Source organism: Saccharopolyspora shandongensis, assembly GCF_900106995.1.
In the GTDB taxonomy this organism is placed as follows: domain Bacteria; phylum Actinomycetota; class Actinomycetes; order Mycobacteriales; family Pseudonocardiaceae; genus Saccharopolyspora; species Saccharopolyspora shandongensis.
This window is the reverse complement of sequence record NZ_FNOK01000017.1, coordinates 1-44365: the sequence shown is the minus strand read 5'-3', so window position 1 is coordinate 44365 and position 44365 is coordinate 1. Positions and strand designations below refer to the sequence as shown.

The window sequence follows — 44365 nt, the reverse complement described above, 5'->3', positions numbered from 1 at the left end:
AGGTGCAGGTGCCCGATGAAGCGCGCCAGGTCGGAGATCTCCGCGCCCTGGAGCTCGGCGTGGGTCAAGGGGCAGGCGTAGAGCGCGGTCACCATGCCGTGCCGGGTCACTGCCTCCCGCGACATCACGCCACCCCTTCCAGCTCGATCCGCTCCGCGCCCGACAGACCGCCGATCAGCGGGTCTTTCGGGTTGGAGATCGCGTGCGGGGTCGGAGTGGCGTTGGCGATGTCGGCGCGGGTGACCACCGGGTGATTCCGGGACCACTCCCCGGCGATGCCCAGCTCCTCGGCCGACGCGTCGTAGACGTCGCTGAACAGCTGCTGGTAGGTCACCGACACCACCCGCAGGCCGCGTTCCCACTCCGAGATCAGCCCCGGCAGCGTCCCGGCCGAGTGGATCCGGATACCCCGGCGACCGGCGGCCTCCACGAGGCTGGCCAGCAGCTGCCGCTGTGCCCAGCCCCGTGCGGCGCGGAACTCGCGCAATCGCGCCGCCATCTCACGCCCCCGCCAGCTCGCGGCGCGGCGTCGGCACGCTCGGCCGCCCGTACAGCTCACGGACCCGCTTGCGCACCATCATCAGCAGCGCCCAATCACCGCCACCGGGCTTGATCTCCTCGATGTCCAACCGGGCCTCGTACACACGGTTGGACCCCTCGTGCAGGAACGTCTCCAGCACCATCTCGTGTGCGAACGCGTCGTCACCGAGCTCCCGCTCGTCCAACGTCATGCCGCCGTTGACCGCGATCCACAGCACCGCCTCGATGTCCTCCAGCGACACCGGCAGACTCATGCTGACCTGCATCACGACCGGGGTGTCGTTGCCCTCCCGGTGCGTCGGGAAGAACTTCGCGTGGTTCTCGCCCACCATGCCCTGCGCCTGGTCCTTGTTGAACCGCATGTCAGGCCACCTCCCCGATCTCCTGGTCGTCGGCGGAGGCCGACTCGTCACCGGTCACGAACGCCTCGTAGGCGGCCTGCGAGCACTTCTCCACGTAGGCGTTCAACGCCCCACCGGGGATCCGCAGCGTGCCCTTGCCCGTGCCCAGCTTCAGCGCGTCCAGCTCACCGGACTCGATCGCCCGGTAGATCGTGTTCACCGAAACGTCGAACATCTCGGCTACTGCCTTGACTCGGTAGATCGCGCTACCCTCGAACCGCATCAGGTCTCCAACCTTCGATGTGCGCCCCGGCTGGTGTTGCAGCACCGGTCGGGGCTTTCTCGTGCCCCTGACTCCCTGGGGAATCAGGGGCACGAGAGAAACGATAGCAAAACTGAGACAACAGAGTCAACAGAGTCTTTGATGACTGACTGAGGTGACTCGCGGTACCCTCTCTGACATGCCGAAACTCAGTCATGACGACCCGAGGCCCCCGTTCCGGCAGGTCCTCGAAGGGCTCCGCACCGACATCGACAACGGCACCTACGGACCAGGCGACAAGCTGCCGAGCTATGGCGCCGTCGCCGAGGAGTACGGGGTCTCCGTCGGGACCGTGAAACGCGCATTCGGTGATCTGCAATCCGACGGGCTCATCGTGATCCGGCACGGTCAGGGGTCGTTCGTCCGAACCCAGCCCCTCGAAGCTGAGTCGGAAGCCGACCAGGCCGAAGCCATCTCGGACCTCTACGCGAAGCTCGCCGACGTCACCCGCCGCCTGGAGCAGGTGGAGAGGAAGCTGCGCGGCTAGCCCGCCGGCCATCACTTCGCGACACCCCGGAAGAACTCGACAAGTCCCCCGACGGCGTCGCCGATCACGCCGAACATCCCGTGCACGAACACGGCGGCGTCGTTGGGGTACTTGACAACCAGCACCACGAGCGCCACGACCACTAGGCCCCAAAACGCCTTCGATAGCGCTCCCCCGCCTGCCTTCGGCATGACCGGAAACGAGTTCTTTGCCATGGCCTGCTCCTCCGTCCACTTTGTTGACTGTTTTCCCTGGCGTGCCTCAAGAATCCGATTTCTTTGGGAAGATGGGGAGATGAGTCCCTGGTGAGTCGAAGGTGAGTCCATCGGCTCACCAGCTCGTGACCAGGGGAAACGCGGGGGAGATGTGGACGACGCGGAGATGACGGCGCTGAAGCGGGCACGCCTTACCCGCGGTGCGTCGCAGTCTGAGATTCGCGCCAAGCTTCGGGAAGCGCGCCGACGTCGCGGCAAGATGCCGCCGAAAGAAGACAGCCTGAAGCGCATGTACACGGAGTGGGAGAAGGGCCGAGTTCTCCCCGTGGACTGGCGCGATGAGCTGTGCGAGGTATTCGAGGCACCGCCCGCCGCGCTCGGGTTCGTAGAAGTGCCCCCGCCTCCGTTGCTACTGGAACCCTCGTCAGTGCTCGAAGTTGCGCGGCTTGATCCGGAGGTCGTAGAGCTGCTGGAAGTGCAGACCGACCACTACCGGCACATGGACCGGAAGGTCGGCGCGGCGATCATCCCGCAGACCGTCGCGCACGTGGAGCACATGCAGAACCTGCTTCGTACCGCGCTGCCGGGTAAGCACACGACGTCGGCCGCAGTCGCTCTTGCTGAAGGCGCAGCGCTGGCAGGGTGGCAGACATTGGATGCTGGCGATATAGCGAAGGCATGGAACCTGCACGACGTCGCGAAATTGGCTGCTGCGCAGGGTGAAAGTCCCGCAGTCCTCGCGCATGTGACGGCGCAGCAGGCCTACGCGCTGCTCGATGCCGGCCGGGCCAGCGACGCGGTGGAGCTGGTGCAGTACGCCCACACTCCTGACGTCGTACGCCGCATTCCGCCGCGTCTTCGGGCGTGGCTCGCGGCTGCTGAGGCCGAGTTCCTCGCGGCCACCGGTGAGCACTACCAGGCGCTCAAGCTGTTGGACCAGGCGGCCAACGTGCTCCCGGATGGCGACACCGACCCTGACCTGCCGTACCTCATGCTGAACGGAACGCACCTTGCCCGGTGGCGTGGGCACTGCCTGGCGCGGCTTGGCGCAGATGAAGCCGTGAACGACCTGACTGCCGCCCTGGAAGGCAGCCAGGCCCTCACGTCGAAGCGCGCCGAGACGGGCCTGCGGGTTGACCTTGCCCTAGCGCTGCGCAGCCGCGGTGATGCCGAGGGCTCCAGGCGGCAAGCGATGCGAGCGGCCGAACTGGCAGGAAGCGCAGGTTCGGCACGGCAGCGGGCGCGAATCGCCAAGCTTCTGATCTAGCTCATTACCCGTTTAGGGCCAGATAGTGAAGTAGCCCGATTAGCGTTCCCGAGTTCTGGATTTTCCCCTGCGCGATCAGGCCTGGAACTTCGGATAGCGGAACCCATTCGAACTTGCCCTCGTTGACCTCAGTTGCGTCGCCGACCAATTCAGCGCCCCGACCGAGGAATACGTGGTTCGGATTCCTGAGCATCCCTACTGCGGGCTCAAACGTGACAATCGGCTCCAGCGACCGCGGCCTGTATCCAGTCTCTTCGACCAGTTCCCGCAGGGCTGTATCGCGTGGATCCTCGCCTGCATCGATAATTCCACCCGGCAGCTCCCAATTCCAGATGTCGGGGGCAAACCGATGCCGCCAGGCCATCAGGACATTCTCGCCAGAATCATCAATTAGAACGGTCATAGCGGGCGGCGGAAACCACACGGTGTGATGCTCGAACCGAGCACCGGACGGCTGTGAAATATCAGCCAGACCGACGCGAACCCATTCGGTTTCATAGACGGTCCGCTCGCCGTGAACGGTCCATTCACCCTCTTGTGTAGCCATAATGCTGATCCTCCCATGCTGACGTGAATCGGTCAGTACCCGAAGGCTGGAACAGTGGGGCAGCTCGCGGGACACCGTGATACCCCCGCCGGCGGACGAACCGGGGTTCGGCGTGACGTGCCCTCTAGGCGCTAGGTTGCTGGTCACGGCCAGGATGGGCGTCTAGGGAGCCCTCTAGGTCTAGAGGCAGGCACCTCTAGACCTAGAGGGCTACAGCGGTGCGGTTCAGTGGCCCGCAGGCCGTCGATCAGCCAGCGAACCGACTCGGAAGCCATCGCCGAGCGGCGGGCCTCAGCGTGCCTCTCATGAGGCGCTGAGTTCGCCGTAGACGCCATGAACCGGCAGGGGCCATAGACGGGGGCCACGTCGGCGCGTCCACGCGCTCTCAGCCGTTCCCGTGATCGGCTCAGTTTCCGTCTCAGTTCACCCCCGTACCAACCACCCCCCACTGTTCCAGCAATGGCACTGACCAGCGCGGATGTACGGCTGGGTACCCGTGTTGACCTGCGCCATCGGAATTGGAAATCGTGTTGGGTTAATAGCCCTCACGGGTTCGAATCCCGTATCCTCCGCTGGTCAGAGCCCTGGCCGCGGATTCGCGGCCAGGGCTCTTTCGCGTTCTCGCAGGCCGTACGTCCCTGTCCGTTGGCGCGGGTTCGCCGCACCGTTGCGGTTGTGGGGATTACCGTCGCGCAGTTGCGGGAGCAGGTTCGCGGGGCCGTGATCGACCGGGACGATGCCGGGTTCGACCAGGCCCGCCGCGTGTACAACGCCATGATCGACCGCCGCCCGCAAGTCGTTGTGCAGTGCCGCAACGCCGGAGACGTCGCCGCCGCCGTCGGCTACGCGCGGGAGAACGGGCTCGACCTCGCCGTGCGCGGCGGTGGGCACAGCGTGCCTGGCTTCGGGACCTGCGACGACGGGGTCGTGATCGACCTGGCGCCGATGCGCGGCGTGCGCGTCGTTCCGGGTTCGCGGACCGTGCGGGCCGAGGGCGGCGCGACCTGGGGCGACGTCGACGCCGCGACGCACGCGTTCGGGCTCGCCACCACCGGCGGCATCATCTCCAGCACCGGCGTCGGCGGGCTCACGCTCGGCGGCGGCATCGGGCACCTCGCCCGCGGTCAGGGTTTGACCTGCGACAACCTGATCTCCGCCGACGTCGTCACCGCCGGCGGCGAGCTGGTCGTGGCCGACGAGCACCGGCACGCCGACCTGTTCTGGGCGCTGCGCGGCGGGGGCGGCAACTTCGGCGTGGTGACGTCGTTCGAGTTTCGGCTCACCCCGGTGCGCGACATCTACGGCGGCCTGATCTTCTTCGAGCTGGACCAGATCCCGAACGTGCTGCGGGCCTACCGCGAGATCATCGCCGACGCCCCGGAGCGGCTCAGCATGTTCCCCGCTTTCCAGATCGCCCCGCCGCTGCCCTTCATCCCGCAGGACCGGCACGGCGACGCGCTGATCGCGATCGTCGCGTGCTGGGCCGGGCCCATCGATGCCGGACCGGACGCCGTCCGGCCGCTGCGCGACATCGCCCCGATCGTCGCCGAGCATCTGGGTCCGATGCCCTATCCGCTGCTCAACGGGACTTTCGACGTCCTCGTCCCGCCGGGGCTCCAGCACTACTGGAAGGCCAACTTTGTCGTCGAGCTGACCGACGAGATGATCGCCGCGCACGTCGAGCACGGCCCGCGGGTGCCGGTGGTGAACTCGACCGTGCACATCTACCCGATCAACGGCGCCTGCCACCGGGTCGCGCCGGATGCCACGGCGTTCGCCTACCGGGACGCGAACTTCGCGACGGTGATCGCCGGGATGTGGCCCGATCCGGCCGACAACGCCGCCAACATCGCCTGGGTGCGCGACTACTACGCCGCGACCGCGCCGCACTCCGAGGAAGGCGGGTACGTCAACTTCATGGCCGGCGACGACCAAGGCCGGATCAAGGCGAACTACCGCGGCAACTACGGCCGGCTGGTCCAGGTGAAGCGGGCGTACGACCCGGAGAACCTCTTCCACCTGAACCAGAACGTCCGGCCCTGAAGCGTATTTCCGGGCTCGTTTTGCATGGCGGTGCAGGTAGCGGCCCCCCTGCGGGAGTTGCTGTCGCCTTCTCGCTGTGGGATCCCCGGCACACGTATGCCCGAACAGCTCATAAGCGCTTTGTGTTGCTATGGCAGCACAAAGCGCTCACGGGCCGCCGGACGCTCAGAACCGCAGGCGGGCCACCTGGGGGTCGTGGTCGCTGGCCTGGTCGGCGAACTCGGCGTTGATGTGGACCACGTCGTACTCCGCCGTGATCGCCGGGCTCACCAGGATGTGGTCCAGCTGCTGGGAGTTGCCCTCGTAGACGTAGCTGTAGCGCTCGGCCGGCGGCAGTGAGTCGGCCAGCGGCACCAGCGCCCCGGTCAGCGGCGCCAGGGCCGGGGAGAAGCCGTAGTCGTTGAGGTCGCCGAGCACCACGATCCGGGCCTCGTCGTCGATCGCCCGCACCTCGTCGACGAAGCCGCGCACCGCCTGCGCCTGCTTCACCCGCTGCTCCTCCGAGACCCGCGCCGGCGGCTGGAACCGGCCGTGCAGCGGCTGGTCGCCGCCCTTGGAGGCGAAGTGGTCGGCCACCACGAACACCTGCCGACCGCGGAACAGGAACTCGCCCACCAGCGGCTTCCGGCTGTCCCGCCACGCCTCGTCGGCCGGGGCGATGCGCCCCGGCGAGGCGCTCAGCGCGAGCCGCGAGCCGTTCTCCACCGGGTGCACCGGCGTCGTCGCGTCGCCACCCGGGCGGTCCACAAAGGACACCCGAGCCGGGTTGTACAGGAAGGCGACCCGGATGTTGCCGCCGGGCTGGCCGCCGTCGGCGTTGTTCTGCGGGTCGATCTGCCGCCACTGGTAGCGCGGCCCGCCCGCCGCCTCGATCGCGTCGGTGAACGCCCGCAGCGTCTCGTCAGCGGCCACCACGCCGTCGTCGGTCGGCCCGGAGTTGTCCTGGACCTCTTCCAGCGCAACGATGTCCGGCGCCGCGAGCCCGTCGACGACGCCTTCGGCGAGCCGGGCGAACTTGGCCGGATCGCTGCCCGCGGCGAGGTTCTCGACGTTGTACGTGGCGACCGCGAGCTCGCCGCGGCCCTGCGGCCGCGTCGTCTCCGGCTGCAGGCCGCCCGGCACGTGCTCGCCCAGCCGCGCGGCCTCCAGCACGTATCCGCCGAACCGGCTGTAGTCCAGCGGCCCTTCGGTGCCACCGCGCAGCCGGTCGCCGACGTTCGCGGCGGGGAACGGCGCGTCCGCGAGGGATTCGACCTTGAGCCGGCCCGCGTTCGCTTCGTCGTAGCCGGTGTAGGTGGTGCCGCCGCGGCCGTTCGCGTTCTGCTCGGGCTTGCTGGTGATCCACAGCGCGCGGTACGCGTCGGTCGGGCCGACCACGCGCGCGTCGTCCACGCGCAGCACCATGCCCTCGCGCGACTCGTAGTAGTCCAGCGCGTAGCGCTGCGGCTCCAGGTCGAGCTTGTCGATGTTGGCGTCCTGCGGCGCGAACTCCGCCGGGACCGTCTCCGGCCCGACCGCCTCGGCCGGGAAGCTCCCCTTGCCGGTGATCTGCCAGGTCGCACCGGTGAGCTCGGTGACCGACTGGTTCGGCGTGGTCTCCGGCGTCTCGCCCGAGGCCACCGGGTAGTACTCCACGACCCGCCCGTCGACCGCGACCGCGTCGCCGACCGCGACCTGCGGCGTCTGGTTGCCGGTGAACACGAACAGCCCCTCGCTGGTGCGCGGGTCCGCGTCGGGCTCGGTGTCCTGGAACCAGAAACCGCGGGCCTGGCCGAAGCCGCGCACCCCGGTGACGACGCCCGGCACCCCGGTAACCTGCCGGCCCACCAGCGGCGAAACCCGCGTGGCGCCTTGGATGTCGTGGATCCGGGCCTGCTGCTGAGCTACCGCGGTCGCCGCGGGTGCGATGGACAGCAGCACCCCGGTGGCGGCAAGCAGTGACGTGACGCGCACTTCGGCTTCCCCTCGCCAAGCGACATGATCGACGAGAAGCTACCCGCCCGAAGCGAAGAGCGACACACGATCACATGAACAAAGCGACGCCGGACGGCTCGAAGATCCGGTCCTCCGGCAGGACCGCCACGCGGCTGCGGGCCCGCGTCAACCGCGCAGTCGAGCGGGCGTACGCGATCTTCGTCTGAAACCGCCAATCGGGCTCTCCTCGCCCGCCACGGCATGCCATCCGTGCAGGTCCGGGCTCGATCTTGACACCTTGGTGGGTGATCACCAACTTGCTGGTTAGTGAGTGCTCACCGACTATGTCGGATGCCTCAGACGTCGATCGGAAGACGATGTCGACCCTGAAGTCGCGAAACGGCCGATGCCGCACAGCCCCCTGGCGTCGTCGCCGCCGAAGTCGCCGGCTGGCTCAGCTCCCGAACAAAGACGAAGGGCCGGTCCATCAGGACCGGCCCTTCGTCGAGCGGTAGCGGTGGGATTCGAACCCACGGAGGCTGTTAACCTCACACGCTTTCGAGGCGTGCTCCTTCGGCCGCTCGGACACGCTACCGCCGACTAGGCTACCGGTCCCCCGATCCGACCCGGCACAGGGGGTCACCGCCAGGCCCGCATCCTGTCGGCGAGGCTGGCCCGGGCCCGTGACAGCCGGCCGCGAACGGCCTGCTCACCAGCGCCGACACGCTGGCCGATCTCGCAGTAGGACAGCCCGTCGACCTCCGCGAGGACCCAGACATCGCGCTGCTTGGTCGGCAGGCCCGCGAGCGCGTGCCGCAGCGCCAGCACGCCCGCTCCCGCTTCCGCGGCTCGCTGCGGGTCGGCGATCACCGTGGCGGCTCCCACGGCGGCTCGGTGCTCTGGTAGCGCATCGACGGGATCAGTGCGGCGTATCCGTCTGCGGCGCAGCACGATCAGGCAATGTCGGCGCGCGATCTGGAACAACCAGGTCCGCAGCGCGGCGGGCTCGAGGAGCTCACCGGCCCGCCGCCACGCCGTCATGAACACGTCTTGCACCACGTCCTCGGCCTCGGCCCGGTCTCCGAGCATCCGCAGCGACATCCCGAGTATCCCGTCCGAGTACCGGCGCACGACCAGCTCGAAGGCACCGGTGTCCCCGTTCGCGATGCGCGCGGCCAGAACTGCGTCATTCGGCTCCACGTCACCCCTCTGCAACGCGATCAGTTCGCCCTAGTTGAAGGCGGACCGACCAATCGTCACAGTCCGCAAGGGTGATCGAGGCGAAGACAGGCCCCCCAAACCGGTGGAATATGACGAAATCTGCAACACCTTGACGCTACTCGCGGTGCCCGGCGAAGAACTCCTCCAGCACCGCGGCGCACTCGTCGGCCAGCACGCCGCCGACGACTTCCGGCCGGTGGTTGAGCCGGCGATCCCGCACCACGTCCCACAGCGAGCCCACCGCGCCGGTCCGCGGTTCCCACACGCCGAACACCACTCTGGCCACCCTGGCCAGCACCAATGCGCCCGCGCACATCGTGCACGGCTCCACGGTGACCGCCAGCGTGCAGCCCTCCAGCCGCCAGCCGTCGCCGTGCACGGCGGCAGCGGCGCGCAACGCGAGGATCTCCGCGTGCGCCGTGGGGTCTTGCAGCGCCTCGCGCTGGTTGTGCGCCCTCGCGAGGACCCGCCCGGCCTGGTCGACCACGACCGCGCCGATCGGAACGTCCCCTGTGGATGGTGCTTCGGCGGCGACCCGCAGCGCGTCCCGCACCAGCTCGGCGTCGCCGGCGCGGACACCGGATGTGCTCACTGCTCCAGCTTCTCCAGCACCTTCGCGAAGTCGTCCCCGAAGCCGCAGCGCTGGGCGATCATCTCCAGCTGCTCGTCCGGGTAGAGGTCGACCTCTTCGATGATCACCAGCAGCTCGCCCTCGGGCAGCCCGAGATCGGAGAGGATCGCGAGGTTGCCCTCCGGCCAGACCTCTTCGTCGTCCTCATCGGGCGGGTCGATGCGCAACAGGTCGAGGACGTCCGCCGCGATGTCGTAGTCGAGTGCCGCGGCCGCATCCGACAGCAGCAGATCAACGCCGCCGGGCACCGGCCTGATCAGCACGAAGAACTCGTCGTCCACATTGCACATACCGAACACCGCGCCGGTGGAGCGCAGCTCGCGCAACGCCGTGATCGAGGCGTCGAGGCCGGCCAGCACCGTTTGGTCCATCGTGCTGCACCGCCATCGCCCGTCCTCCCGCACCACGGCGACGGCGAAGCCAGCGACCGGCTCCTGCACCGTCATGAGGACACCGTAGAGCGTACTAACGCCACCCGAAAGCACTATTGCGCGCTCGTAACCTTCCGGGCACTGATTCACGCTCAACCGGGTACGTGACCGACGGAGAGTTCGGGCAGGATGGACCGATGCGTGCCGTGTGCGTGATCGGACTGGGACTCATCGGCGGCTCGGTGCTGCGAGCCGCCAATACCGCCGGACGCCCCGCTTGGGGCACCACGACCTCGGAAGCCGACGCCGCCGGCGCCCGGGCCGAGGGTTTCGAGGTCCTCGACGTCGAACCGGCCCTGCGCCGCGCCGCCGAGGAGGAGGCGCTCGTGGTCGTCGCGACGCCGCTGACCGCCGTGCGCGCGGTGCTGCGGCAGGTCGCCGAGCACGCGCCCGGCGCCTGGCTGACCGACGTGGTGAGCGTCAAGGAGCCGGTCGACGCCGAGGTCCGCAGCCTGCTGCCCGCCGGCCGCTACGCCGGCGGTCACCCGATGGCCGGGGTGTCGAGTTCCGGCTGGTCGGCGGGTTCCGGCGAGCTGTTCACCGGGGCCGCCTGGGCCGTGACCATCGAGGACGACACCACTCTCGACGCGTGGTCCGAGGCCGCCCGGCTCGCGCTCGACTGCGGCGCGCAGGTGGTGCCGACGTCGGCGGCCTCGCACGACTTCGCGGTCGCGCGCATCTCGCACCTGCCGCACGTGTTCGCGGCGGTGCTCGCGGCGGTCGGGGCCGACGGCGGACCGCTGGCGCTGTCGTTGGCGGCGGGCTCGTTCCGCGACGGCACCCGGGTCGCGGGCAGCGAGCCGGAGCTGGTGCGGGCCATGACGGAAGGCAACCGGATCGCGCTGCTCGACGCCGTGGACGACGCTCTCGGCAGACTCGGAGCGGCCCGCGGCTCCCTCGCCTCCACCGGAGGCCTGAAATCCACAGTGGACGCGGGCCACGAAGCGCGCCGAACGCTCGACGAACTCGCGATCAACGAGCGAGTGCGCGCAACGGTCCAGCTCAACGACACGGCGCTGGAGCGCCTGCGAGAGCTCGGCGAGCGAGGCAGCCGAGTAGTAGCGCTCACGGAGACCACCGCCGAGGTGGAGATCCCGGTGTAACACCCCAACGCAAGGCCCCTGACGTCAGGCTCCCGACGTCGTGCTCCCGCGATTTCAATGAGCCTTTCTCAACCTGGTCAGCCCGCAGCCGCGAGCCGCAAAGCTGCACGTCGATGGGGTGCCGCATGCGCCGCAGGCGCATAGCCCACCTACGACACTTGCGCCGCCGCGGGTTCACGGTGCCCACCCCTTCGGGGTTCCCTCGGCGAGGACGGCCCCTCCGCCGTGTATTGGACATACATCAGGAGGGGCACCCACAGACCAGGGAGCCTCTGAGGTTCCGCTACCCGCACCGCCACGCAAATCGAGGTTGGAAAAACCTCATTGAAATCGCCAACATCCGGCGTGCCGTGGTCCGACGCACCTGAAACGGGGATCGACTTCGGGCCGTTCGCCCAGGTGCCGGGCTGGGCACGAAGAGAGGCCGCCCTGTGCGTTGGGCGGCCTCTCCATGATCCGCTCCGACCACTGCGAGCGGGATGGCCCTCACCTCTTCCCGTTCGGCAGCTTGGGTCGGGCGGCGATGTTCCGTTAGCGCTGCTCGCCGGGGCTCTGATCGTCGCCGCCGAGGAACTCCTTGCCCTTTTCGACGGCCTTGTCGATCTGGTCCTCGTGGCCGAACTTTCCCTTCGCCGCTTCGGCCACCTCGTCCAAGCCCTGCTCGATCTTGTCGCCGTGCGCCTTGCCCAGATCTTGCAGGCGGCCCTTGAACTCTCCGAATCCCATGGTGCTCCCTTCGGAGCGGCCGGAAAAGCCCTTTCGGTATGCGTGCTGCCTGCCCGCCGAACCTAAGCCCACCCGGGTGCCGGCGCGCGCCGGAGTTCGCCCGGCGGAGGCACGGGTTGGTGCTTCCGGGTGATGCGTCAAGACCGCGTCAAAGTCGTCCCGAGAGCCATTGCCCGATCTTCCCCGCGAGGTCTATCGTGGCCCTCATGACCGGTTGACCAGATTTCAAATCTGGTCAACAGATCGAGCTCGAAGGCAGGAGACGCCCCATGACGCAGCCCACCGAACGCGCCGACCGCATCCTCGACGCGGCCGGGGAACTGATGATTCGGCTGGGCTACCGGAAGGTGACCATCGAGGACATCGCCAGGCAGGCCGGCATCGGCAAGGGCACCGTCTACCTGCACTGGCGCACCAAGGAGCGGCTGTTCGAGTCGCTGTTCCTGCGCGAATCCGCGGGCCTGACCGCCGAGCTCATCGACCGCGTGCGCCGCGATCCCGAAGAGGTCCGGCCGCACCGGTTCATGCAGACCTCGTTCCTGGCCACCCAGCGCCGGCCGCTGATGCGGGCGCTGGTCACCGGGGACGCGGAGCTGCTCGGCAACCTCAAGCAGGGCCAAGCGCAGAGCCGCGGCCAGGAGTTCACCGGCCGCTACGTCGAGCTGATCACCAAGTACGGCCTGGTGCGCGACGACGTGCCGCACCTGGTCTTCTCGCTGTACGCCACAGTCACCGGGTTCTTCCTGCTGGAGAACCTCAACCCGGCCATCGAGGCCCTGGACGACCAGGCGAAGGCGGAGGCGCTGGCGCAGACCATCCACCGCGCCTTCGAGCCCGACGACGGACCCGACCGCTCCTCGCTGACCGCGGCGGCAGCGGAGATCAGCGCGCTCTTCGACGAGATCAACGCGAACTACCGGAAGTGGATCTACACCTCCGGGATAACCAGCGAGCGCGCCTGATCGGCGGCGCTCGTCCATCAGGAAGGGGCAACACATGACGACCCTCGCCGACACCTGGGGGATCAACGAAGCGCAGTTCTGGCTGCGCGGCGTCCGACCGGAGCAGCCGGTCGAACACGATTCGGCGGCTGGGATCTGGAACGTCTACGGATACCCCGAAATCCTGCAAGCCCTCAGCGACCCCGCCACCTTCTCGTCCGACACCCAGCGGCTGGTGCCCGAGCTGGCCAGGAACAACGAGGGCAACCTCGTCCAGATGGACCCGCCGGAGCACCACAAGCTCCGCAAGCTGGTCAGCCACGCCTTCACGCCCAAGGTCGTCGCCGACCTGGAGCCGCGGATCGCCGCGCTGACCAACGAGCTCCTCGACGCCGTGTCCGACCGGACCGAGCTGGTCCGGGACCTGGCCTACCCGCTGCCGGTCATCGTGATCGCGGAGCTGCTGGGCGTGCCGAGCAGCGACCGCGGCCTGTTCAAGAAGTGGGTCGACGCGATGCTCGCCAGCTCCAACAAGTTCTCCCTCAAGGAGCGCTCGAAGGAGCAGGAGGAGTACATGGCGAAGGCCATGGAGCAGGTCCAGGAGCTGACCGAGTACCTGCTCGGACACGTGCGGGAGCGGCGGCGCACGCCCCGCGAGGACCTGCTGGGCAAGCTCGTCGCGGCCGAGGTGGACGGCGCGCAGCTCACCGACACCGAGGTGGCCAACTTCGGGCTGGTGCTGCTGATCGCCGGGCACATCACCACGACCATGCTGCTCGGGAACACCGTGCTGTGCCTGGACGCGCACCCCGACCAGCTCGCGGCGGTGCGGGCGGACCGGTCGCTGGTGCCCTCCGCGATCGAGGAGTCGCTGCGCTACTTCAGCCCGTTCGCGGCGGTGTCCCGGGCGACCAACCGGGAGGTCGAGCTCGGCGGCACGGTGATCCCGGCCGACCAGCTGCTGATGCTGTGGATCGCGGCCGCCAACCGCGACCCCCGGCAGTTCACCGACCCGGACGCCTTCGACGTCCGCCGGGACCCGAACCCGCAGATCGGCTTCGGCCGCGGTATCCACTTCTGCCTGGGCGCGCCGCTGGCCCGCCTGGAGGGCCGGATCGCGCTGAACATCATGCTGGACCGGTTCCCGAACCTGCGCACCGATCCGGCCGAGGGCCCGGAGTTCCTGCCCAGCCCCAACATGACCGGCGTCAGCAGGCTCCCGCTGCTGCTGAGCTGACGGCGGCCCGGGCGGGTGCCGGCGTCGGCACCCGCCCGGGTAAAACGACTTGTTCCCGCCGGGCGGCCTGGGGAATCCTGCGCGGCATGAGCAATGCCACCGACACCTTCACCGCCCACCTGCGCGATCTCGACGCCGCCGGTTCCGTCGTCGAGTTCGAAGCGGAGTTGCCGACCGCGGCGGCGGCCGCGGAGCGGCTGGGCTGCGAGCTCGGCGCGATCGCGAACAGCCTGATCTTCACCGCCGACGACGAGCCGCTGCTGATCATCGCCAGCGGCGCGCACCGGGTGGACACCAAGCACGTCGCGCGGCTGCTCGGGGTGCGCAAGATCCGCCGGGCGACCCCGGAGTTCGTGCTGGAGGTGACCGGACAGCCGGTCGGCGGCGTCGGCCCGGTCGGGCACCCGCGGCCGATCCGGACGGTGGTGGACCGGATGCTGGCCGACTTCCCGGAGGTGTGGGCGGGCGCGGGTGCGAAGCACGCGATGTTCCCGACGTCGTTCGACGAGCTGGTGCGGATCACCGGCGGCCTGGCCGCCGAGGTCGAGAAGCCCTGAGCGGCCGGGCCCGGCGGGGGTCGTGAGTGCTGACTCCGGTTCTTACCGGAAAACTCGCTCACGACCCCGTGCACCAGCTCGTGAGCGGTTACTCCGGTTCTTACCGGATGATTCACTCACGACCCTGCGCTGTCGCCGGCTGATCAGACGTTGGGCTCGAAGCGGCCGTCGATCGCCGTCCAGCCGCCCTCCACCAGCTGGAGGCTGCCCGTGACGTACGACGCGGCGTCCGAGGCCAGGTACACCACCGCTCCGGCGATTTCGTCGGCGGCGGCCCAGCGCTTCAGCGCGGTCTTCTCCGCGTACGCGCCGTACCAGGTCTGGTCGGACTTGATCTGCTCGGTCAGCGGCGTCTCGAACGGGCCGGGCGCGATCGCGTTGACCCGCACGCCCTTCGGCCCCAGCTCCGCGGCCAGCGCGCGGGAGAGCTGCACGACGCCCGCCTTGGTCGCGGCGTAGATGCCCTGGCCCGGCTCGACCACCTCGGCTCGGAAGCTGGCGAAGGTGATGATGCTGCCGCGGCCGCGCTCGGCCATCCGCGCGCCGAAGTCCCGCACCAGCCGGTAGGTGCCCTTCAGGTTGACGTCCACGACGCGGTCGAACTCCTCGTCGACGGTGTCGAGCAGGCGCTTGCGAACGTTGATGCCGGGCGTCACGACGAGTACCTCGGCGTCCGCCTCGGCCTCCGCGAGCCGCTGGATCTGCGCGCCGTCGCGCACGTCCAGCTCGCGCCGGCTCGCCTCGTGGCCGAGGCTCTTGATCGCCTCCACGGTCCCCTCGGCGCCGTCGGGATCCACGTCCGCGACGATCACCTGCGCGCCGAACTCGGCCAGCGCCACCGCGCTGGACCGGCCGAGGCCGCTGCCACCACCGACGACGACCGCCTTGCGCCCGTCGAGCCGGAAGAGGTTGGCGAGCCGATTCGTCATGATGTTTCCTCCCGCGAGGTGGACGACCAGACCCGGTGGTCTGACCATCAGATCCTCAACCAGGCGGGAGGACGGCGGCAAGGGTTCCCCGGAAGGTGCCGCGGTAGGCGCTGGGCGACACGCCGAGCGTCGCCTGCAGGTGCTGCCGGAGCGAGGCCGCGGTGCCGAAACCCGCGTCCGCCGCGATCCGGTCGACGGACAGGTCGGTCTCCTCCAGCAGCTGCCGGGCGCGCTCGATGCGCTGCTGGGTGAGCCACTGCAGCGGCGAGACGCCGACCTCGTCGCGGAAGCGGCGGGTGAACGTCCGCACGCTCATCGACTCCCGCGCGGCGAGTTCGCGCAGCGTCAGCGGCCGGTCCAGGTGTTCCAGCGCCCACGCCCGGGCCTGCGCGGTCGAGGCGGACTGCGGTTCGGGCATCGGCCGCCGGATGTACTGGGCCTGCCCGCCGTCGCGGTGCGGCGGCACCACCGTCGCCCGCGCCACTTCGTTGGCGACCGCCGCGCCGTGGTCGCACCGGATCATGTGCAGACACAGGTCGATCCCGGACGCCTCGCCCGCCGAGGTCAGCACGTCGCCGTCGTCGGTGTAGAGGACGTCGGGATCCAGCCGGACCGTCGGGTAGAGCCGCCGGAACTGGTCGCAGGACCGCCAGTGCGTCGTCGCCCGGCGGCCGTCGAGCAGCCCGGCCGCGGCCAGCACGAACACCCCGGTGCAGATCGATGCGATGCGGGTGCCCGGCCGGATCAGCGCGAACGCCGCGGCGAGCTCCGCGCCGAGCCGGCCTTCGGTCTCGGTCTCGTCGGGCTCGTGCGACGCCGGGACGATCACGGTGTCCGCCTCGGCCAGCGCTTCGGGGCCGTGCGCGACGTGGATCGGGAAGTCCGCGTCGGTGCGCACCATCCCGGGGACGAGTGCGCAGGTCACGACCTCGTACAGGGGTTCTCCGGCGGGCGAGAGCGCCCGCCCGAACAGTTGGTGCACCAGACCCAGCTCCATCGGCATCACGCCGTGGCGGACCAGCACCGCTACTCGACCGGCCATGGCCCGATTCTTGCACATGTTGGCCATCAGGCCACTCGTTCCGCGGCGGGCGGCGGCGCAGGGTCGGGGCATGACGATCGAAACAGCCACCCGGACGGGCATCCACCGCGCCTGGTGGGTCGCCGCGGTCACCGCGCTGGTGGTCATCGGCGCGGGCGCCTGCGCCACCACCGCCGGGCTGCTCATCACCCCGCTGCACCACGAATTCGGCTGGTCGCGCGCCGCCATCGGCGTCGCGGTCTCGGTGAACATGGCGCTCTACGGGCTGACCGCGCCGTTCTCCGCGGCGCTGATGGACCGCTTCGGCATCCGCCGGGTGGCCGTGGCCGCGCTGCTGCTGATCGCCGCCGGCGCCGGGCTGACCACGGTCGTTTCCGATTCCTGGCACCTGGTCGTGGGATGGGGGCTGTTCGTCGGCGTCGGTTGCGGCGCGCTGGCGATGGCGTTCGCCGCGACCGTGACGCACCGCTGGTTCGTGGCCCGGTGCGGCCTGGTGACCGGCCTGCTGACCGCGGCCAGCGTCTTCGGCCAGTTCGCGTTCCTGCCGGTGATGTCCTGGGTCATCGACCACTTCACGTGGCGCTCGGCGACCGTGGGACTCGCGCTGATCGCGCTGGTCACCGCGCCGCTGGCGTGGTCGGTGCTGCGCGATCACCCCGCCGATCTCGGCCTGCGCCCGTACGGCGCAACGGTTTCGAGGCGAAGCCGGAGCCGGTGCCGGGTGCGGCCCGGCGCGCGGTGCGACTGCTGTTCGACGCGGCGCGGACCGGCCCGTTCTGGCTGCTGGCGGGCACTTTCGCGATCTGCGGGGCGTCCACCAACGGGATCATGTGGACCCACTTCGCCCCTGCCGCGCACGATCACGGCATGCCGACCACGATGGCGGCCTCACTGCTCGCGGTCGTCGGCGTGGTGAACGTGGCCGGCACGATCGGTTCCGGCTGGCTCACCGACCGGTTCAGCCCGCAGCTGCTCCTGGCCGGCTACTACGCGCTGCGCGGCCTTTCCCTGCTGGCGCTGCCCGCGCTGTTCGGGCCGACCGTGCAGCCGGCCATGATCGGCTTCGTCGTCCTGTTCGGGCTGCTCGACGTCGCCACCGTGCCGCCGACGATCGCCCTGTGCCGCCAGGTCTTCGGGGCGGGCGGAGCGATCGTCTTCGGCTGGGTGAGCGCTGCGCACCAGGTGGGCGCCGGGATGATCGCCTACTTCGGCGCCGTGGCGCGGGACCTGCTCGGTTCCTACGACGCGGTCTGGATCGGGGCCGCCGCGCTGTGCGCCGCGGCGGCGCTGATGGCGTTCGCGATCAGGCGGTCGTCTGGTCCAGATCCGGCGTGAACCGGGCGCTCGCCGCGGCCACCCCGGCGGCGATCTGGTCGCCGTCGGCCGTGCCGGAATCCGCGGTCGCGGCGGCCCACGCCTTGATGGCCTGCCGGGAGAACTCCTGCGCCGCAGCGGAGTTCTCCCATCCCGGCACGTTCTCGCCCCGCAGGTACCGGTCCAGGACGAGCAGGTCGACGTCCCAACCGGGGCCGACGAACAACGCGCCCGCGCCGCTGCTGATCGGCTCCATCGGTACCGAGTGCATCATCTCGAGCCCGGTGCCGTCATCGCTCTCGGCGAGCCGCAGCTCCAGAACGCCGTCGCCGAACGTGATCTTCACCAGGCGCGGTGCCGCGCAACGCAGGATCTGGCCGCCGGCGTTCCCCTCGAACTGGTAGCGGCCGCCTTCCCGGAGCTCCCCGGTGATCGGGAGGAACCAGCGCCGCAACAGGTCCGGTTCGGTGAGGGCTCGCCAGAGTTCCTCGATCGGGGCAACGTAGTTGCGCCGCAGCAGCACGCTGACCTGCGCGCCACCGACGACCGAGTGCTGGCTGACCACGCGCTGCACGGAGGTGACCTGCCTGGTGATGTCGAACATTGTGGTGCCTCCCAGTCCGGACTCCCGCGGGCCATCATCCGGCCTCGAACCGCGGTCCGCTCGCTCCCGACTCGTCCGGGTCGCCCGTCCCCCACACCGGCGGGCGGGAGCCGCCTAGGATGTGATCATGAGTGCTCAGGAGGCGGAATTACCCCTGTTCACGGGCGATGCGAACGCGCCGGAGCTCGGCGTGTCGGCGAAGGTCCGCTACGAGCACGCCGAAGAGCACGGTTTCCCGAACGAAGAAGACGCCTTCCGCCAAGCGGATACCGCCGCCTACCGCGCCGCTCCCCTGCTGCGGCTCATCGGCGAACGCGGATCGCGCAAGCTGATCACCGGCCGGATGCGCATCGCGGTGCGGCCGGACTCCGCACCGTCGGTCACGATCCTGGTGACGGCGCTGTGGTCGGAGCGCGATCGCTGGACGCAGGTGCAGGACGTGCGGTCGCAGCTCGATGATGCGCTGGGCGCCTCGCTGACCGAGCCTGCGCATCCGGTGCACGGCGACGAGCAGGACGTGGCCGCCATCCTCGCCAAGGCGGTGGCCGAGTCCTCGCACAACGAGGTCACGAAGGTCCGCGCGCTGCGCTACGAGCTGGAACGGCGGCTCGCCGACCAGCTGGCCAACCGCAAGCAGGAGCCGATGCGGCGGCTGCTCGCGGAGGTCATCGAGCTGTCGATCGCGTTCAACCGCGCCCGGGACGAGGCGCGCGCGGCGATCCGCGACGACCTCTGGCGACGCGACGAGTCGGCGCCCCGGCACGGCGAGACCGCCGAGCCGCCGGGCCCGGAAACTCCGGTCCTGGACCGGATGCACTACAACGCGATCCGGCACTGCCGTTCGATGAGCAGCCTGCTGGAGGAGGAAACCGCGCGGCTGCACTCGTTGCAGGACAGCATGTCGACGATCTCGGTGGCGCAGGACGCCGAAGCGCAGCAGAACTTCAACCTGTTCGCCGCAGCGGCGGCCGCGGGCCTGGGGCTCCCGGCGCTGATCCTGTCATTCTACGGAGCCCAGACGTACCTGCCGCTCACGTCGTTCGACCGGGCGGCGCGGGCGCTGCTGCCGGTCGGCCTGACGGCGCTGGTGGCGGTGATGATCGTGCTTCGCCAGATGCCGTGGCGAGCGCGATTCCGCCACTACGCAGGCGGTTTCACGCTCGTCGTGTGCGTCCTCGGCGTGCTGTGGGTGGCGGGAGCGCTGGCACCGCACTGATCGTGGAGATCAGCGCCGCTTCGACGGTCGAGACTTGACCCGGAGAATGGGTTTCAGCTGTTCCTCGGCATCCCGCACCTGGTCCGCACCTTCTCCGAACTTGCGCCGGTACCCGGCCATGACGCTATCGGCCACATGCCGTGCCCGACCGACCTTTCCTACTCTGTAGAGCGCAACTGCTAGTGACAAATAGGTACTCAGCACGTCCGGATTGTCGGACCCGAAGATCTTCTGCTGCCGCTTGTGCACATCGGCCAACAATGGTCGAGCTTGCGCTGCTCGATTCATTCTGATCAAGATTCTGCAGTAGTGAGCTGCCGCGATAAGTGTGCCAGGGTGGTCCTCACCCAACACTCGACGACGCCGCTGCCACGTTTCCCTCCACAACCGGCATGCCTCGTCGACCTCACCGAGCCTTGGGTTTGCTCAGCCAGTCGGTCGGGATTGGCTCCGGCGCGAACATCGCGCACACCTGGAGCAACGCGACCGCAGCGGGCTCATCCGCCGCCAGCCGCTCCATCGACACGCGCACCGCAGCCGCCAGCGACGTCGGGTACGAGCTCGGCGGCTTCTCGTTGAGCACGTCGTTCGTGCGGCTCGCCAGCAGCCGGAGGTATTCCGGCACCGACAGGCCGGTTTCCGCCAGCGTGCCTCCTGCCTGCGCCAACGCCAGCGGCAGGTCGCCGAGCTCGTCGGCGAGCCGGTCGGCTTCGGCGTCCGCGAGGCCGGGTTGCCGGGAGCGCAGCAGCGCGATCGACTCCTGCCGCTGAAACTCCTGCACCTCGGTGCGCGTCCCGATCTCGTTCCAGGCCGGGTTCCGTGAGGTGATCAGCACGTGCCCGGCTACCCCGGAGAGCCAGGGCCGCACGGCGCCCGGGTCCTCGGCGTTGTCGAAGACGAGCAACCAGCGGGATTTCTCCCGGAAGTACTTGCGGACCGCGAGTTCCGCCGCGGTGTGGTCGGTGTTCGTGCCGACCAGGCCCGCCGCGACGGCCAGCGCCGCGAACTGCTCGCTGATCAGGCCGGTCCGCTCGGAGTCGATCCACCACACCAGGTCGTACCCGGCGGCGAAGCCGTGCGCGTACTCGATCGCCAGCTGCGTCTTGCCGACGCCGCCGATCCCGTGCAGGACCTGCGTGTTCTTTCCGGAGAGCAACCGCTCCCGCAGCGGCACCAGCACGCCGTCCCGGCCGGTGAAGTCCGAGTTCCGCCCGGGCACGTTCCACACCGCCGGCGGGTGCCCGGGAACGCGCGGCCGGGATCCGGCCTCCTGGCCGCGGGCCTGCGCGCTGGGCGGGAACTCCGGCCGCCCGTCCGGGCGCTGCGGGCCGCGAGCCGCGTCCAGCAACGCCTTTCGGGCCTGGTCCTCGTCCAGCCCGAAGAGCTTCTGCGCGATCAGCGGGCGCAGCAGCTGCGGCGGCTCGCACTCCTCCACCACCAGCGGCAACAGCCTGGGACGCTGCTCCTCGTCGTGCACGAAAGCGCTGGCCCACTCGTCGGTCGTGTAGCGCTGCGGTTCGAAGTAGGCGGGCGAGAACAGGGCCACGACGCGTTCGGCGCCGTCGAGCGCGGCGGCCATCTTCGTCACGAAGTTGTCCCCGGCGACCCAGTCCCAGGTGTCGAGCTCGACGGTGTAGCCGGCGTCGACCAGGTGCCAGGCCACCCACTCCGCCCACGCCCGGTCCCGGCCCGCGTGGCTGATGAAGAAGTCCACCCCAGCTAACCCCCAGCTGCCCGGTCGAAAACTGCGAAACGCGCCGGAACGAGATGCCGAACCAGCAGGGTACCGCGCCGTGATCGACGGATGCCCCCGAGCAACGAGGTCCACATAGGACTCGGATGCTGAAATGTCTGGTATCCGGACGTGGCGGGGCCACTCGAGCTCTAGACTGCTGGCATGAGCAGCACAGACGGGAGCGACGACCGGTCCCTCCGCGCATCAGACGCCGAACGCGCCGAGACCGCGCAGCGCCTCACCGAGGCCGTGGGGGCCGGACGGCTGACCCTGGCCGAGTTCACCGACCGCGTCGACGCCGCCTACCAGGCCGTCACGCGGGGCGAGCTCGCCGAGCTGGAGGCGGATCTGCCCGCCGCGCCGTCGAACCTGCCCGCCGAACCCGCCGACGAGACCAAGCGCCAGTGGAAGATCGCGATCATGGGCGGCTCCGACTACGAGGGCCGCTGGCGGGTGCCCCGCAAGTCCGGGTACTTCGCGCTGATGGGCGGCTCCACGATCGACCTGCGCGATGCGACGCTGCCGGGTCAGGAGATCGAGATCGTGCTCGTGTCGATCATGGGCGGCAGCGACGTGATCGTGCCGCGCGGCGTGCGCGTGGTGGTCGACTCCACGGACTTCATGGGCGGCAACTCGGTCAAGGTCGACGAGGACGCGGAGATGCCGAACGCCCCGGTCGTCCGGATCCGCACCTACTCGTTCATGGGTGGCAACGACATCAAGCACCCGAAGCCCAAGAAGAACTGGCTGGCCCACTGGCGCGGCGATCCACAGTAGACCGGCCGCGCCGGGTCCTTCCAGAATCCCTTCGGGAAGGCTCATCCCGAAGGCGCCCGACGCCTGACACCGGCGGCGATTTCGCGCGAAATCGCCGGCCCTCACGTGCCCGCACCCCGATGCCGAAACGCCCCTGGTCCAAGCCCCGGTCGGGCGCGTTCGGCGAAGACCTCCTCGGGAAGCTCCGCCACTTCCGGCGGGTTGTCGAGCAGGTCCATCAGGGCTGTCCAGTGCGCAACCCCGGACCGGCCGCCGGCGAAGGATCAGCGCGGATCGCGTTCTGGGAGCAGGGATCCGAGAGCCGGGCGCAGCATGTCGAGCAGCGCTGCGGAGGTCTCCTGGGACGACTGGCCCGTGGTGTCGAGGACCATCCGGTGTTCCCCGGAGCTTCGCAGCCGCTCCGCCTCCGCCGCCGCTCGGATCGCCACCCGGCGCTGCACTTCCGGCGGCGCACCACGGAGTTCGTCGCCCGCCAGCAGCGCCGACTCGCCATCGGCCCGGCGCCGGATGCGGCCTTCCAGCGTCGCGTCATCGGCGTCCAGCCGGACGACGGTGACGAGTTCCGCCGCCAAGACACCCATGAGGTCCGCGCCCGGCTCGCGGGTCACGAGCAGCAGCGACTGCGCCCCGGCCTGCCGGTAGCCGCGCCACAGCGCCGCGAGATTGGCCGCCTGGAGAACGGGATCCGGCCCGGGATGGACGAATCCGAGCTGGTCGAGGTCGATGTACGCGGTCGACGCGCCGCGCTGCCAGAGGTCGCGGAGCACGCGCCACGCGGCGGTCGACTTGCCCACCGCGGTCGCGCCCGTCACGACGACCACCGGCATCGGCGGCAGCACGCCATCAGCGGGGGCCGGTGGCTGGACCGGAGCGGGCCGGACGACGCAATGCCCCATCAAGGCATCGACGGTTTCGTCGGGACGCTGCCCGGTCGTGTCCAGCGGGATGCCGATCGCCGCGCGGTCGATCCGGTCGACCACCTCGAACAGCTCCGCCAGCATGCCCGCCGGCGATCCGCGCCCGAGGAACCGGCTGCGCAGTTCCTCCCGGTCGCAATGCAGCCGCACGAGCGTGAGATCGAGGTGGGCTGCCTCGGCGCTATCCGCGAAGAACGGTTCGACGCCCAGCTCCGGGTCCACGACGCCGGACACGATCACCTGCTGCACGCCGCGCTGCCGCAGCACGGCGATCACCCGCAGCAGGTTGGCGGCCTTGATCCGGTGGCTCGCCGCGCCACCGCCGGGCGGTGGCCCGATCAAGCCGAGCTGATCGATGTCGACGTAGGCGACGCTGCCGCCCTGCCCGGAGATGCGCGTGAACAGCCGCCAGCCGATCGTCGACTTCCCCGCCCCGGGCGGCCCGGTCACCCAGAGCACCGGAGTCTCACTGCTCCCCATGCCCAATGATTCTAGGAACCCCGGTCAACCGAAATTCCCCGAACGACGCCAGAAAACACGAGATCACGCGCCGATCGAGACGCCGACGACGAACAGGACCATCATCCCCGCGACGGCGCCGAAGACCAGGAGTCGCTGCTTCGCGCTCCATTCGCCCGCCGGCGTGCCGTCGGCCGCCTGAGCGGCCCTGTCCCGCCGGCCCTGGGCCAGGCTCCGCGGCACCAGGACGACCAGCGGCACGGCCAGCACCGCGGTCAGGACCGGCCAGCCGATCGTCGCGACCAGCCAGAACCACATGCCATTGGCGAAACCACTCGCCTCGCCGTCCGGGACGGCGACGACCAGGACCACGAGCAGCGACAGCAGCGGGGCGAGGATCGCGGCGAGGCCGCACCCCACCGCGACGTCCCGGCGCTGCACCTCGGTGGCGTTTCCATCGGGCGTCGGTTCGGACTCCGCCTGCATGGGCCAACCCTCCGTCCGGCTCGTGCCTCCTTTGCAGCAGACGCACGAGCTCGAACGAGGTTGCTTCCGACGCTCTGGACTCGCTCAGCGGAGCAGGGCCGCGTCCAGTTCCGACAGCAGTTGCGTCTTCGGCCGCGCGCCGACGACCGCGTGCACGGGCCGGCCATCGCGGAAGAGCATCAACGTCGGCAGGGACATGATCTGGAATTCCCTTGCGACGAGCGGGTTCTCGTCGGTGTTGATCTTTCGGATTGTCAGCGAGCCGGCGCGTTCGCGCGCGATCTCGTCGAGCACCGGCGCGATCATGTGGCAGGGCGGGCACCACTTCGCCCAGAAGTCCACCAGGACGGGCTTGTCGTGGCGGAGGACGTCCCGTTCGAAGGTTTCGTCCGTGACCGCGGAAACCGCGCCGGGAAGGCTGGTGGCCGGCATCATCAGTGCTCCTCTGATTCGTTCGCTTCGCTGGGGTTCCGGTCGGCGACGCCGCACGTCCCGGGGTGCCTAGCCAGCGCCGTGCCGAGCTTGCGGAGCAGGCTCGTACGCACCGCGTTGAGCTGTTCGAGGCAGGCATCGACCTCCGCCAGCTTCCGCTGGTAGACGTCGATCGAATCGGCGCACGAGTCCCCGGTCTCGTTGCCCGCGCGCAGGCATTCGACGAACGGCCGGGTGTCGTCGAGGCTGAACCCGACGGCTTGCAGCGCCCGGATCTCGTTGACGAGCCGGGCGTCGTCCTCGCCGTACTCCCGGTAGCCGTTCGCCGTGCGCCGCGCTTCGAGCAGGCCCTGCGCCTCGTAGAACCTCAGCGCACGCGTCGTCGTGCCAACACGTCTGGCCAGCTCACCGATCCGCATGGGATCGAAGTTAAACCTTGTCCTCAGCGTCAAGGCAACGCTTCGACCCCGCACCGCCGACATGAACCGATTGCAACCAGTACACGGGGCCACGAGCTTTCTCAACCGCTCGGTTGACAACGACACGAAGGCGCCCTAGCTTGGTATTCAACCGACTAGTTGAGGAAGACCGGTGAATGAGAGCACGGAGCGGCTCAACCGGGCGTTCGCGGCCTTGGCCGACCCGACCCGGCGCGAGCTGGTGGCCCGACTGGCCGGCGCGGACGCAACCGTGGGCGAGCTGGCCGAGCCCTACGACATGAGCCTCCAGGCGATCTCCAAGCACGTGAAGGTACTGGAGGAGGCCGGCCTGGTGACCCGCAGCAAGGACGCCCAGCGCCGACCGGTCCACCTGGACGCGGAGGTGTTCGACCTGATGTCGAAGTGGATCGAGCGATATCGCAGGGAGGCCGAGGAGCGCTACCAGCGCCTCGACGCCCTGCTGGGCCGGATGGCCGACGACGAGAACAAGAATCAGAACCGCACGGAGGACGCATCATGACCAAGCACGAGACCGAGATCGTGGCGGACGAGAAGGTTCCGACGATCGAGATCATCCGGGAGTTCGACGCGACTCCCGAGCAGGTGTACCGCGCCCACGTCGATCCCGAGCTCTACGCGCAATGGGTCGGGCCGCGTTCGCTGACCACGAGGATCATCCGGTGGGACGCTCGCACCGGTGGCGAGTGGGCCTTCGCCAACGATCGCGACGGCGAGGAGATCGCCTCCTTCTACGGCAGCTTCCACGAGGTGCGGCCGCAGGAGCGGATCGTGTGGACCTTCACCTACGAAGGCCAGCCCGACGGAGTCGCGCTCGAGACGCTGACCTTCGAGGAGCTCGATGGCGGACGCACGCGACTGCGGATTCTGAGCGTGGTGCAGGACTTCGAGACCCGCGACGGCATCCTGGCCAGCGGCATGGACGTCGGGGTCAACGAGGGCTACGACAAGCTCGACGAGCTGCTCGCGAAGAAGGCCTGAGATGACACCTCGAGGCCCAGCCCAGCAACACGCTCACGACGCCGGCCGGTTCACCGAACTGGTCGAGTCCGCCTCGGCCGACGACTGGGCGCGCCCCAGTCCGGTCGCGGGGTGGACGGCCCTCGACGTCGTGAAGCACCTGGCCGAGTGGTCCCGCGGCTTCCTGACCGGTGCCGGGATCGAGCTCCCGGCCCTGGACGTCGAGGCCGACCCGGTCGCCGCCTGGAAGCAGCACGTCACCGACATCCAGGCCATCCTCAACGACCCCGCCGGGCGGGTGCTCAGCAACCCGCACACCGGCGACAAACCGGTCGACGAGGCGATCGACCAGTTCTACACGGGCGACGTCTGGATGCACACCTGGGACCTCGCCAAGGCGCTCGGCCGCGAGCCCGACCTGGGCCAGGAGCGTTGCCGCGCCGCGCTGGAGGCCATGAAGCCCATGGAGCAGATGCTGCGCGACAGCGGACAGTTCGGCTCCGCCGTGCCCACCGCCGACGAAGCCTCGGCGCAGGACGAGCTGATGGCTTTCATCGGCCGCGATCCGGCCTGGCCGGCCACCGGCTGAGTCGTCGCGAACGACCAGCTCCCGCCCGTCAGGAACGTGGCGATCAACGTTGACATATACCCCCCCATGGGTATATGAATACTCCCGGCACGGATACCCCCAAGGGGTATATGAGCGCGGCGGTTACCGCGGCTGCCCGGGAGGAGACGGACATGGGACTGTTCGCGATTCGCGACTACCGGCGGCTGTTCAGCGCTCAAGTCATCGCGTTGTTCGGCACCGGCCTGGCCACCGTCGCGCTGGGGCTGCTCGCGTACGAGCTCGCCGGCCCGCGGGCGGGCGCGGTTCTCGCCACCGCGCTGACGATCAAGATGGTCGCGTACGTGGTCGTAGCGCCGCTCGCGGCCGCGTACGTCGACCGCCTGCCCAGGCGTTGGTTCCTCACGATCCTCGACGTGGTGCGCACCCTGGTGGTGATCGCGCTGCCGTTCGTCACCGAGGTGTGGCACATCTACGTCCTGATCGGGGTCCTCCAGACCACATCAGCGGCGTTCACCCCGACGTTCCAGGCGGTCATCCCCGACATCGTGACCGAGGAGGCCGACTACACCCGCGCCCTGTCGGCATCGCAGGTGGCCTCCACCATGGAAAGCCTGCTGAGCCCCGTGCTCGCGGCCGTGGCGCTCACCTTCATGTCGTTCAACCTGCTGTTCCTCGGCACCTCCGCCGGGTTCGCCGTGTCCGCGCTGCTGGTCCTGTCCACGCGCATCCCCAACGCGCGCCCAAGCTCGCACTCGAAGGCCTGGGACCGGGCCGTGGCGGGGATCCGCACCTTCGCGGCGACCCCGAGCCTGCGCGGCGTCATGGCACTGAACCTCGTGGTCGCCGCCGCCGGCTCCATCGTGGTCGTCAACACCGTGAACTACGTCCGCGACGTCCTCGGCGGAACCCAATCCGACGTGGCCTGGATGCTCGCCGCGTCCGGAACGGGGACGCTGCTGGTGGCCCTCGTCCTACCGCGCGTCCTGGACCGGGTGGCGGACCGGTTGGTGATGCTGACCGGTGCCGCGGTGCTGGTGCTCGCGGTCGGCGCGGCGGTCACGACGTCCGTGGCAGGCATCGCCGCAGCACTGCCGACCGGGGTGATCTGGGTAGCGATCGGCGGCGGGATGGCGCTGATCATCACGCCGACCGGGCGGGTGCTCCGCCGGGCGGTCGATCCCACCGGAATTCCCGAGGTCTTCGCGGCCCAGTTCTCGCTGTCCCACCTGGCCTGGCTGGTCACCTATCCGATCGCCGGATGGGTAGCCACGCAAGCGGGCTTCACGACCGCCTGGGCGGCGCTGGCGGGCCTGGCGGCAATCGGAGCCATCACGGCACTCACGATCTGGCCACGCGCCGAGAAGGCCGAAGTGCGTGCGGCAGTGGCGGTCGCGCCACACGACGAAACGGCCGAAGCCGGAGGACATGCGGCAGTGGCGGTCGCGCCGCGCATCGGGAAGGCCGGAGCCCGCGCCGCGGTGGCGGTCGCTTCCGCCAGGACCGAAGCGGCGGCCCGGGAAGCCGCCGAGGCTGCGGAGGGCACACTCGCGGCAGGCCAGTGCGCGTGCGTCCGCACCATCTGAGGCCACCGGCCAACACGCGTAGAACTCCGTTGAGGACGCGCACTTCTCGCCCACCGGCCAGCGGGCGAGAAGTGCGTGTTGCGCGCTACACAGATGATCGGCCTGCCGAACCAACGGCATTCGTCCCGCTCGACGCGCATCGATGAATGACTGCGAGAGGCATCACACCACGAGGCGGGAAAAGACCCGAGACAGCAAGAAGCCCCCTGCAAGAGGGGGCTCCTAGCTGTCTCGACCAGACGTGCGCCCGAAGGGATTCGAACCCTAACCTTCTGATCGTCTCCGTGATCATCGACGTTTGCCGTTGTCTGCCAACACCTTTGCTTACCTGCACGAACGCACGTTGCTATTTTCGCGTTCCCTGCCATCGTTTGCCATCCATTGATCGATGCCCCGCCATCGGGCACGACCAGTCGCACTGCGTCAAGCCTGAGCGTCCAGACCGAAGACCTCGTCCCGAACTCGCGTTGACTCGTCGTCGTCGAGCCACTCGACCCGGTACGTCTCACCTGCCAGGCACAGCCTCCCCGAGGCCCAGGCGAGGACCTCGTCTCCTAGATCATCGGCATCGGTCACCGTATCCGCGAACCTGTCGCCCGTGAGCAGGTAGTACTCCTCGACCGTCTCAAACGGCTCCGACCACCGACGCCACCACAGCGCCCCACCGATCTGCGCGGCCGACGGGCTCAGGCGCACGAACACGACGCCAGCCTCGCCACCATCGGCAAAGAGCCGGCCCGCACGCTCGCGATAGGGGTCGAAACGATGGTCCGGAGAAGCGTCCCAACTCCGCGGTCGCCAGGGCACGACCACATCTTCCCGAAGAATGCCTCCGGCGGCCAGGGCGCTGTCCTGGACCCGGTGCCGTTTCGGAGATTAGAGGGAGGCCCCAGCCGGCGATCTCCTCACAGCGCGCCCGAGGGTCGTCAGACGGAGGGCCACTCCGCGCAAGCCGAAACCCGTGGCCTGCACTCCGGACCCATCGTCCGGCAGGACTGAACCCCGCCGCGAGGAGATCACCTCCAACCCGAGCACCGGCATTGCGAACGCCAGACCGGGCCGCCTCCAGGCCGTCAGAGGTCGGGCAGCCGCAAGAACCAGCGAGAATTCTCGAGCAGCATCGACGCAGGTCAGCAGCGATCTCGACGCACCGCCCGCAGGCCCCGGATTTTCGACGATCGCTCTCAATAGCGATCTGACCTGCATCTTTCGCCTTCGAATCCATGACTGCCGGCACGTGGCCGCGACCCTGATACTCGCGGGCGGCGCCGACATGAAGGTCGTCCAAGCACTTTTGGGACATGCATCACTGTCGGTGACCGCCGACCTGTACGCCTCGGTGCTGCCTGAGCTCGCCCTCGCAGCGGCCGAAGCCGCCGCCGCGTTGGTTCCTCGGTCTCGCCGCCCGACCGCCGGTCTCGCCTCGGTCTCGCTTACCGCCTGAACGACTACGAGGGGCATCCCATCATGCGCGCTGTTCTGACCCTGAAAAGCAGCGAACCCCCTGCTAGAGGGGGTTCGCGGCTGTCTCGACCAGACGTGCGCCCGAAGGGATTCGAACCCCTAACCTTCTGATCCGTAGTCAGATGCTCTATCCGTTGAGCTACGGGCGCGTTCTTCAGTTTTGTGATCTCCACCTGGCGGTGGAGGCCACAGCGGAGGCTCCGGGATTTGAACCCGGGAGGGGGCGTAACCCCCAACCGCATTAGCAGTGCGGCGCCATAGACCAGACTAGGCGAAGCCTCCCGGTAACCCTCGCGGCCACCGGAGAAAAGATTACACACCCCTCCGAACGGCCGATACAGGGGGGTCGGTTTTTCGGTAGGTCACCCGTTCAGGTCAGCGCTGAGCTGCACGAACGGGTCCAGGGACGCCGGGTTCTGCAGCGCGTCGCGGCTGACCGCCCGCTCCGGCGGCGTGCCGGCGAGGATCTTCTTCACCGGAACCTCCAGCTTCTTGCCGTTGAGGGTGCGCGGCACCTCGTCGACGACGATGAACCGGTTCGGCACGTGCCGCGGCGAGAGCTCCGCACGCAGCGCCGCCTTGAGCCGCGGCCGGACCTCGTTCAGCTCCGCCCCCTCGGCCAGCACCAGGAAGCACAGCAGCTGCCCCTCGGCCCCGTCCACGCCCGTGGTGTCGATCACCAGCGAGTCGACGATCTCCTCGAAGCCCTCCACCACCCGGTAGAACTCCGCGGTGCCCATCCGGATTCCGCCGCGGTTGAGGGTCGAGTCGCTGCGGCCGTAGATCACGAAGGTGCCGCGGTCGGTGACCCGCACCCAGTCGCCGTGCCGCCACACCCCCGGGTACACGTCGAAGTACGCCTCGCGCAGCCGGGAGCCGTCCGGGTCGTTCCAGAAGAACACCGGCATCGTCGGCATCGGCTTGGTCACCACCAGCTCGCCGACCTCGTCGTGCAGCTCCCGGCCGTCCTCGTCGTAGGAGGCGACCGCCGCGCCGAGCAGCGCGCAGGAGATCTCGCCCAGCCACACCGGTACGTCCGGCGCGGCGCCCACGAACGCGGTGCACAGGTCGGTGCCGCCGGAGACGCTGGCGATCTGCACGTCCTCGCCGACCGCGTCCGCCACCCAGCGGAAGCCGTCGGTGGTCAGCGGCGCTCCGGTCGAGCCGACCGTGCGCAGCGCGGACAGGTCGAAGTCGTCCCCCGGACGCAGGCCGCGCTTCAGGCAGCTCTGGATGAACGGCGCCGACGTGCCGAAGTAGTTCACCCGGTGCCGGGCCGCCAGTTTCCACAGCGTCGACAGCGCCGGGTAGCCCGGGCTGCCGTCGAACAGCACCAGGGTCGTGCCGTTCAGCAGGCCGCCGACCAGGAAGTTCCACATCATCCAGCCGGTCGTGGTGAACCAGAAGAACCGGTCGCCCGGGCCGAGGTCGCAGTGCAGGCCGATGGCCTTGAGGTGCTCCAGCACCATGCCGCCGTGGCCGTGCACGATGCCCTTCGGCAGGCCGGTGGTGCCCGACGAGTACAGCACCCACAGCGGGTGGTCGAAGGGCACCGCGTCGAACTCCAGCGGCGCGCCGCGGTGCCGCGCGAGCAGGTCGTCCCAGCCGATGGCACCCGGCAGCTCGGCACCCTCGCCGAGGTAGTCGATCAGCACCGTGCTCGCCAGGCCCGGCATCGCCTCGCGCAAATGCTCCACAGTGGACTCGATGCCGAAAGTTCTTCCACCGTAGCAGTATCCGTCGACCGTGATCAGCACCTTCGGCTCGATCTGCACGAAGCGGTCCGCGATCGCCCGCTTGCCGAAGTCCGGCGAGCACGACGACCAGGTCGCGCCGAGGCTCGCCGCGGCGAGGAAGGCCACCAGCGTCTCGGGGCAGTTCGGCGCCAACGCCACGACACGGTCGCCGGCCCGCACGCCCAGCTCCACGAGGCCCGCTCGGGCGGCGGCCACCCGCGCCCTCAGCTCGCCGAAGGTGATCTCCTCGCTGCGGCCGTCCTCGCGGACGAAGATCACCGCCAGGTCGTCGTCCGCCTTGCCCGCGCCGTCGCGCAGCGCGTGCTCGGCGTAGTTCAGGGTGGCGCCGGGGAACCACTGCGCGCCGGGCATGACCTCGGCGACCAGGACCTGCTCGGCGCGGTCGTGGAAGCGGACGTCGAAGAACTCCGCCACCGCCCACCAGAAGGCGGGCAGATCCGACACCGACCACTGCCACAGCGCCTGGTAGTCGGCCAGGTCGATGCCGCGCTCGCTGCGCAACCACTCGCGGAACGCGGTCATCCGGCTAGCTGCCACGCGTTCTGGGCTGGGCTGCCACAACAGCTCGGGATCGGTGCTCGGTGCCATGGCCTTTGATAACCCACCGAGGCCGGGTAGGGCTAGCCTTCGACGCCGCCGAGCTGCCGGTTCGCACCGGCAGCCCCAGGCGTCACCGGGCGAGGCGCGATTTCGCGAGAAATCGGCCGTCACCCGGTGAGCATCTCGCGAAAGTGCGCCTGCCCGGCGCCGTCAGCGCAGGTGGAGGTCCAGCCAGTTGCGGGCCCGGCGCCACGCCTCCGCCGCCGCTTCCGCGTCGCGGTCGAAGCGGTGCCCGGCGCCCTCGTAGCGGACCACGTCGCTCACCGCGGGCGCGGCGTCGGTGACCTCGCGGAGCTTCTCGACCTCGCCGGCCTCGATCTCGTCGTTGTCGCCGTACAGGCCAAGCCACGGGCAGGACAGCTCGCAGGCGATCTCGACCAGCGGCGGCAGCCCGGCCGACAGCGGTTCGAGGATGCCGCGCCCGCCGACGCTCACCGCGGCGCCGACCGTCCGGCTGGCCGCCACGACCAGCGCCGCCGAACCGCCGATGTCGAACCCGATGACGCCCTGCCGGTCGGCCGGCACACCGCGGTCGGAGAGCCAGAGGAACGACGCATCGGTGTCGGCCAGGATCGTGTCGCCGGACAGGCGCTGCACCTGGTCGTGCACTTGCTCGTCCGGGTGGTGGTCGTGGATCTCGTCGGTGCCGTCGCGGTGGTAGAGGTGCGGCGCGACGGTGAGCCAGCCTTCCTCGGCGAGGGCGCTGCTCAACCGGCGCACCCGCTCCGTGACACCACGGGCCTCGTGCAGGACGACGAGCCCGCCGCGTACCACGTTGTCCGGTTCGGCGATGGTGAGCCGGAGTTGCGTGCCGTCGGTGAGCGCAAGCGTCTCGGTCCGGGTTTGGGTCATGCCGTGCAGGTAATCACGCCGAAGTGAACATGAGTCAACGACTTCAACCGGTCGGACGAATGAATTCAACGGATGGTCACCAATACGAGGCACCGGATTGGGCCATCCGCAGCACCCCCCATCCGTGAGCGTCGTCACGCGCACAACTTGCACAGTTCTGAGTGCTCATCGGCCACTCCCGCTGCACAAAATGACCCGTGCCCCCAATTCCTCGCTCGGGAGCGTTAACGTCCAGGTGACCGACCTGAGCTAGGAGTCGTAAATGACCGTGCGCACTCGTGCCGACCTCGACCAGTTGCCCGCTTATGTCGCGGGTCGCACCATCCCCGGCTCGATCAAGCTCGCCAGCAACGAGGTTTCCGAGGGCCCGCTGCCCAGCGCGGTGGCTGCGATCAACCAGGCGGCCGGCGAGGTGCACCGCTACCCGGACATGGGCGTCGGGCTGTTGACCGAAGCGCTGGCCGCGCGGTTCGACGTGGAGCCGGAGCGGATCGCCGTCGGCTGCGGTTCCGTCGCGCTGTGCGAGCAGCTGGTGCAGGCCACCTGCACCGCCGAGGACGAGGTCATCTTCCCGTGGCGGTCGTTCGAGGCCTACCCGATCATCACGCACGTCGTGGGTGCCAAGCAGGTGCGGGTGCCGCTGACCGCCGGGCACGCGCTGGACCTGGAGGCGATGCTCGCCGCGATCACCCCGGCCACCCGGCTGATTTTCGTGTGCACGCCGAACAACCCGACCGGCACGCTGCTGCGGCGGGCCGAGCTGGAGTCGTTCCTGGACCGGGTGCCGTCGGACGTGCTGGTGGTGCTCGACGAGGCGTACTTCGAGTTCGTCAGCGACCCGGAGGGCCCGGACGGCGTCGAGATCGCGCGGCGGCGCGAGAACGTCGCGTCGATGCGGACGTTCTCCAAGGCGTACGGCCTCGCCGGACTGCGCGTCGGCTACACCGTCGCGCCGCCGGAGGTCGCGGCCGCTCTGCGGAAGGTGTCCATCCCGTTCAGCGTCAACGCGCTCGCCCAGGTCGCGGCGATCGCTTCGCTGGAGGCGCAGGACGAGCTGCAGAAGCGGTGCGCGAACGTGATCGCCGAGCGGGAGCGGGTGCACCGCGAGCTGCTGGCCATCGGCTACGAGGTTCCCGAGACGCAGGCGAACTTCGTGTGGCTGCCGCTGGGCGAGCGCACCACCGAGTTCAACGAGCACTGCCTGGAGAACCGGGTCGTGGTCCGCGCCTTCGTCGGGGAGGGCGCTCGGGTCACCATCGGTCAGCCGGAGGAGAACGACGCGTTCCTGGCCGCGGCCCGCTCGTTCGACCTGACCGGCGGCTGACCGGAATTCCCCGGTAGGGCTGGAAAAACAGCGGTGGTGCCCGACGAAGAGAGGGGGAGTACTTCGTCGGGCACCACCACCGGGGGTGTGATCGTTTGAGCCGAAACGACCACGTGGAGTGCGTAGTGATCTACGCAGCACCGGAATCTAGTGCTGATCAACCGGCACGGGCCAGCCGACAACTTAGGCATATACCCATTCGAGTGAAATAAACCAACCAGTCGGATGATCTCAGCCCGTAACGGCGTGGTGCCCGCGGACGGCGACCGGGGTCGGCGCGGTCGGCATCACCTTCTGCTTCGGGTCGGTCGGGGTCTGCGGGTCGGTCGGGGTCTGCGGGTCGCCCGGCGTCTGCGGGTCGCCCGGCGTCTGCGGGTCGCCCGGCGTCTGCTTGCCGGGCGGATTCTCCCAGCTCGGCGGGGTCGTACCGGGCTTCCCGGGGACCGACGGATGGTCCACGATCGGCGCGTTGACGCAGTTGTTGGCCTGCGGCGACAGGATCGGCATCACGAGGCCGAGCACCGCGATGTTGTTGCCGCACAACTGGATCGGCAGCACGCTCAGGTTGTTGTCGTTGCCCGCGTTGATGCCGTCGTTGTCGGCGCTGTCCGCGAAGGCGGGCGCGGCGCCGGCCATGAGTCCGGTGCCGGCAACGAAAATCCCGGCGAGGCAGACCGTCTTGCGCATACTTCGCACTTCCTTTTCTGTCGTACTTCGGGGTGTTTCCCACCCGTGGAGAGTCACCGCAGGTGGACGATGGTGCCCAACGGCAGGGTCATGAGCAGCCGAAGCGCGTCGTCGGGGACCCGGACGCATCCGTCGCTGCCGGCCTGGCCGAACACCGAGGGGTCGGGCCAGCCGTGCAGCGCGACGGTTCCAGGGCCGCCGCCGTAGGTGCTGAAGGTTTCCGAGTGCGTGCCGAGCGGCAGGATGATCGGGCTGAACCGGGTCACAGTCTCCTCGATCGCCGCCATGATGAAGGTCCGGCCGCGCGGCGTCTGGGTCTTCGGCGCGCCGACGCCGACGGTCCACTCCCCGATCGGCGCGCCGTCCTTGCGCACCACGAGTCGCCGCGCGTCGATGTCGACGTCCACGACGTAGGGCGAGCGCGCCCGCTCGACCTCGTCGCCGATGCGCACCCAGCCTGTCGAGCCGTTGGGCCGGGACGGGAGCAGGACCTGCAGCCACGGCCCGCGTTCCGCGATCACCGGCACCCAGGTCGGGTTTTCCAGCTGTGTCGCGGGGAGTTTGGCGAACACGGGGCCGCCGGGCGCGACATGCACGGCGACGTCCTGCTTGACGCGCAGCACGACGCCCTCGGTTTCCGCGTTCGGCGCCGGATCCAGCGGCGCCTTGGGGAAATCGGCAAAGGTCGTCGACGCCGCCTCCATGCCGAGATCCGCCCGCGCCATCGCGGTGGCCGGCTCGATCGGCGACGCACCGGAGCAACCGGCGAGGCCGAGGCAGAGCGCGCCGAGCGTGGCCGCCGTGGCGACGCGTGCGCGGCGTCTGGTACTTGTTTTGCGCGGCCTCATGATCAGCTCCTGGCCCGTTGGCGTACCTGTTGTCGGCAGCGTCCGGCGATGCCGGGAAGCCTGCGGCAGCAACCTGACCCGAGAGATCAAGTGCCGCCGGGACGCTAACGCGGCCGCTGCGAGCGCCGACGCGGGCTGGCAGGTGTCCGATCACGGGCACGCACGGCCTGATCAGGAAAAACAGGTCGGTGTGGCCATGGAGCGCGAATCGTTACTAAAACCAGATCGCTCGATCGTGTTTGGTTTTTACCTCTACCGAGCGACAAAAGGCCGGGTTGTCCGCGTCGAGGGGCGACTCGGACGACCCGGCCCAGGGGGCCTTGCGGCGTCACTTCCAGCTGGCGAGCATGCCCAGCGGCTTGCTGTTGACGTCGGTCGGCGAGTACTCGACCGTCAGGCCGGTGGCGTCCGCCGGCACGTCGTAGATGATCTGGCCGGTCTCGGCCTTGCCCTTGTCGGTGAGCAGCTTGATGAACGAACCGGAGATCTCCATCGAAGCGATGGCCGGCTCGTACTTGTTGCCCTTGGCGTCGACGAGGATGAACTCGTCCTCGCTGACGTTGCCCGCGACGCCCTTGGCCAGCTCCGCCGACGCGTCGACGACGACGTACTTGCCCTTCTCCGGGTCGAAGTCCGCCTTGCCGGAGAAGTCCTTCGGCGCACCGATGGTCAGCTTCAGCTGGGTGCCCGTGTCCGTGGAGACCGTGACCGCCTGCCCGAAGGAAACGCTCTGCGGACCAGTGGACTCGGACTCGCCGCCGCTCTCGGTGCTGCTGCTCGACGAGGAGGACTTGGTGTCCCCTCCGTCGGACGTGCTCGGCTTCGAGCCGATACCGCAACCGGACAGGGTGATCAACAGCGCCACGGATAACGGCGCAATCAGCCTCTTCAATTTTCCTCGCTAGCACGAAAGGTATTTCAGGCCTACTCCAACGCGCGGAACTTTCCCACAAGCACCCGAACGGAACAATCGGAATGACAAATGTCCTATAGGACACTTGGGCTGAACTCCGGATTCGTTGCCCGACACGCCCGGAGAACACCGCCATGACCAGGGTTTACGCAACCGATTTCGGTCGCTGCGGGCCGCGCGATATCGATCCCCGTGTCTGAGTTGTGGCCTACCTCATGCAGCGAACCGCCCGCGTCGGGGCGCGACCGGCCGGTGCACGGGGAGGGGAGGTGCACCGGTCGGCCGCTGGGCTCGATGCCGCGAGGTCGGGGGCATCGGCATCGAGCCCATTCGGATGGCTACAGGCGCCGGAGGCCTTCGAGGACGCGCCGCTGGAGCTCCTGCGGAGGAGGCTCGAAAGCGTCCGAGGTGGAGCGCTGCACCGGTTCGCGGAGGCGATGCCTGCCGCCTCGTTCCCGTTGTCGTCGCTCGGCTTCCACGTGGGCTATGAGATGCCAGACCGTCAATGCGCCTTCGCCTGCTCCGGCGTGCTGCGGCCGGTAGGGCTGCCACGAAACGATCAGGTAGAGGGCGATGACAGCCGAGGCGTAACCGACTTCCGGCAGCACGTTGATCATTCGATCGGTCCTTCCACTCGTAGATGCGCGACTCAGCGGGAAGCGGCGGCCAGCCGCTTGGCGACGGCGCCGCACTCGGCGCAGGTTTCCCACAACCAGGCCAATTCCGAGTTGTCGGCGGCGAGCCGGTAGCCGCACAAGGTCCGCACACCGGTGCCGCTCGGATACGCGAAGGCCCCGTCCGGCCGGGAGTCCAAGCTCGCGTGCCGAGCCCCACCCGCCGGAACCCAATGGAACGGATACATGCCACCACCTGCCCAAACAGTTACCTGAGGACCAGCGTTCCAACCTGACAGGAAAAGTATCGGGGGCTATAGCCCCCTTATAAATCCTCTGATCTGGTGCACCTGGACCACGATCGGGTCGCGCTAGGCTCCTGCCATGCCGACCACCCCGACGCGGCGCAAGAAGCGGCTCGGCCAGCTACTCGCTCGCCTTCGCAATGAGGCAGACAAGACGCTTGCCCATGCGAGCGACATGCTGCGCGTCGGCGAATCGACTGTGAGCCGGTACGAAACCGGTCACTTCCGGCCAGGCTGGGCAACGATGCAGGCGTTGCTGGCGCTCTACAACGCAAGCGACGCGCAGCGAAGCGAGGCCGCTGCTCTTTGGGAAGACGCCGGTGACAGGGCCGTTCGACTGATCACTCCGGCTGGTTCACCCAAGCCGTTCCGCGTTTTCCTCCGCGCTGAAGCCGAAGCTGACACCGCGCGAACAGTCGATCCCCTGCTTGTTCCAGGACTTCTGCAGACACCGGCATACATTCGTGCCGTCAATGCGAACGGCCAGCAGTTCCACACATCCAGCGCTGAGCGCTACGTGACTGCACGGTTGAGCCGACAAGCACGGCTGTCCGGCTCATCGCCGCTCAATCTGCATGCCTTACTCGACGAGGCAGTGCTCTACCGGATCGTCGGGAACGCCGAGATCATGGCCGAGCAGCTACGCCACCTGGTCACAATGCTGGAGCAGGACCACATCACGATCCAGATCGTGCCCTTCGACGCTGGCTCGTACGGGAACATGTGCGGTGGCTTCACCATCATCGGGTACCGCGACTCTGATGATCAGCCTGCGGTCTACGTCGATTCCGCCGCAGGCGGCGCGTGGGTGGAGAGCGACGAAGATGTCGATAGGTTTTCGGACATGTTCGAAGAGATCGCCTCATCTGCGCTGAGCACTGGCGAGTCGACAGAGCTGCTCATCGCGAGAGCAAGAGCGTTGGAGTGATTTGCCATGAACTGGCGCAAAAGCAGCCGCAGCGGCAGCGGTCCCAGGGAATGCGTCGAGTTAGCCATCGGCGAGGCGGCGACCTACATCCGCGACACCAAGGACCGCGACGGCGGCACGCTACGCGTGAACCAACGCGCCTGGGCCGGATTCCTCGACGACGTCAAGGCCGGTCGTTTCGACCGGTGACCGATCCGTGTTGGTCAGGACCCGTGTGTACTTTGTGCTGCTATAGCGACAGAAAGTGCACACGGGCCCATCGCAGCCGTCAGTCCAGGGCTCGGCGGAGGAAGAACTTGATGCCGAGGGCCCCGAAGACCACCGTGGCGATCACCAGCGCCAGGACGCAGACCCACGGCGGCATGTGCGGGACCTCCGGGAGCAGGGCTCCCCGCATGCCTTCGCTGACGTAGGTCAGCGGGTTGATCGCGCAGAGGACCTGGAACCAGCGCAGGTGGTCCAGCTGCGCCCACGGGAACTGCGTCGCACCGGTGAACATCAGCGGCGCCAGGATCACCGAGAACATGATGTTGATGCGCCGCGGCGGCACCGCCGCGCCGACCGTCAGGCCGACCGCCGCGCCGGCCAGCGAACCCAGCACCACGCACAGCAGCGCGAACGCGAGGCCCGGGAGGTTCCAGGTGATCTCGCCCAGCATCACCATGCCGATCGGCACCATCAGCACCGCCGCGAACAGCCCGCGCAGTGCGCCGAAGAGCATCTTCTCCACGGCCACCCAGCTGATCGGCAGCGGCGCGAGCAGGCGGTCCTCGATCTCCCGGGAGAACGAGAAGTCCAGCACCAGAGGGAAGGACGTGTTCTGCAGCGACACCAGGAACGCGTTGAGCGCGATCATGCCCGGCAGCAGGATCTGCGCGTAGCCGGGCTGGGCGTAGCCGAGCTCGCTGAGCACCTTGCCGAAGATGAACAGCAGCGCCACCGGCTGCACCAGCACCTGCGCCAGGAAGCTCGGCAGCTCCCGACCGGTCACGAAGACGTCGCGGCCCAGCACCGCCGTGAACGCGCGAACCGGACTCATCGCAGCTCCCTCCCGGTCAGGTCGATGAACACGTCCTCCAGCGTCGCCGACCCCAGCGACAGGTCGCTGACCGAAACCCGCTGCTCGTGCAGGGTTTGCGCGACCGGCCCGAGCAGCGCCGCGGGCTCCTCGCCCACGTAGAGCCGCAGCCGCAGCTCCGCCGACCCGTCCGCGGCCTTGCCCGCACCGACCTGCTCGACGCGCTGCACTCCATCCACATTGGACAGCAGTGCGGTGACCCGGGCCGGATCGTGGCCGTCGGGACGCAGCGTGGCGTCCATCGTGCCGCTGCCGGGCAGCGATTTGATCAGCGCCTCCGGGGTGTCCAGCGTCAGCAGCTTGCCGTGGTCGACCACGCCGACCCGGTCCGACAGCTTCTCCGCCTCGTCCATGTCGTGCGTGGTGAGCACCACCGTCACGCCCTCGGAACGCAGGTCGTTGATCCGGTCGTGGACGAACAGCCGGGCCTGCGGGTCGAGCCCGGTGGACGGCTCGTCCAGGAACAGCACCTCCGGCCGGTGGATCAGCGCGCGGGCGATCATCAGCCGCTGCGCCTGCCCACCGGAGAGGTCGTCGACGCGGGCTTTCGCCTTCTCCGCCAAGCCCATCCGGTCGAGCAGCTCGTCGGCGAGCCGATGCCGTTCGCCGCGCGAGACCCCGTGGTACGCGGCGTGCCAGATGAGGTTCTGCCGGGCGTTGAGCGACCGGTCCAGGTTCACCCGCTGCGGCACGACCGCGACCTTGCTGCGGGCCGCGACCGGGTCGGCCGCCACGTCGACGCCCGCGACGCGCGCCGTCCCGCTCGTCGGCAGCACCCTGGTGGTCAGGATGCCGACGGTGGTGGTCTTGCCGGCGCCGTTGGGGCCCAGCAGCCCGAAGATCTCGCCCGCCGCCACCTCGAAGCCGAGCCCGTCCACCGCGTTCGCCTTGGCCTTGGGATACCGCTTGACCAGATCGATCACTTCAACCGCTGTGGTCACATCCGCCTTCTTCCTCGCTCAGTTCGCCGAGGATCGCGAGCAGGTACTTCCGGACCACGGCCGCTTCGGCCGGGTCGGTCCTCGGCTCGATCCGCCGGAACTCCGCACTGACACCCCGCCACGCGGCGTCCAGCGCCGCCCGCCCCGCCGGGGTGATGCACAGCCGGACCACGCGGCGGTCGGCCGTGTCGCGCTGCCGAGTCAGCAGCCCGTCGGACTCCAGGGCGTCGATGACCGGCGTCAGCGTCGCCGGTCGCACCCAGCAGCGCTGGGCGACCTCCCGATGCGTCGGTTCGTCCTGCTCGTCGATCGTGGTCAGCGCCATCAGCGCCGTCTTGCTCAGGTCGGTGCTCTGGGACACGGCCCGCTCCCAGTGGTGCGCCAGCCGCCGACCGGCCAGGCCCACCAGTCGGGTCAGCGGCATGCGCTGCGGATCTTGCTCCACGAAACCGGGCACGAACCCGATCGTACTCAAGATGAATGGTTAGGCACCAAATTGTTTTTCCTCCGGCCGAATCGCCTCCGCCGACCACGAACCTCCCGGTAGCCTGGCCAAGTGACCGAGATGACCGAGCAGCGAACCAAGTGGCTGGACGACTGCGAGATGGCATCCTGGCGGTCCTACATCGTCGGCAGCGCCCTGCTGGACTACCGCCTGAACCGCGAGCTGCAGCTCACGCACGGGCTCTCGATCGCGGACTACGAGATCCTGGTCAGCCTGTCCGAACAACCCGACCTGCGGATGCGGATGAGCGAGCTGGCCAGCGAGGTCGCGCACTCCAAGAGCCGGATCTCGCACCAGATCCGCCGCCTGGAAACGGCCGAGCTGGTGCGCCGCGACGAATGCCGCGACGACGGCCGCGGCGTGTTCGCGGTGCTCACCAACAAGGGCATGGAGAAGCTGCGCGAAGCGGCACCGGCACACGTCGAGGGCGTCCGGGAGCACATGATCGACCTGCTGGAACCCGACGAGCTGAAGGTGCTGGCGGCGGTTTTCCAGCGGCTGACGACGCACCTGAGAACCCTCGACTGACCCGGACCGCCTGTAGGAAGATCACGTCCGGTTGGCTACGCTGCGGCGTGGAAGCGTGGCAGAGCGGCCGAATGCACTCGCCTTGAAAGCGAGCGTCGCGAGAGCGACCGGGGGTTCGAATCCCCCCGCTTCCGCTCCTTTGACCAGCACGAACAGGGCCCGGCCAGGATCATCCCGGCCGGGCTCTGTTCGTATTCGTCTCATTTTTGGTCTCAGTTGGTCTTTTTCCGGCGCTTCCGCGGTGCCCTCGTCGGCTTCTCCCAGCGGCCCTCCCACCTCGTCGGCGACCATGTCTCCGGTCACGTGCACGTACCGCATCGTTCCCAGGTGCTCGGGACGCAGTCGCGGCGAAAGCTCGTGCGCGCCAACGTGGTGATGTCCCGCAACCGGAGCCGGTGGCGGTCGACCGGGCTGGTTCGCGGCCCGGCCGACCAGATCACTCCGTCACGGGCAGGCACTCGGTGAGCAGGTCGACGACGTCTCGCCAGGCTCGCTGCGCGTGCCGTGGGTGGTAGCCGACGCCGGGGGGCGTGGCCTGGTCGACCGGCGGGTGGTGGAAGGCGTGCAAGGCGCCGCCGTAGACCACGAGGCGCCAGTCGACGCCCGCGTCCTGCATCTCGGCGGTGAACGCGTCCCGTTGCGCGGGCGGCATGATCGGGTCTTCCGACCCGACCCCGGCCCACACCGGGCAGCGAATGCGCGCCGCCTCGCCCGGCCGGCCCGTGGTCAGTGCGTTGATCGTCCCGATCGCGCGCAGGTCGACGCCGTCGCGCCCGAGTTCCAGCGCGATCGCGCCCCCGGTGCCGTAGCCGACGGCGGCGATCCGGTCAGGGTCGGTCCGCGGTTCGGCGCGCAACACGTCGAGCGCCGCGTGGCCGATGTCGCGCATCCGGTCGGGGTCGGCGAGCAGCGGCATGCAACGCGCCAGCATCTCCTCGGGGTCGGTGAACCAGCGCCCGCCGTGGATGTCGAAGGCCAGCGCCACGTACCCCAGCTCGGCGAGGGCGTCGGCCCGGCGGCGCTGGAAGTCGTTCAGCCCCGTCCCCTCGGGCCCGACCAGGACAGCGGGCCGGCGGCCGACACCGGCCGGGAGCGCGAGGTGCCCGATCATCGTCAGGCCGTCGGCCGGGTACTCGACCGTGCGCGTTGTAACCGTCGTCATGAAACCGGACTGTAGTGATCGTCAAACCCGGTCGGGCCGATGTTCACCACCGGCAGACCACAACAGCCGCCCGCTGCATCCGGTCCGCCGCAACCTGGTCCAATATTCTGGCCAGCTGGGCGAATCGCCTGCCCCTCGAATGCTTGCACGCCGTCGTGTGGCGCACGCCTTCTTCGGGGCGTTGCTTCGTGACGCCTCCTCGTCGTGGGCCTGCGGCGTTCACCGAGGCTAGCAGCCCTGATGCCTATGAGTCCTTTGTGGACGATTCAGTCGGTTCGGTGGACGCCCCTCAGTTCCGTCAGGTGTCGCTTGGTGATTCGGCCGCCGTGGCGCTCGTCGATCAGGTTTCCGATGCACTCGGGCAGCCCGTTTCGCGCGGTCGGTGGCAGTGCCCGGGTACCGGAGCAGGTCTGCAGGAGGTTCGGGTACTCCTTAGCAGCCCTGGGCTTGGCTTCTTCCGCGACGTGGCCGAACACATCGTCATCTGGCTCTCGTAGGCCCCGAGTGGCATCTCAGAGGGGATGCTGACTGGCTCTTCAGAGAGGCCACTTCTTGCGGCAGGCTGGGCATCTGTCGTCCGCACGCCGAAAGGAAACGCCCGCCATGTTCACCGGCCTGAGCGCCTTCCCGCTCACCCCCACCAGCGAAGACGGCATCGACGAACGAGGCTTCGCGAACCTCGTCGCCCGGCTGTCCGCGGCGGGCGTCGACTCGATCGGCGCGCTCGGCTCGACCGGCGGTTACGCATACCTCACGCGCGAGGAACGCGCCCGCGCCGCGCAGATCGCCGTCGACGCCGCGGGCGGCGTGCCCGTCATGATCGGCATCGGCGCGCTGCGCACCTCCCAGGTCCGCGCACACGCCGAAGACGCCCAGAACGCCGGAGCGTCCGCGGTGCTGCTCGCGCCGGTGTCCTACCAGCCCCTCACCGACGACGAGGTCTTCGGCCTCTTCGAGGATGTCAGCCGCGAGCTGAGCGTTCCGCTGTGCGTGTACGACAACCCAGGCACCACGCACTTCACGTTCAGCGACGAGCTGCACGGGCGCATCGCCGCGCTGCCGAACGTCGCCGCGGTGAAGATCCCGGGCATCCCCGCCGACCAGGCGCGCGAGCGGATCGCCGCGCTCCGCGGCAAGCTGCCCCGGTCCTTCTCCGTCGGCGTCAGCGGCGACCAGTTCGCCGCCGGCGGCCTGAACGGCGGCGCCGACCTGTGGTTCAGCGTCCTCGGCGGCCTGCTGCCCGAGCAGTGCCTCGCCATCACCCGCGCCGCGGACGCCGGCGAGGCGACCACCCTGTCCGACCAACTGAGTCCTTTGTGGACTTTGTTCCGCCGGTACGGCAGCATTCGCGTCGTCTCCGCCGCGGCGGAACATGTCGGCCTCATCACCGGCCCGAACCTGCCCCGGCCGCTGCTCGGGCTCGACCCGGCCGCCCGGAAGGAGGTCGCCGCGGTGCTCGACAAAATCCTCGCCGAATAGCGGGAACGGGCATCTCCGGTTCAGTTCAAATGAGCGTTTTTCATCCTGGTCGGCCCGCAGCCGCGGGTCGCAAAGCTGCACGTCGATGGGGTGTCGCATGCGCCGCAGGCGCATAACCCACCTACGACACTTGCACCGCCGCGGGTTCTCAGAGGCTTCCTGGCGAGGACGGCCCTGACGCCGTGTATTGGACATACATATTGGGGGGTAGGGCAATTGTGGCGTGTCTAGTCGGCGGCGTAGCGGACTTCTTCCTTGCCGAACAAGGCACGCACGTGGTCGGGCTGGTTCTGGCGACGGCGCAGGTGGGTGCGTGTCGCTGCGGCCAGCTCGGACTTGGTGCGAGGGCTTGTCGTTGCGGTCACGTGATGTTT

51 protein-coding genes, 4 tRNA genes and 1 pseudogene are annotated in these 44365 nt (G+C 69.1%); 22 read left to right on the top strand and 34 right to left on the bottom strand.

The window, feature by feature from the left end:
- Nucleotides 1-124: 124 nt before the first annotated feature.
- From BLW84_RS19455 to BLW84_RS19445, 3 genes are read right to left on the bottom strand one after another with little or no spacing between them, the layout of a single operon-like run.
- On the bottom strand, nucleotides 125-499 hold the full coding sequence (locus BLW84_RS19455; protein WP_093267270.1) for a helix-turn-helix domain-containing protein: 375 nt from the start codon (nucleotides 497-499) through the stop codon (nucleotides 125-127).
- A gap of 1 nt (nucleotide 500) precedes the next feature.
- Entirely contained in the window at nucleotides 501-902 is a 402-nt protein-coding gene (locus BLW84_RS19450) for a hypothetical protein (protein ID WP_093267258.1), read from the bottom strand.
- Nucleotide 903: 1 nt separating this feature from the next.
- The gene (locus BLW84_RS19445; RefSeq protein ID WP_245761245.1) at nucleotides 904-1164 is read right to left on the bottom strand and encodes a helix-turn-helix domain-containing protein; all 261 of its coding nucleotides are present in this window, start codon (nucleotides 1162-1164) and stop codon (nucleotides 904-906) included.
- 178 nt (nucleotides 1165-1342) lie between these two features.
- Between BLW84_RS19445 and BLW84_RS19440 the strand changes: the two genes are divergently transcribed.
- A complete protein-coding gene (locus tag BLW84_RS19440) occupies nucleotides 1343-1690 on the top strand; it encodes a GntR family transcriptional regulator (RefSeq protein WP_093267256.1) in 348 nt (115 codons plus the stop codon).
- 11 nt (nucleotides 1691-1701) lie between these two features.
- On the opposite strand, the gene BLW84_RS46280 is transcribed toward BLW84_RS19440, so the two are convergent.
- Complete coding sequence (locus BLW84_RS46280) at nucleotides 1702-1905, bottom strand: hypothetical protein (RefSeq protein ID WP_143060997.1); 204 nt, start codon at nucleotides 1903-1905, stop codon at nucleotides 1702-1704.
- A gap of 151 nt (nucleotides 1906-2056) precedes the next feature.
- Here BLW84_RS46280 and BLW84_RS19435 point away from each other — a divergent pair, with 151 nt between their 5' ends.
- Nucleotides 2057-3172 (top strand): NsdA family TPR-like regulatory protein, encoded by a 1116-nt coding sequence (locus tag BLW84_RS19435; RefSeq protein WP_245761244.1) that lies wholly within the window; start codon nucleotides 2057-2059, stop codon nucleotides 3170-3172.
- Between the two features lie 4 nt (nucleotides 3173-3176).
- Here the strand turns inward: BLW84_RS19435 and BLW84_RS19430 are convergent, their stop codons facing one another.
- The gene (locus tag BLW84_RS19430; RefSeq protein WP_093267255.1) at nucleotides 3177-3719 is read right to left on the bottom strand and encodes an NUDIX hydrolase; all 543 of its coding nucleotides are present in this window, start codon (nucleotides 3717-3719) and stop codon (nucleotides 3177-3179) included.
- A 675-nt stretch (nucleotides 3720-4394) separates the two neighbouring features.
- On the opposite strand from BLW84_RS19430, the gene BLW84_RS19425 reads away from it, so the two are divergent.
- Nucleotides 4395-5762: an FAD-binding oxidoreductase gene (locus BLW84_RS19425; protein ID WP_093267253.1), complete on the top strand. Its 1368-nt coding sequence runs from the start codon at nucleotides 4395-4397 to the stop codon at nucleotides 5760-5762.
- A gap of 165 nt (nucleotides 5763-5927) precedes the next feature.
- Here the strand turns inward: BLW84_RS19425 and BLW84_RS19420 are convergent, their stop codons facing one another.
- From BLW84_RS19420 to BLW84_RS19400, 5 genes are all read right to left on the bottom strand, one after another.
- On the bottom strand, nucleotides 5928-7715 hold the full coding sequence (locus BLW84_RS19420; protein WP_093267251.1) for an endonuclease/exonuclease/phosphatase family protein: 1788 nt from the start codon (nucleotides 7713-7715) through the stop codon (nucleotides 5928-5930).
- 470 nt (nucleotides 7716-8185) lie between these two features.
- A tRNA-Ser gene (locus BLW84_RS19415) sits at nucleotides 8186-8271 on the bottom strand.
- 44 nt (nucleotides 8272-8315) lie between these two features.
- A complete protein-coding gene (locus tag BLW84_RS19410) occupies nucleotides 8316-8876 on the bottom strand; it encodes an RNA polymerase sigma factor (RefSeq protein WP_093267249.1) in 561 nt (186 codons plus the stop codon).
- Nucleotides 8877-9012: 136 nt separating this feature from the next.
- Nucleotides 9013-9489: a nucleoside deaminase gene (locus BLW84_RS19405; RefSeq protein WP_093267248.1), complete on the bottom strand. Its 477-nt coding sequence runs from the start codon at nucleotides 9487-9489 to the stop codon at nucleotides 9013-9015.
- Entirely contained in the window at nucleotides 9486-9974 is a 489-nt protein-coding gene (locus BLW84_RS19400) for a tRNA adenosine deaminase-associated protein (protein WP_093267246.1), read from the bottom strand. Before BLW84_RS19400 ends, BLW84_RS19405 begins: the two co-directional genes overlap by 4 nt.
- 122 nt (nucleotides 9975-10096) lie before the next feature.
- On the opposite strand from BLW84_RS19400, the gene BLW84_RS19395 reads away from it, so the two are divergent.
- On the top strand, nucleotides 10097-11062 hold the full coding sequence (locus BLW84_RS19395; RefSeq protein ID WP_093267244.1) for a prephenate dehydrogenase: 966 nt from the start codon (nucleotides 10097-10099) through the stop codon (nucleotides 11060-11062).
- 531 nt (nucleotides 11063-11593) lie between these two features.
- Here the strand turns inward: BLW84_RS19395 and BLW84_RS19390 are convergent.
- On the bottom strand, nucleotides 11594-11788 hold the full coding sequence (locus tag BLW84_RS19390; RefSeq protein ID WP_093267242.1) for an antitoxin: 195 nt from the start codon (nucleotides 11786-11788) through the stop codon (nucleotides 11594-11596).
- Nucleotides 11789-12057: 269 nt separating this feature from the next.
- Here BLW84_RS19390 and BLW84_RS19385 point away from each other — a divergent pair, with 269 nt between their 5' ends.
- The 3 genes from BLW84_RS19385 (at nucleotide 12058) to BLW84_RS19375 (ending at nucleotide 14523) form a co-directional block, all read left to right on the top strand.
- Nucleotides 12058-12750 (top strand): TetR/AcrR family transcriptional regulator, encoded by a 693-nt coding sequence (locus BLW84_RS19385; RefSeq protein ID WP_093267241.1) that lies wholly within the window; start codon nucleotides 12058-12060, stop codon nucleotides 12748-12750.
- Between the two features lie 34 nt (nucleotides 12751-12784).
- Nucleotides 12785-13966, top strand: a complete 1182-nt coding sequence (locus BLW84_RS19380) for a cytochrome P450 (RefSeq protein WP_093267240.1) — start codon at nucleotides 12785-12787, stop codon at nucleotides 13964-13966.
- Nucleotides 13967-14052: 86 nt separating this feature from the next.
- The gene (locus BLW84_RS19375; protein WP_093267238.1) at nucleotides 14053-14523 is read left to right on the top strand and encodes a YbaK/EbsC family protein; all 471 of its coding nucleotides are present in this window, start codon (nucleotides 14053-14055) and stop codon (nucleotides 14521-14523) included.
- Between the two features lie 143 nt (nucleotides 14524-14666).
- Here BLW84_RS19375 and BLW84_RS19370 read toward each other — a convergent pair whose 3' ends face one another.
- Both BLW84_RS19370 and BLW84_RS19365 read right to left on the bottom strand, forming a co-directional pair.
- Nucleotides 14667-15452 (bottom strand): SDR family NAD(P)-dependent oxidoreductase, encoded by a 786-nt coding sequence (locus BLW84_RS19370; protein ID WP_093267237.1) that lies wholly within the window; start codon nucleotides 15450-15452, stop codon nucleotides 14667-14669.
- A gap of 55 nt (nucleotides 15453-15507) precedes the next feature.
- Nucleotides 15508-16521, bottom strand: a complete 1014-nt coding sequence (locus tag BLW84_RS19365; protein ID WP_093267235.1) for a GlxA family transcriptional regulator — start codon at nucleotides 16519-16521, stop codon at nucleotides 15508-15510.
- On the opposite strand from BLW84_RS19365, the pseudogene BLW84_RS19360 reads away from it, so the two are divergent.
- Together BLW84_RS19360 and BLW84_RS50135 are read left to right on the top strand one after the other, a co-directional pair.
- A pseudogene (locus BLW84_RS19360) lies at nucleotides 16493-17122 on the top strand (MFS transporter); the annotation flags it as partial. The gene BLW84_RS19365 and the pseudogene BLW84_RS19360 sit on opposite strands and share 29 nt — an antisense overlap.
- Nucleotides 17071-17829 carry an MFS transporter gene (locus BLW84_RS50135; protein ID WP_342743162.1) on the top strand — a complete coding sequence of 253 codons (759 nt, stop codon included), beginning with the start codon at nucleotides 17071-17073 and terminating at the stop codon, nucleotides 17827-17829. The pseudogene BLW84_RS19360 and the gene BLW84_RS50135, both read left to right, overlap by 52 nt.
- On the opposite strand, the gene BLW84_RS19355 is transcribed toward BLW84_RS50135, so the two are convergent.
- Entirely contained in the window at nucleotides 17798-18412 is a 615-nt protein-coding gene (locus tag BLW84_RS19355; protein WP_093267233.1) for an SRPBCC family protein, read from the bottom strand. The two genes, BLW84_RS50135 and BLW84_RS19355, sit on opposite strands and share 32 nt — an antisense overlap.
- Before the next feature lie 127 nt (nucleotides 18413-18539).
- Here BLW84_RS19355 and BLW84_RS19350 point away from each other — a divergent pair, with 127 nt between their 5' ends.
- On the top strand, nucleotides 18540-19628 hold the full coding sequence (locus BLW84_RS19350) for a hypothetical protein (protein ID WP_093267232.1): 1089 nt from the start codon (nucleotides 18540-18542) through the stop codon (nucleotides 19626-19628).
- Between the two features lie 9 nt (nucleotides 19629-19637).
- On the opposite strand, the gene BLW84_RS19345 is transcribed toward BLW84_RS19350, so the two are convergent.
- Both BLW84_RS19345 and fxsT read right to left on the bottom strand, forming a co-directional pair.
- Nucleotides 19638-20015, bottom strand: a complete 378-nt coding sequence (locus BLW84_RS19345; RefSeq protein WP_093267230.1) for a tetratricopeptide repeat protein — start codon at nucleotides 20013-20015, stop codon at nucleotides 19638-19640.
- A gap of 19 nt (nucleotides 20016-20034) precedes the next feature.
- The gene (gene fxsT, locus BLW84_RS19340) at nucleotides 20035-21342 is read right to left on the bottom strand and encodes an FxSxx-COOH system tetratricopeptide repeat protein (protein WP_143060995.1); all 1308 of its coding nucleotides are present in this window, start codon (nucleotides 21340-21342) and stop codon (nucleotides 20035-20037) included.
- Nucleotides 21343-21525: 183 nt separating this feature from the next.
- On the opposite strand from fxsT, the gene BLW84_RS19335 reads away from it, so the two are divergent.
- Complete coding sequence (locus BLW84_RS19335; protein ID WP_093267226.1) at nucleotides 21526-22140, top strand: DUF1707 SHOCT-like domain-containing protein; 615 nt, start codon at nucleotides 21526-21528, stop codon at nucleotides 22138-22140.
- 263 nt (nucleotides 22141-22403) lie between these two features.
- Here the strand turns inward: BLW84_RS19335 and BLW84_RS19330 are convergent, their stop codons facing one another.
- From BLW84_RS19330 to BLW84_RS19315, 4 genes are all read right to left on the bottom strand, one after another.
- Nucleotides 22404-23537, bottom strand: a complete 1134-nt coding sequence (locus BLW84_RS19330) for an AAA family ATPase (protein WP_093267224.1) — start codon at nucleotides 23535-23537, stop codon at nucleotides 22404-22406.
- Between the two features lie 63 nt (nucleotides 23538-23600).
- Nucleotides 23601-24002, bottom strand: a complete 402-nt coding sequence (locus BLW84_RS19325) for a hypothetical protein (protein ID WP_093267223.1) — start codon at nucleotides 24000-24002, stop codon at nucleotides 23601-23603.
- An 84-nt stretch (nucleotides 24003-24086) separates the two neighbouring features.
- The gene (gene trxA, locus BLW84_RS19320) at nucleotides 24087-24434 is read right to left on the bottom strand and encodes a thioredoxin (RefSeq protein WP_093267411.1); all 348 of its coding nucleotides are present in this window, start codon (nucleotides 24432-24434) and stop codon (nucleotides 24087-24089) included.
- Nucleotides 24435-24436: 2 nt separating this feature from the next.
- Nucleotides 24437-24853 carry a MerR family transcriptional regulator gene (locus BLW84_RS19315; protein WP_093267221.1) on the bottom strand — a complete coding sequence of 139 codons (417 nt, stop codon included), beginning with the start codon at nucleotides 24851-24853 and terminating at the stop codon, nucleotides 24437-24439.
- Nucleotides 24854-25025: 172 nt separating this feature from the next.
- On the opposite strand from BLW84_RS19315, the gene BLW84_RS19310 reads away from it, so the two are divergent.
- The 4 genes from BLW84_RS19310 to BLW84_RS19295 all read left to right on the top strand — a co-directional run bounded on the left by BLW84_RS19310 (nucleotide 25026) and on the right by BLW84_RS19295 (nucleotide 28006).
- Entirely contained in the window at nucleotides 25026-25394 is a 369-nt protein-coding gene (locus BLW84_RS19310) for an ArsR/SmtB family transcription factor (RefSeq protein WP_093267220.1), read from the top strand.
- Nucleotides 25391-25873 carry an SRPBCC family protein gene (locus BLW84_RS19305; protein WP_093267218.1) on the top strand — a complete coding sequence of 161 codons (483 nt, stop codon included), beginning with the start codon at nucleotides 25391-25393 and terminating at the stop codon, nucleotides 25871-25873. The genes BLW84_RS19310 and BLW84_RS19305 overlap by 4 nt, the downstream gene beginning before the upstream one ends.
- 1 nt (nucleotide 25874) lies before the next feature.
- Nucleotides 25875-26441, top strand: coding sequence for a TIGR03086 family metal-binding protein (locus BLW84_RS19300; protein ID WP_093267217.1), 567 nt, complete (start codon nucleotides 25875-25877; stop codon nucleotides 26439-26441).
- 152 nt (nucleotides 26442-26593) lie between these two features.
- On the top strand, nucleotides 26594-28006 hold the full coding sequence (locus BLW84_RS19295) for an MFS transporter (protein ID WP_093267215.1): 1413 nt from the start codon (nucleotides 26594-26596) through the stop codon (nucleotides 28004-28006).
- Between the two features lie 423 nt (nucleotides 28007-28429).
- Here BLW84_RS19295 and BLW84_RS19290 read toward each other — a convergent pair whose 3' ends face one another.
- Nucleotides 28430-28708, bottom strand: coding sequence for a hypothetical protein (locus tag BLW84_RS19290; protein WP_093267214.1), 279 nt, complete (start codon nucleotides 28706-28708; stop codon nucleotides 28430-28432).
- A gap of 259 nt (nucleotides 28709-28967) precedes the next feature.
- On the opposite strand from BLW84_RS19290, the gene BLW84_RS49915 reads away from it, so the two are divergent.
- The gene (locus tag BLW84_RS49915) at nucleotides 28968-29450 is read left to right on the top strand and encodes a tyrosine-type recombinase/integrase (RefSeq protein WP_093267213.1); all 483 of its coding nucleotides are present in this window, start codon (nucleotides 28968-28970) and stop codon (nucleotides 29448-29450) included.
- Between the two features lie 96 nt (nucleotides 29451-29546).
- On the opposite strand, the gene BLW84_RS19280 is transcribed toward BLW84_RS49915, so the two are convergent.
- The 4 genes from BLW84_RS19280 to BLW84_RS19265 all read right to left on the bottom strand — a co-directional run bounded on the left by BLW84_RS19280 (nucleotide 29547) and on the right by BLW84_RS19265 (nucleotide 32679).
- Nucleotides 29547-29619: transfer RNA gene (locus tag BLW84_RS19280), tRNA-Arg, on the bottom strand.
- 43 nt (nucleotides 29620-29662) lie between these two features.
- Nucleotides 29663-29752 (bottom strand) — tRNA-Ser (locus BLW84_RS19275).
- An 80-nt stretch (nucleotides 29753-29832) separates the two neighbouring features.
- A complete protein-coding gene (locus tag BLW84_RS19270; RefSeq protein WP_093267211.1) occupies nucleotides 29833-31815 on the bottom strand; it encodes an acetoacetate--CoA ligase in 1983 nt (660 codons plus the stop codon).
- 162 nt (nucleotides 31816-31977) lie between these two features.
- Nucleotides 31978-32679 carry a dienelactone hydrolase family protein gene (locus BLW84_RS19265; protein ID WP_093267209.1) on the bottom strand — a complete coding sequence of 234 codons (702 nt, stop codon included), beginning with the start codon at nucleotides 32677-32679 and terminating at the stop codon, nucleotides 31978-31980.
- Between the two features lie 262 nt (nucleotides 32680-32941).
- Between BLW84_RS19265 and hisC the strand changes: the two genes are divergently transcribed.
- Nucleotides 32942-34003, top strand: coding sequence for a histidinol-phosphate transaminase (hisC, locus tag BLW84_RS19260; protein WP_093267207.1), 1062 nt, complete (start codon nucleotides 32942-32944; stop codon nucleotides 34001-34003).
- Between the two features lie 231 nt (nucleotides 34004-34234).
- Here the strand turns inward: hisC and BLW84_RS19255 are convergent, their stop codons facing one another.
- The 5 genes from BLW84_RS19255 to BLW84_RS19235 form a co-directional block, all read right to left on the bottom strand.
- Nucleotides 34235-34690, bottom strand: coding sequence for a chaplin family protein (locus tag BLW84_RS19255; RefSeq protein ID WP_093267205.1), 456 nt, complete (start codon nucleotides 34688-34690; stop codon nucleotides 34235-34237).
- A gap of 53 nt (nucleotides 34691-34743) precedes the next feature.
- Nucleotides 34744-35538 (bottom strand): L,D-transpeptidase, encoded by a 795-nt coding sequence (locus BLW84_RS19250; RefSeq protein ID WP_177226560.1) that lies wholly within the window; start codon nucleotides 35536-35538, stop codon nucleotides 34744-34746.
- A gap of 328 nt (nucleotides 35539-35866) precedes the next feature.
- Nucleotides 35867-36430, bottom strand: coding sequence for a DUF4352 domain-containing protein (locus BLW84_RS19245; protein ID WP_143060994.1), 564 nt, complete (start codon nucleotides 36428-36430; stop codon nucleotides 35867-35869).
- Between the two features lie 359 nt (nucleotides 36431-36789).
- Complete coding sequence (locus BLW84_RS19240) at nucleotides 36790-37068, bottom strand: hypothetical protein (RefSeq protein WP_093267199.1); 279 nt, start codon at nucleotides 37066-37068, stop codon at nucleotides 36790-36792.
- A gap of 32 nt (nucleotides 37069-37100) precedes the next feature.
- Nucleotides 37101-37313: an HC3 family zinc finger protein gene (locus BLW84_RS19235; protein WP_093267197.1), complete on the bottom strand. Its 213-nt coding sequence runs from the start codon at nucleotides 37311-37313 to the stop codon at nucleotides 37101-37103.
- A gap of 136 nt (nucleotides 37314-37449) precedes the next feature.
- On the opposite strand from BLW84_RS19235, the gene BLW84_RS19230 reads away from it, so the two are divergent.
- Nucleotides 37450-38298 (top strand): helix-turn-helix domain-containing protein, encoded by an 849-nt coding sequence (locus BLW84_RS19230; RefSeq protein WP_093267195.1) that lies wholly within the window; start codon nucleotides 37450-37452, stop codon nucleotides 38296-38298.
- Nucleotides 38299-38304: 6 nt separating this feature from the next.
- The gene (locus tag BLW84_RS19225) at nucleotides 38305-38487 is read left to right on the top strand and encodes a DUF397 domain-containing protein (protein WP_093267193.1); all 183 of its coding nucleotides are present in this window, start codon (nucleotides 38305-38307) and stop codon (nucleotides 38485-38487) included.
- Between the two features lie 79 nt (nucleotides 38488-38566).
- Here BLW84_RS19225 and BLW84_RS19220 read toward each other — a convergent pair whose 3' ends face one another.
- From BLW84_RS19220 to BLW84_RS19210, 3 genes are read right to left on the bottom strand one after another with little or no spacing between them, the layout of a single operon-like run.
- The gene (locus BLW84_RS19220; RefSeq protein ID WP_093267192.1) at nucleotides 38567-39337 is read right to left on the bottom strand and encodes an ABC transporter permease; all 771 of its coding nucleotides are present in this window, start codon (nucleotides 39335-39337) and stop codon (nucleotides 38567-38569) included.
- On the bottom strand, nucleotides 39334-40317 hold the full coding sequence (locus tag BLW84_RS19215) for an ABC transporter ATP-binding protein (protein ID WP_093267190.1): 984 nt from the start codon (nucleotides 40315-40317) through the stop codon (nucleotides 39334-39336). Before BLW84_RS19215 ends, BLW84_RS19220 begins: the two co-directional genes overlap by 4 nt.
- Nucleotides 40301-40792, bottom strand: a complete 492-nt coding sequence (locus tag BLW84_RS19210; RefSeq protein WP_245761239.1) for a MarR family winged helix-turn-helix transcriptional regulator — start codon at nucleotides 40790-40792, stop codon at nucleotides 40301-40303. Before BLW84_RS19210 ends, BLW84_RS19215 begins: the two co-directional genes overlap by 17 nt.
- 90 nt (nucleotides 40793-40882) lie before the next feature.
- Here BLW84_RS19210 and BLW84_RS19205 point away from each other — a divergent pair, with 90 nt between their 5' ends.
- Together BLW84_RS19205 and BLW84_RS19200 are read left to right on the top strand one after the other, a co-directional pair.
- Nucleotides 40883-41350 carry a MarR family winged helix-turn-helix transcriptional regulator gene (locus tag BLW84_RS19205; RefSeq protein WP_093267408.1) on the top strand — a complete coding sequence of 156 codons (468 nt, stop codon included), beginning with the start codon at nucleotides 40883-40885 and terminating at the stop codon, nucleotides 41348-41350.
- 49 nt (nucleotides 41351-41399) lie between these two features.
- Nucleotides 41400-41484: transfer RNA gene (locus tag BLW84_RS19200), tRNA-Ser, on the top strand.
- Nucleotides 41485-41786: 302 nt separating this feature from the next.
- Here the strand turns inward: BLW84_RS19200 and BLW84_RS19195 are convergent.
- Nucleotides 41787-42512, bottom strand: coding sequence for a dienelactone hydrolase family protein (locus BLW84_RS19195; RefSeq protein ID WP_093267188.1), 726 nt, complete (start codon nucleotides 42510-42512; stop codon nucleotides 41787-41789).
- Nucleotides 42513-43115: 603 nt separating this feature from the next.
- Here BLW84_RS19195 and BLW84_RS19185 point away from each other — a divergent pair.
- Complete coding sequence (locus BLW84_RS19185; protein WP_093267185.1) at nucleotides 43116-43991, top strand: dihydrodipicolinate synthase family protein; 876 nt, start codon at nucleotides 43116-43118, stop codon at nucleotides 43989-43991.
- Nucleotides 43992-44365 lie beyond the last annotated feature (374 nt).

Coding starts and splice junctions, on each gene's coding strand:
- BLW84_RS19455 (WP_093267270.1), bottom strand. CDS start 499: ATGGCGGCGCGATTGCGCGAGTTCCGCGCCGCACGGGGCTGGGCACAG.
- BLW84_RS19450 (WP_093267258.1), bottom strand. CDS start 902: ATGCGGTTCAACAAGGACCAGGCGCAGGGCATGGTGGGCGAGAACCAC.
- BLW84_RS19445 (WP_245761245.1), bottom strand. CDS start 1,164: ATGCGGTTCGAGGGTAGCGCGATCTACCGAGTCAAGGCAGTAGCCGAG.
- BLW84_RS19440 (WP_093267256.1), top strand. CDS start 1,343: ATGCCGAAACTCAGTCATGACGACCCGAGGCCCCCGTTCCGGCAGGTC.
- BLW84_RS46280 (WP_143060997.1), bottom strand. CDS start 1,905: ATGGCAAAGAACTCGTTTCCGGTCATGCCGAAGGCAGGCGGGGGAGCG.
- BLW84_RS19430 (WP_093267255.1), bottom strand. CDS start 3,719: ATGGCTACACAAGAGGGTGAATGGACCGTTCACGGCGAGCGGACCGTC.
- BLW84_RS19400 (WP_093267246.1), bottom strand. CDS start 9,974: ATGACGGTGCAGGAGCCGGTCGCTGGCTTCGCCGTCGCCGTGGTGCGG.
- BLW84_RS19395 (WP_093267244.1), top strand. CDS start 10,097: ATGCGTGCCGTGTGCGTGATCGGACTGGGACTCATCGGCGGCTCGGTG.
- BLW84_RS19390 (WP_093267242.1), bottom strand. CDS start 11,788: ATGGGATTCGGAGAGTTCAAGGGCCGCCTGCAAGATCTGGGCAAGGCG.
- BLW84_RS19385 (WP_093267241.1), top strand. CDS start 12,058: ATGACGCAGCCCACCGAACGCGCCGACCGCATCCTCGACGCGGCCGGG.
- BLW84_RS19380 (WP_093267240.1), top strand. CDS start 12,785: ATGACGACCCTCGCCGACACCTGGGGGATCAACGAAGCGCAGTTCTGG.
- BLW84_RS19375 (WP_093267238.1), top strand. CDS start 14,053: ATGAGCAATGCCACCGACACCTTCACCGCCCACCTGCGCGATCTCGAC.
- BLW84_RS19370 (WP_093267237.1), bottom strand. CDS start 15,452: ATGACGAATCGGCTCGCCAACCTCTTCCGGCTCGACGGGCGCAAGGCG.
- BLW84_RS19365 (WP_093267235.1), bottom strand. CDS start 16,521: ATGGCCAACATGTGCAAGAATCGGGCCATGGCCGGTCGAGTAGCGGTG.
- BLW84_RS19355 (WP_093267233.1), bottom strand. CDS start 18,412: ATGTTCGACATCACCAGGCAGGTCACCTCCGTGCAGCGCGTGGTCAGC.
- BLW84_RS19350 (WP_093267232.1), top strand. CDS start 18,540: ATGAGTGCTCAGGAGGCGGAATTACCCCTGTTCACGGGCGATGCGAAC.
- BLW84_RS19335 (WP_093267226.1), top strand. CDS start 21,526: ATGAGCAGCACAGACGGGAGCGACGACCGGTCCCTCCGCGCATCAGAC.
- BLW84_RS19330 (WP_093267224.1), bottom strand. CDS start 23,537: ATGGGGAGCAGTGAGACTCCGGTGCTCTGGGTGACCGGGCCGCCCGGG.
- BLW84_RS19325 (WP_093267223.1), bottom strand. CDS start 24,002: ATGCAGGCGGAGTCCGAACCGACGCCCGATGGAAACGCCACCGAGGTG.
- trxA (WP_093267411.1), bottom strand. CDS start 24,434: ATGCCGGCCACCAGCCTTCCCGGCGCGGTTTCCGCGGTCACGGACGAA.
- BLW84_RS19315 (WP_093267221.1), bottom strand. CDS start 24,853: ATGCGGATCGGTGAGCTGGCCAGACGTGTTGGCACGACGACGCGTGCG.
- BLW84_RS19305 (WP_093267218.1), top strand. CDS start 25,391: ATGACCAAGCACGAGACCGAGATCGTGGCGGACGAGAAGGTTCCGACG.
- BLW84_RS19300 (WP_093267217.1), top strand. CDS start 25,875: ATGACACCTCGAGGCCCAGCCCAGCAACACGCTCACGACGCCGGCCGG.
- BLW84_RS19295 (WP_093267215.1), top strand. CDS start 26,594: ATGGGACTGTTCGCGATTCGCGACTACCGGCGGCTGTTCAGCGCTCAA.
- BLW84_RS19270 (WP_093267211.1), bottom strand. CDS start 31,815: ATGGCACCGAGCACCGATCCCGAGCTGTTGTGGCAGCCCAGCCCAGAA.
- BLW84_RS19265 (WP_093267209.1), bottom strand. CDS start 32,679: ATGACCCAAACCCGGACCGAGACGCTTGCGCTCACCGACGGCACGCAA.
- hisC (WP_093267207.1), top strand. CDS start 32,942: ATGACCGTGCGCACTCGTGCCGACCTCGACCAGTTGCCCGCTTATGTC.
- BLW84_RS19255 (WP_093267205.1), bottom strand. CDS start 34,690: ATGCGCAAGACGGTCTGCCTCGCCGGGATTTTCGTTGCCGGCACCGGA.
- BLW84_RS19250 (WP_177226560.1), bottom strand. CDS start 35,538: ATGAGGCCGCGCAAAACAAGTACCAGACGCCGCGCACGCGTCGCCACG.
- BLW84_RS19240 (WP_093267199.1), bottom strand. CDS start 37,068: ATGATCAACGTGCTGCCGGAAGTCGGTTACGCCTCGGCTGTCATCGCC.
- BLW84_RS19235 (WP_093267197.1), bottom strand. CDS start 37,313: ATGTATCCGTTCCATTGGGTTCCGGCGGGTGGGGCTCGGCACGCGAGC.
- BLW84_RS19230 (WP_093267195.1), top strand. CDS start 37,450: ATGCCGACCACCCCGACGCGGCGCAAGAAGCGGCTCGGCCAGCTACTC.
- BLW84_RS19225 (WP_093267193.1), top strand. CDS start 38,305: ATGAACTGGCGCAAAAGCAGCCGCAGCGGCAGCGGTCCCAGGGAATGC.
- BLW84_RS19220 (WP_093267192.1), bottom strand. CDS start 39,337: ATGAGTCCGGTTCGCGCGTTCACGGCGGTGCTGGGCCGCGACGTCTTC.
- BLW84_RS19205 (WP_093267408.1), top strand. CDS start 40,883: ATGACCGAGCAGCGAACCAAGTGGCTGGACGACTGCGAGATGGCATCC.
- BLW84_RS19195 (WP_093267188.1), bottom strand. CDS start 42,512: ATGACGACGGTTACAACGCGCACGGTCGAGTACCCGGCCGACGGCCTG.
- BLW84_RS19185 (WP_093267185.1), top strand. CDS start 43,116: ATGTTCACCGGCCTGAGCGCCTTCCCGCTCACCCCCACCAGCGAAGAC.